General features: G+C 60.7%; 54 protein-coding genes and 1 tRNA gene (2 of these 55 only partly in view). 37 read left to right on the forward strand and 18 right to left on the reverse strand.

What is annotated here, in order from left to right; all coding sequences use genetic code 11:
* Together G502_RS21535 and G502_RS0112275 are read left to right on the forward strand one after the other, a co-directional pair.
* Positions 1-1589, forward strand: the 3' portion of a protein-coding gene (locus tag G502_RS21535; protein ID WP_022728970.1) for an EAL domain-containing protein. It extends 73 nt beyond the left edge of the window; 1589 of the gene's 1662 nt are visible here — the last part of the coding sequence; the start codon falls outside the window, past its left edge; the stop codon is at positions 1587-1589.
* The gene (locus tag G502_RS0112275) at positions 1576-2058 is read left to right on the forward strand and encodes a hypothetical protein (protein ID WP_155957846.1); all 483 of its coding nucleotides are present in this window, start codon (positions 1576-1578) and stop codon (positions 2056-2058) included. Before G502_RS21535 ends, G502_RS0112275 begins: the two co-directional genes overlap by 14 nt.
* 58 nt (positions 2059-2116) lie before the next feature.
* On the opposite strand, the gene G502_RS0112280 is transcribed toward G502_RS0112275, so the two are convergent.
* The gene (locus G502_RS0112280) at positions 2117-2782 is read right to left on the reverse strand and encodes a DsbA family oxidoreductase (RefSeq protein ID WP_026989422.1); all 666 of its coding nucleotides are present in this window, start codon (positions 2780-2782) and stop codon (positions 2117-2119) included.
* A gap of 514 nt (positions 2783-3296) precedes the next feature.
* Between G502_RS0112280 and G502_RS20025 the strand changes: the two genes are divergently transcribed.
* From G502_RS20025 to spt, 4 genes are read left to right on the forward strand one after another with little or no spacing between them, the layout of a single operon-like run.
* Positions 3297-5093 carry a fatty acyl-AMP ligase gene (locus tag G502_RS20025; protein WP_022728973.1) on the forward strand — a complete coding sequence of 599 codons (1797 nt, stop codon included), beginning with the start codon at positions 3297-3299 and terminating at the stop codon, positions 5091-5093.
* Positions 5094-5133: 40 nt separating this feature from the next.
* Positions 5134-6123: an NAD-dependent epimerase/dehydratase family protein gene (locus G502_RS20030; RefSeq protein ID WP_022728974.1), complete on the forward strand. Its 990-nt coding sequence runs from the start codon at positions 5134-5136 to the stop codon at positions 6121-6123.
* Positions 6124-6168: 45 nt separating this feature from the next.
* Positions 6169-6429, forward strand: a complete 261-nt coding sequence (locus G502_RS0112295; protein WP_022728975.1) for an acyl carrier protein — start codon at positions 6169-6171, stop codon at positions 6427-6429.
* A 4-nt stretch (positions 6430-6433) separates the two neighbouring features.
* Positions 6434-7642 carry a serine palmitoyltransferase gene (gene spt / locus G502_RS0112300; protein WP_022728976.1) on the forward strand — a complete coding sequence of 403 codons (1209 nt, stop codon included), beginning with the start codon at positions 6434-6436 and terminating at the stop codon, positions 7640-7642.
* A 16-nt stretch (positions 7643-7658) separates the two neighbouring features.
* On the opposite strand, the gene G502_RS20035 is transcribed toward spt, so the two are convergent.
* The 8 genes from G502_RS20035 to G502_RS0112340 are packed head-to-tail and all read right to left on the reverse strand — an operon-like array spanning position 7659 to position 15668.
* On the reverse strand, positions 7659-8585 hold the full coding sequence (locus tag G502_RS20035) for a hypothetical protein (RefSeq protein ID WP_022728977.1): 927 nt from the start codon (positions 8583-8585) through the stop codon (positions 7659-7661).
* A gap of 8 nt (positions 8586-8593) precedes the next feature.
* Entirely contained in the window at positions 8594-9553 is a 960-nt protein-coding gene (locus tag G502_RS0112310; RefSeq protein ID WP_040488128.1) for a diacylglycerol kinase family protein, read from the reverse strand.
* A 59-nt stretch (positions 9554-9612) separates the two neighbouring features.
* On the reverse strand, positions 9613-10737 hold the full coding sequence (locus tag G502_RS0112315; RefSeq protein ID WP_022728979.1) for an LptF/LptG family permease: 1125 nt from the start codon (positions 10735-10737) through the stop codon (positions 9613-9615).
* Positions 10734-11963, reverse strand: a complete 1230-nt coding sequence (gene lptF / locus G502_RS0112320; protein WP_022728980.1) for an LPS export ABC transporter permease LptF — start codon at positions 11961-11963, stop codon at positions 10734-10736. Before lptF ends, G502_RS0112315 begins: the two co-directional genes overlap by 4 nt.
* A gap of 12 nt (positions 11964-11975) precedes the next feature.
* Positions 11976-12881 (reverse strand): metallophosphoesterase family protein, encoded by a 906-nt coding sequence (locus G502_RS20040; protein WP_022728981.1) that lies wholly within the window; start codon positions 12879-12881, stop codon positions 11976-11978.
* Positions 12882-12896: 15 nt separating this feature from the next.
* Positions 12897-13724 carry a nucleotidyltransferase family protein gene (locus tag G502_RS0112330; protein WP_022728982.1) on the reverse strand — a complete coding sequence of 276 codons (828 nt, stop codon included), beginning with the start codon at positions 13722-13724 and terminating at the stop codon, positions 12897-12899.
* A complete protein-coding gene (locus G502_RS0112335; protein WP_022728983.1) occupies positions 13721-14881 on the reverse strand; it encodes a hypothetical protein in 1161 nt (386 codons plus the stop codon). The genes G502_RS0112330 and G502_RS0112335 overlap by 4 nt, the downstream gene beginning before the upstream one ends.
* Positions 14882-14906: 25 nt before the next feature.
* The gene (locus tag G502_RS0112340) at positions 14907-15668 is read right to left on the reverse strand and encodes a sterol desaturase family protein (RefSeq protein WP_026989424.1); all 762 of its coding nucleotides are present in this window, start codon (positions 15666-15668) and stop codon (positions 14907-14909) included.
* Positions 15669-15973: 305 nt separating this feature from the next.
* Between G502_RS0112340 and G502_RS20045 the strand changes: the two genes are divergently transcribed.
* From G502_RS20045 to G502_RS0112450, 22 genes are all read left to right on the forward strand, one after another.
* Entirely contained in the window at positions 15974-16927 is a 954-nt protein-coding gene (locus G502_RS20045; protein ID WP_022728985.1) for a lysophospholipid acyltransferase family protein, read from the forward strand.
* A 76-nt stretch (positions 16928-17003) separates the two neighbouring features.
* Positions 17004-17080: transfer RNA gene (locus G502_RS0112350), tRNA-Asp, on the forward strand.
* Between the two features lie 310 nt (positions 17081-17390).
* Positions 17391-17756, forward strand: coding sequence for an NADH-quinone oxidoreductase subunit A (locus G502_RS0112355; protein WP_022728986.1), 366 nt, complete (start codon positions 17391-17393; stop codon positions 17754-17756).
* The gene (locus G502_RS0112360; RefSeq protein WP_022728987.1) at positions 17747-18295 is read left to right on the forward strand and encodes a NuoB/complex I 20 kDa subunit family protein; all 549 of its coding nucleotides are present in this window, start codon (positions 17747-17749) and stop codon (positions 18293-18295) included. Before G502_RS0112355 ends, G502_RS0112360 begins: the two co-directional genes overlap by 10 nt.
* A 29-nt stretch (positions 18296-18324) precedes the next feature.
* Positions 18325-18951: an NADH-quinone oxidoreductase subunit C gene (locus G502_RS0112365; RefSeq protein ID WP_022728988.1), complete on the forward strand. Its 627-nt coding sequence runs from the start codon at positions 18325-18327 to the stop codon at positions 18949-18951.
* Positions 18951-20129, forward strand: coding sequence for an NADH-quinone oxidoreductase subunit D (locus tag G502_RS0112370; RefSeq protein ID WP_022728989.1), 1179 nt, complete (start codon positions 18951-18953; stop codon positions 20127-20129). The genes G502_RS0112365 and G502_RS0112370 overlap by 1 nt, the downstream gene beginning before the upstream one ends.
* Positions 20126-20752: an NADH-quinone oxidoreductase subunit NuoE gene (nuoE, locus tag G502_RS0112375; protein ID WP_022728990.1), complete on the forward strand. Its 627-nt coding sequence runs from the start codon at positions 20126-20128 to the stop codon at positions 20750-20752. The genes G502_RS0112370 and nuoE overlap by 4 nt, the downstream gene beginning before the upstream one ends.
* Entirely contained in the window at positions 20752-22041 is a 1290-nt protein-coding gene (nuoF, locus tag G502_RS0112380) for an NADH-quinone oxidoreductase subunit NuoF (RefSeq protein ID WP_022728991.1), read from the forward strand. Before nuoE ends, nuoF begins: the two co-directional genes overlap by 1 nt.
* A gap of 36 nt (positions 22042-22077) precedes the next feature.
* On the forward strand, positions 22078-24150 hold the full coding sequence (gene nuoG / locus G502_RS0112385) for an NADH-quinone oxidoreductase subunit NuoG (RefSeq protein WP_022728992.1): 2073 nt from the start codon (positions 22078-22080) through the stop codon (positions 24148-24150).
* A gap of 46 nt (positions 24151-24196) precedes the next feature.
* Entirely contained in the window at positions 24197-25207 is a 1011-nt protein-coding gene (gene nuoH / locus G502_RS0112390; RefSeq protein WP_022728993.1) for an NADH-quinone oxidoreductase subunit NuoH, read from the forward strand.
* Between the two features lie 148 nt (positions 25208-25355).
* Positions 25356-25844, forward strand: a complete 489-nt coding sequence (gene nuoI, locus G502_RS0112395) for an NADH-quinone oxidoreductase subunit NuoI (RefSeq protein WP_022728994.1) — start codon at positions 25356-25358, stop codon at positions 25842-25844.
* Between the two features lie 110 nt (positions 25845-25954).
* Entirely contained in the window at positions 25955-26569 is a 615-nt protein-coding gene (locus G502_RS0112400; protein ID WP_022728995.1) for an NADH-quinone oxidoreductase subunit J, read from the forward strand.
* A 2-nt stretch (positions 26570-26571) separates the two neighbouring features.
* A complete protein-coding gene (gene nuoK, locus G502_RS0112405; RefSeq protein ID WP_026989425.1) occupies positions 26572-26880 on the forward strand; it encodes an NADH-quinone oxidoreductase subunit NuoK in 309 nt (102 codons plus the stop codon).
* Positions 26881-26889: 9 nt separating this feature from the next.
* On the forward strand, positions 26890-28830 hold the full coding sequence (nuoL, locus tag G502_RS0112410; RefSeq protein ID WP_022728997.1) for an NADH-quinone oxidoreductase subunit L: 1941 nt from the start codon (positions 26890-26892) through the stop codon (positions 28828-28830).
* 10 nt (positions 28831-28840) lie between these two features.
* Entirely contained in the window at positions 28841-30367 is a 1527-nt protein-coding gene (locus G502_RS0112415; RefSeq protein WP_026989426.1) for an NADH-quinone oxidoreductase subunit M, read from the forward strand.
* Between the two features lie 12 nt (positions 30368-30379).
* Positions 30380-31831 (forward strand): NADH-quinone oxidoreductase subunit NuoN, encoded by a 1452-nt coding sequence (nuoN, locus tag G502_RS0112420; protein WP_022728999.1) that lies wholly within the window; start codon positions 30380-30382, stop codon positions 31829-31831.
* Entirely contained in the window at positions 31828-32598 is a 771-nt protein-coding gene (locus G502_RS0112425; protein WP_022729000.1) for a biotin--[acetyl-CoA-carboxylase] ligase, read from the forward strand. The genes nuoN and G502_RS0112425 overlap by 4 nt, the downstream gene beginning before the upstream one ends.
* A gap of 3 nt (positions 32599-32601) precedes the next feature.
* Positions 32602-33381, forward strand: a complete 780-nt coding sequence (locus G502_RS0112430; protein WP_022729001.1) for a type III pantothenate kinase — start codon at positions 32602-32604, stop codon at positions 33379-33381.
* Positions 33378-35072: a ribonuclease J gene (locus G502_RS0112435; protein ID WP_022729002.1), complete on the forward strand. Its 1695-nt coding sequence runs from the start codon at positions 33378-33380 to the stop codon at positions 35070-35072. Before G502_RS0112430 ends, G502_RS0112435 begins: the two co-directional genes overlap by 4 nt.
* A gap of 59 nt (positions 35073-35131) precedes the next feature.
* On the forward strand, positions 35132-35536 hold the full coding sequence (gene mce / locus G502_RS0112440; RefSeq protein WP_022729003.1) for a methylmalonyl-CoA epimerase: 405 nt from the start codon (positions 35132-35134) through the stop codon (positions 35534-35536).
* A 64-nt stretch (positions 35537-35600) separates the two neighbouring features.
* Complete coding sequence (locus G502_RS0112445) at positions 35601-35855, forward strand: DUF1467 family protein (protein WP_022729004.1); 255 nt, start codon at positions 35601-35603, stop codon at positions 35853-35855.
* Positions 35856-35882: 27 nt separating this feature from the next.
* Positions 35883-37013, forward strand: coding sequence for an alanine racemase (locus tag G502_RS0112450; protein WP_022729005.1), 1131 nt, complete (start codon positions 35883-35885; stop codon positions 37011-37013).
* 416 nt (positions 37014-37429) lie between these two features.
* Here the strand turns inward: G502_RS0112450 and G502_RS0112455 are convergent, their stop codons facing one another.
* The gene (locus tag G502_RS0112455) at positions 37430-38719 is read right to left on the reverse strand and encodes an NCS2 family permease (RefSeq protein WP_022729006.1); all 1290 of its coding nucleotides are present in this window, start codon (positions 38717-38719) and stop codon (positions 37430-37432) included.
* A 142-nt stretch (positions 38720-38861) separates the two neighbouring features.
* On the opposite strand from G502_RS0112455, the gene G502_RS0112460 reads away from it, so the two are divergent.
* The 3 genes from G502_RS0112460 (at position 38862) to G502_RS0112470 (ending at position 40998) form a co-directional block, all read left to right on the forward strand.
* Positions 38862-39266, forward strand: a complete 405-nt coding sequence (locus G502_RS0112460) for a hypothetical protein (protein WP_022729007.1) — start codon at positions 38862-38864, stop codon at positions 39264-39266.
* Positions 39267-39364: 98 nt separating this feature from the next.
* Complete coding sequence (locus tag G502_RS0112465; protein WP_022729008.1) at positions 39365-39916, forward strand: PAS domain-containing protein; 552 nt, start codon at positions 39365-39367, stop codon at positions 39914-39916.
* A gap of 122 nt (positions 39917-40038) precedes the next feature.
* Positions 40039-40998 carry a calcium/sodium antiporter gene (locus tag G502_RS0112470; RefSeq protein WP_022729009.1) on the forward strand — a complete coding sequence of 320 codons (960 nt, stop codon included), beginning with the start codon at positions 40039-40041 and terminating at the stop codon, positions 40996-40998.
* A gap of 2 nt (positions 40999-41000) precedes the next feature.
* Here the strand turns inward: G502_RS0112470 and hpaI are convergent, their stop codons facing one another.
* Together hpaI and G502_RS20050 are read right to left on the reverse strand one after the other, a co-directional pair.
* Positions 41001-41783: a 4-hydroxy-2-oxoheptanedioate aldolase gene (hpaI, locus tag G502_RS0112475; RefSeq protein ID WP_022729010.1), complete on the reverse strand. Its 783-nt coding sequence runs from the start codon at positions 41781-41783 to the stop codon at positions 41001-41003.
* A gap of 142 nt (positions 41784-41925) precedes the next feature.
* Positions 41926-42576: a TMEM175 family protein gene (locus G502_RS20050; protein ID WP_081649789.1), complete on the reverse strand. Its 651-nt coding sequence runs from the start codon at positions 42574-42576 to the stop codon at positions 41926-41928.
* A 143-nt stretch (positions 42577-42719) separates the two neighbouring features.
* Between G502_RS20050 and G502_RS20055 the strand changes: the two genes are divergently transcribed.
* The 3 genes from G502_RS20055 (at position 42720) to G502_RS21540 (ending at position 48094) form a co-directional block, all read left to right on the forward strand.
* Positions 42720-43268 carry a YybH family protein gene (locus G502_RS20055; protein ID WP_022729012.1) on the forward strand — a complete coding sequence of 183 codons (549 nt, stop codon included), beginning with the start codon at positions 42720-42722 and terminating at the stop codon, positions 43266-43268.
* Positions 43269-43524: 256 nt separating this feature from the next.
* The gene (locus G502_RS0112490; protein ID WP_022729013.1) at positions 43525-44712 is read left to right on the forward strand and encodes an EAL domain-containing response regulator; all 1188 of its coding nucleotides are present in this window, start codon (positions 43525-43527) and stop codon (positions 44710-44712) included.
* A 379-nt stretch (positions 44713-45091) separates the two neighbouring features.
* Positions 45092-48094, forward strand: coding sequence for a cache domain-containing protein (locus G502_RS21540; protein ID WP_022729014.1), 3003 nt, complete (start codon positions 45092-45094; stop codon positions 48092-48094).
* A gap of 62 nt (positions 48095-48156) precedes the next feature.
* On the opposite strand, the gene G502_RS0112500 is transcribed toward G502_RS21540, so the two are convergent.
* The 5 genes from G502_RS0112500 to G502_RS0112520 all read right to left on the reverse strand — a co-directional run bounded on the left by G502_RS0112500 (position 48157) and on the right by G502_RS0112520 (position 53295).
* Positions 48157-49119 (reverse strand): hypothetical protein, encoded by a 963-nt coding sequence (locus G502_RS0112500; RefSeq protein ID WP_155957847.1) that lies wholly within the window; start codon positions 49117-49119, stop codon positions 48157-48159.
* Between the two features lie 289 nt (positions 49120-49408).
* The gene (locus G502_RS0112505) at positions 49409-50503 is read right to left on the reverse strand and encodes a TRAP transporter substrate-binding protein (protein ID WP_022729017.1); all 1095 of its coding nucleotides are present in this window, start codon (positions 50501-50503) and stop codon (positions 49409-49411) included.
* A gap of 39 nt (positions 50504-50542) precedes the next feature.
* Positions 50543-51862 (reverse strand): TRAP transporter large permease, encoded by a 1320-nt coding sequence (locus tag G502_RS0112510; RefSeq protein ID WP_022729018.1) that lies wholly within the window; start codon positions 51860-51862, stop codon positions 50543-50545.
* Positions 51859-52437 carry a TRAP transporter small permease subunit gene (locus G502_RS0112515; RefSeq protein WP_022729019.1) on the reverse strand — a complete coding sequence of 193 codons (579 nt, stop codon included), beginning with the start codon at positions 52435-52437 and terminating at the stop codon, positions 51859-51861. The genes G502_RS0112510 and G502_RS0112515 overlap by 4 nt, the downstream gene beginning before the upstream one ends.
* Positions 52438-52509: 72 nt before the next feature.
* Positions 52510-53295 carry a DeoR/GlpR family DNA-binding transcription regulator gene (locus G502_RS0112520; protein ID WP_022729020.1) on the reverse strand — a complete coding sequence of 262 codons (786 nt, stop codon included), beginning with the start codon at positions 53293-53295 and terminating at the stop codon, positions 52510-52512.
* 240 nt (positions 53296-53535) lie between these two features.
* On the opposite strand from G502_RS0112520, the gene G502_RS0112525 reads away from it, so the two are divergent.
* Genes G502_RS0112525 through G502_RS20070 form a run of 3 tightly spaced genes read left to right on the forward strand, consistent with a single transcriptional unit; the run spans position 53536 to position 57627 of the window.
* Positions 53536-54948, forward strand: a complete 1413-nt coding sequence (locus G502_RS0112525; protein WP_022729021.1) for an NAD(P)/FAD-dependent oxidoreductase — start codon at positions 53536-53538, stop codon at positions 54946-54948.
* On the forward strand, positions 54941-56197 hold the full coding sequence (locus G502_RS20065) for an NAD(P)/FAD-dependent oxidoreductase (protein ID WP_040488131.1): 1257 nt from the start codon (positions 54941-54943) through the stop codon (positions 56195-56197). The genes G502_RS0112525 and G502_RS20065 overlap by 8 nt, the downstream gene beginning before the upstream one ends.
* Positions 56194-57627, forward strand: a complete 1434-nt coding sequence (locus tag G502_RS20070) for an FGGY family carbohydrate kinase (RefSeq protein WP_022729023.1) — start codon at positions 56194-56196, stop codon at positions 57625-57627. The genes G502_RS20065 and G502_RS20070 overlap by 4 nt, the downstream gene beginning before the upstream one ends.
* 3 nt (positions 57628-57630) lie before the next feature.
* On the opposite strand, the gene G502_RS0112540 is transcribed toward G502_RS20070, so the two are convergent.
* Positions 57631-57671, reverse strand: partial view of a GDP-mannose 4,6-dehydratase gene (locus G502_RS0112540; RefSeq protein ID WP_022729024.1) — the 3' end only. 943 nt of this gene lie beyond the right edge of the window; 41 of the gene's 984 nt are visible here — the last part of the coding sequence; its start codon lies off the right edge, out of view; its stop codon occupies positions 57631-57633.

Genomic DNA, 57671 nt, shown 5'->3' on the forward strand with positions numbered 1-57671 from the left:
GCCGTGATTGCCGGATTCACTTCGCAGCAGGTGCGGCCGAAAACCTGACCGGACAGTCGGAAGACAGGCTGGTGGGGCAGGCCCTCCACAGCCTGTTCGCCGAGGAGGATCGCACCTTTGTCCGGGGCATGATCAATGGTCTGGGCAGCGGAGAGCGCATAGGTCCCCTGGCTGTACGGCTGGCCGGTGCCGAGGGACAGGTGCATCCTGCAGTCATCGGGCTGTGCTGCCTGCCGGACAATCCCACCCTGGTGCATTGCACCCTGTCCCTGAGAGGTGTTCAGGCGTTGGCGCAATCCAGTGCGCCGCGGGATCCCGAAAGCCAGCTTTTGCAGGGCTCTGCCTTCCCGCGGGCCGTCGAGCAGGCGCTGCAACATGCACGGGAATTGGACCAGAAGGTTACCATGACCCTGCTGGACCTGGATGGCCTGGGTCAGATTCGAGACGAGATGGAAGCCTCGGATTCCCGTTTGCTGCTGGATCGCATCTGCGCCAACCTTCGGGCTTCTTCCCTGGATGGACAGACTGTGGCCCGGCTGGCCGAAAACCGTTTCGGCCTGGTGCATCAGGCGTCTCTGTCGGGGCAGGAAATGGCGCGGCGCCTTTCGACGGTGGTGCGGCAATCGCATCCGCTGGCTGGCAAGCTGTCGGTGGAGGGCGCGGTCCTGCCGCTGGAGAACCGCGGCCTGGAAAGGGCGGACATGATCCGTGCCATCGCCTATGCCGCCGAGCGCTTTGCCAGCAGCGGGCGCATCCCGGGTGAGGATCTTCCCGGCGTGATCGAGAATTCGGTGCGTGAGACCCTGGAACGCATGGAGGATTTCAGGCAGGTCCTTTCCCAGCGCAGGTTTCACTTTCTCTATCAGCCGGTCGTGCGTCTTGTGGACCGAAGGCCGGCGCATTTCGAGCTTCTGGTGCGTTTCGAGGACGAGGTTTCACCCCAGGAAAAACTGGATTTCGCCGAGAACCTGGGCCTGATATGCGATTTTGACTTGGCGGTCTGTCACCATGCCGTGAACCTCTTGTCGGACAGCAAGTGCGATGCCCGATTGAAACTGGCGGTCAACCTTTCGGGGCACTCCATTCTGAACAGCGTGTTCATCAAGAGCCTGGATGCCTTGCTGAAGGCCAACAAGGCCATTTCCCGACGCCTGATCTTCGAGATCACGGAGAGTGCGGAACTGACAGATCTCGAGACAGCCCACCGTGTCATCCAGACCATCCGCATGCTGGGACACCGGGTGTTCCTGGATGACTTCGGCGCTGGTGCAGCGTCGTTCCGCTATCTGAGTGCGCTGGCGGTCGATGGCATCAAGATCGATGGCCGCTATATCCGTGAGATGGGGCGCGCGCCTCGCGACCTGGCCATGCTGCGTGGCTTGAAGCGGATTTGCGATGACCTGGAAATAGAAATCGTCGCCGAGCGCGTGGAAACCGAGACCCAGGCGGCACGCTTGCGTGAACTGGGCCTGCCACTGGCACAGGGCTGGTTGTTCGGAAAACCGACTGCAAAGCCGCGCTTGGCCAGAGATGCCGAGGCGCAAGTCCACGCGGAAGGGATGTTTCGTGGCCTGCGTGGGCGCGCATAGACCCGATTCGCCGGGATTTACCGGTTCGCGCACCGGCGCTTTCAGGCTGCCGGGGCTGCTTTTTCTGCTGAGCGTCCTGTTCTTCTATGGCGCGCCGAACCCTGGCAAGGCGGCGGAAGGACATGTCATCTATCGCAACAAGAGCTCCGAAACTCTGGATTTGCGTTTCGAGGCAGGTAGTTGGACTCAGAGGCCAGCCGTCAGTATCCCTGATGGCGCACAAGCATCGGCAGTGGTTCACTTCACGGAGGGCGGCGTTGTCGTGCAGACTCTTGGCTATGCCTTTTCGGACGATGCCCGAAGCTACTGTCAGGTACGAGTGGCAACGGTTCCGGGACCGGTCGGGTGCCAGATCGAATTGACGCCGGTCAATCATGGGCAGATGGATTGTTTTGCCCGCACTATGCAAAGGGATCGCGCAACCTGTGCCTTCGAGGTCCAGATCGAGGTCGCGCCCAAGCGTCCCTGAGCGCCAGGCAGCCTGTCCAAGGTATCGGGAGCGCCTGCCCTGCGCCTGACGCAAGCCTTTACACGCTGCTGTCGGCGGGTTCGGTGGCGGTATGGCCGTCCTGTTGCATCAATTCGAAAAGGCGCACGAGCGCCTCCGGCGGCTGGGCGCCGGGCAGGGCATAGCGGCCGTTGCCCAGGAAACAGGGGACTCCGACAATACCGTTCATGCGGGCCTGGGTGTCCTCCTGACGAATGGCGTACCGTTCTTCATCACTGGCAAGATAGGCCTCAACCTCCCTGCCCGGCAGGCCGCTTTCCCTGGCCAGCCTGATGAGAACGGCACTGTTGCCCAGATTCGCTCCTTCAAGGAAGTAGCCCTGGAAAAGGCGCTCCAGAAGCTGGTCCTGCAGGCCATGGCGTTCTGCAAAGCGGAGCAGCCGATGCGATTCAAGCGTGTTCGGTGTGCGTTGGATGGCATCGAAATTGAAATTGAGGCCCTCTTCCGCCGCCGTCTCGGCAATGGAGCGATAGACACGTTGCGCCCCTTGGTCCGAGCCGAATTTCATGCGCAGATAGCTCTTGCGGTCCATCCCCTCAGGCGGCATCTCGGGGTTCAACTGGTAGGCGCGCCAACGGATGCGGGGCAACTGCTGTCCCTGCCAGAGTTCAAGGGCCTGTTCCAGTCGCCGCTTGCCGATCAGGCACCAGGGACAGATGGTATCGAGATAGACATCGAGTTGCATGACAATCCAGCCTTCCTTTGGCATGCCCTGATTCGCAGTAAACGCTGCCAGGGTGGGGTGGCGCAAGGCCGGCAAGCTCTTGCCTCTACGACATCTTGCGCCTGTGCTGGCGAGGGCACTGCAACATTCCGTCACAGTTGTTTCGTGCGGAATATGAAAAAGTAAAAAAAATCATTTCTATTCAATGCCTTAATGAAAGGCGCCGGATTGCAGTGGGCCGGGGGGACTGAAACTCGATTTCATTTCATATCTGGCGCCAGAATCCTTATAACCATAAGAGGTACAAAACCCTTGCCGGAATCCGGCCTGTATCAGGCACTTGGCTGTTGATGTTGAGTGGCTGTATCGGGACGGGCAGGACGGACAAGGGGGTGACCAAAGGGGGCTTCCATTCAGCCGTGCACAGGGGTGCAACGGTGTCCAGCAGGAACCTTGAGAGACAGACGCCTTGCAACAGGGCTTGAAGGCAAGTGAAACACGAGACCAGTGAACAACGGGACGGAACAGACCGGGCATGACGCGTTCGACAATTACGACAAATGAAGACCTGCCGCTGCGTGTCGGGGAGTTCGAGACCCTTGCGGAAGGTCTGGATTATGCCGCCCGCGGGCAAACCGGTTGCAACTTCTTTTCCGAGCGGGGCGTTCTCAACCGTGCGATGACCTACCGGGAAATTCGCGAGGAGGCTCTGGACCTGGCTCCGCGCCTGGTTGCTTCTGGCCTCGAACGCGGCTCAAGGGTGGCCCTGATTGCCGAGACACGGCCTGAGTTCTTTGTCTTTTTCTTCGCCTGTCAGTATGCGGGCATCGTTCCGGTGCCCTTGCCGCTCAGCGTCAATCTGGGCGGGCGGGATGCCTATGTGGCACGTCTGGCGGCCATGATGAAGCGCGCGGCTGTCTCGGCTGCAGTCGCCTCGGATGACCTGATCGATATGCTGCGGAGTGCAGGAGAAGAGGCCGGCATCGAGCGTGTCGGAACACATGAAGAATTCCGCGCGATGAGCGCGAAGAACGGCTTCCTGCGGCCGCTGGAACGCCAGGACCCCTGTTACATCCAGTTCTCTTCGGGCAGCACCAGCCTGCCGCGCGGCGTTCTGGTGACGCAGAAGGCCATCACCAGCAATGCGCGCGGCATTGGCCAGCACGGCCTGGCGCTGCAGCCTGGTGATCGGGCGACCTCCTGGTTGCCGCTCTATCACGACATGGGCCTGGTCGGTTTCTTCCTGACGCCGGCCCTGGCGCAGGTTTCCATCGACTACCTTTCAACCACGACCTTTGCGCGCCGGCCCATGCTGTGGCTGAAGATCCTGTCCGAGTATGGCGGCACGATCTCTTTCAGCCCCACCTTCGGGTATGACCTCTGCCTGCGGCGCTCGACGAATGTGGATCCGTCACAATTCGAGCTGTCCCAGTGGCGGGTGGCTGGCATTGGCGGCGAAATGGTTCGTGCCAGCGTCCTGCAGGGCTTTGCGGAACGCTTTGCGGAAAGCGGTTTCAAGCCCAAGGCGTTCCTGCCCTGTTACGGCTTGGCCGAATCCACCTTGGCGGTCAGCTTCACGCATCTCGATACCGGATTGCAGTTGGATCACGTGGACCGCGAAAGTGCGGCCCTTAAGGGCGTGGCGGTGCCTGTTTCTCCGAACCAGGACGGAGCCGCCGCTTCGGTGCGTACCTTCGTCAAATGCGGCCGGGTCCTGCCGGGTCATGCGGTGGAAATTCGCGACGACGATGACGGGAAACTGCCGGAACGCGCCATCGGGCGCGTCTGTGTCCAGGGTCCCAGCCTGATGCAGGGCTATTACCGCGACCTGGAAGCCACCCGTTCCGTGATCACACCCGACGGGTGGCTGGATACCGGCGATCTAGGCTATCTGGTCGATGGCGAGTTGGTCATCACAGGACGCAGCAAGGACTTGATCATCTGCAATGGCCGGAACATCTGGCCGCAGGATCTGGAATGGGCGGTAGAAAAGCTGGACGGCGTTCGTGCAGGCGACGTTGCGGCCTTCGCCCATGGCGATGACGAGGATAACGAGCGTGTTATCCTGGTCGTGGAATGTCGCACACCCGACCCGGAAGCCCGCGAAGCGCTGCGCCGGGACGTGGCCGCCGTGGTCCAGAAAACGGCCGGTGTGAGCTGTGACGTCGTCTTGGCTCCGCCGCGCTCGCTGACCTTCACCTCGTCCGGCAAGCTGAGCCGCGCAGCGGCCAAGGCGGATTTTGTTGCTGGCCGCATTCGCGACGTGAACGAGGACCTGCAATCCAGCCAGCAGGACGCTCCCGTACTTGCCATGGCCGTCGGTTCGGACTGAACTTGAGGCTTCCCTTTCCGCTCGAAACAGCGGTGTAGACATGACCGGAAGACTGAATGTCGCGGCGAATGTGGCCGTGACCGGTGCCACCGGCTTTATCGGCAGCTTTCTTGTGCGCCGCCTCTTGCAGAAGGGCTGCCGCCTGCGCCTGTTGCTGCGCCGCCCCGAAGCCTGGCAGGAGATCAGGGACAGCCTGCCGAACCCGGAATTCGAAGAGCGTGTCGAAATCATTGAAGGCGGCCTGGAGCAGGATGAAGCGCTCAGCCGACTGGTGCAGGGTGCTACGACGGTGATTCACTGCGCCGGTCTGATCAAGGCGGTGCAGGCAGAGGATTTCCATCGGATCAACGCTGCGGCGACTGCACGTCTCTGCGCCGTGGCGGGCCAATCAGCCTCGGTCGAGCGGATGATCTATCTGTCCACGCTGGCCGCACGCGAACCGCAGCTTTCTGCCTATGCTGAGAGCAAGCGCGCCGGCGAGGATGCCGTGCGTTCCTGGTCAAACCGGATGGAGCTTGTGATCATTCGTCCGCCGGCTGTTTATGGTCCAGGCGATCGTGCCACGCTGCCGCTGTTCCAGCAGATGAACCGGGGTCTGCTGGCCGTTCCTGCCCGCCCAGGAGCGCGCTTTTCGCTGATCCATGCGCAAGACCTGGTCGAGGCCGTAACGGCCTGTCTGGATATCGAGTTGAGCCGGCCCCTTTGTTTGGAACCCGATGACGAAGCCGAGAATGGCTACGGCTGGGAAGACCTGGTTCAGATCGCGGGAAAGGTAACGGGACGGCGCGTGCGACTGCTGCGGTTGCCGCCTGCCATGGTCTATCCAATCGCCTGGAGCAGCGAGAAGCTGGGCCGTATGATAGAGCGCGCGCCCGTACTTACGCCTGGCAAACTGCGCGAGTTGAGTCACACGGATTGGCGGGTCGAGGGAAACTGGCGCCGCCAGTTGCAAGACTGCCCGGCCCCACGGGGATTTCTGGACGGTTTTACGCAAACCCTCAACTGGTATAAACAACACGAATGGCTCTAGCAGGCGTTCCAGGGGAGCGCCATTGGCCAAGGGATCGAACGGATCATGGAAGAGATGCAGAACGACAGAGACAGCGTATTCCAGGATATCTGCGGCTTTCTGGAACAATACAATCGCAACAAGGTCGAGATCACGGGCAGCACCGATCTCAACAGTGATCTGAACATTGATTCCGTGGCCGCCATGGACATTATCATGGAAGTCGAGGATCGCTACGAAATCGATATTCCCATCAATCTCGTCGCGGAACTGCGGACCGTCGATGATCTGGTCTCTGCCGTCCAGAAGCAGAAGGAGGCCGGCTGACATCATGGATATCTTCGACAAGTACGGGCCAATATCCGAGCGTCGCGACAGCCTGCTGCAGGCGGGTTTGAATCCCTTTGGCCTGCGCATGGACAAGATTCTCTCGCCCACCGAAGCCTTGATTAATGGACGCAAGACAATCCTGGTCGGCACCAACAACTATCTGGGCCTGACTTTCGACCCGGATTGTATCGAGGCCGGCTGCGAGGCCATGCGTGAACAGGGAACCGGTACCACCGGTTCGCGCATTGCCAATGGAAGCTATGGCCTGCACGAGGAGTTGGAGGAGGCGATCGCCCGCTATCTGAAGTGCAAATCTGCCATCGTCTTTCCCACAGGCTATCAGGCCAACCTGGGCATGATCGCTGGGCTGGCGGGCCCCAAGGACACCATTCTCCTGGATGCTGACTCCCACGCCAGCATCTATGACGGCTGCCGCCTGAGCGGCGCCACGCTGATCCGTTTTCGCCACAACGACCCGGCCGATCTGGACCGTCGCCTGTCCCGTCTGAAGAACGAGGAAGGTGTCGCGCTCGTCATCGTCGAGGGCATTTATTCCATGCTGGGCGATATTGCCCCGCTCAAGGAATTCATCGAGGTCAAGAAGCGCCATGGGGCCTTCATCCTGGTGGATGAGGCGCACTCCCTGGGCGTCATGGGCGAGCATGGCCGCGGTGTGGCCGAAGCCTGCGGCGTCGAGGCGGACGTGGATTTCGTCGCCGGTACCTTCAGCAAGAGCCTGGGCGCGATTGGCGGTTTCGGGGCCTCCAATCATCCGCACTTCGATCGCCTGCGCTATTGCAGCCGTCCCTACATGTTCACGGCCTCGGCTTCCCCGGCCAGCGTCGTGACCGTGACCAAGGCGATCGAGAAAATCGAGCAGAACCCTGACCTGATCCGCAAGCTCTGGCGCAACGCCAACGCCCTGTATCAGGGCCTGAGCGACCTGGGTTTCGAGATCTGTGCGCCGGCGAGTCCCGTGATCGCCGTGCGCCTGAGCGATGAGCAAACGGCCGTCTATTTCTGGAATCGGCTTGTCGAGGAAGGCGTCTACGTCAATCTGGCCATTCCGCCGGGCACGCCCAATGGTGTGTGCCTGTTGCGCTGTTCCGTTTCCGCCGCGCACAGTGAAGCGCAAATCGAGGAAGTCTGCGGCCGGTTCGAGAAGATTCTGCGGGAGTGGGAGGCGCAGACGTCCGCTGCCACTGTCTAAGGGATAGGGTCTGCGCTCAGCGAAAGCCGCCCCTGCGATAGAGGCGCCACGCCAGCACTGGTGCCGAAAGCAGAGGGTGCCGCTTCTGCCAGGCCGTGGGCTCAACGCGGACTCCCGAGTGCCGCTCGATCTTCCATAGCAGATAGGACTGCCCATCTGCGAAGGTGAAAGCGGCTTTCGCCAAACGCAGGATCGACAGGACCTTGCCCGCCACACGCCGCAGGCGCCAGGCCAGCGCTGTCTTCCACTGCACCTGCTTTTCAGCCTCGGCCAGCAGCCGGGAGTCCTTCAGGCTGTCCCAGGCCCGGTCATAGCGTTCCTGATAGCGATCGTAGAGCTGGCGTGCCCGGCCGCCGCCTTCGGCCCTGAGTTCGGTACGGTAGGTTTCGGCAAAGGCCCGGGACCAGAGCGCTTCCGATGTGGGAGGTGTTATGAAAAGGGGGCGGGTTTTCTGAGCCAGGGTGGCCACGGCACGCGCCAGGGCCGTTACGGTCTGTCGTCGACTTTCGGAATTCCGCGCAAGCACTATGCCGCTTGGCTGTGCGAAGCGCGCCCAGAAGTAGGGATGGAAGCCGTCCGGTCCGACACGCTGGGCAAACTGCTCCAGGGTCATGACGGCATACTTGGCGCGCACCGTACGTCCTTCATGCTCGGTCTCCATGTAATAGACATTGGGGGGCAGGGTACGGTTCAAGCGCCGCAGGACAGGATTTTCCTGCAGGTCCTGGTAGCTTTCCAGCAGCAGGTAGAGATCGACCAGGCCGTCATAGGGTGTGCCGCCACGCAGGCAGCTGCCATAGAACAGAACAGCCTGCACCGCGTCCGGATGGCCGTTGGTTGCCTTTTGACAGGCGGCTCTTGCAACGCTGAGCACAGCCGGCTCCGCAGGGTGCTGGCTTTCCCGTTCCACAAGCTCGATCAGGCTGTCCGGAAGTTCTGTCATTGCCGAGCCTAGAGCTTCACGAAATCCAGGGAATCCGGTGCGCTCACCCGCAGGGGGCGTTGTGGATCCGGTTCATGAAACTGCCCATCCAGGGTGAAAGGGCCCTCCAGCTCCAGTTCAACGCTGTCGGCGCCGCGGCTGCGGTAACAGTCCTTTGGAAGTCTGCGTTCATTGCCACCGTACAGGACTTTCAGGCTGTGGCGCAGCAAGCCCTTGGGTGGATAGCAGATCGAAGTATAGCGCAGCGGTTCTCCCTGCTGATTCCAGAAGGGCCGCGAGCCCACCACGAGGCGGTCCAGTGTCGTGGCGATGGCCAGAAGCTCCCTGCGGGTTTCGCTTGCCCCCTGGTCGAAAGCGGCTGTGATCGTTTCCCCGCGTATGGCCTCGCGGCTCTTGCCTCCGAACACCCATCCGCCCAGCAAGCGGGCCAGGGTCAAACCAGCGGCCCAGTCGGCCTCGATCTTCAGGGGGTGGACCTCAGTGCGACACAACTGGATGGCCTGGTAAATGGCGGCGGCACCAAAGAACATGCCCCGCTGGGGCGGGGTGTTAAGCGCTCCTTCAAGGCGCAGGACGTACCGACGGCACAATGCCGAGTCCAGATTGCCATCGGCAAGGCGTTTGCGAAGCCGTGCCAGACCCCTGTGTGGCTTGCCACGCAAACCGACATCCACGGCCGTCATGTTGGTCATGCCCCCGTGCAGCAGACCGAAGACCGGAGGGGTTTCCCCCCAAGGGCGACGTTCCAGTACTTCCGTCATGACTGCCTGAACCGTGCCGTCTCCGCCATTGACCAGCAACAGCTCCACGCCGGCCGCCGCTAGGCGGTCCAGGGCGGCGGGCAGGTCCTCAAAGTGATCTAGACGTTCGTAGTGAAGTCCCGGAAAGGCGTCCACGGCCGCTTCCAGTTGGTCCATGCCCTGCTTGTTCTGCTGACTGAGAGGGTTGCTGACGAGCCCAGGTATCATGTGCCGTGCTGTGTCCAGGGAAGTGAGAAGCCCGTGCCTATTGGCCTGAATCCGCTTGGTCAAGCGGCGTTGCCGCTCGATGAATGTTCCGTGCGAATCTGAATGGGTTCCGAGGCTTCCCTTCGAACCACCAGGAAACCGATCAGGCAGGCCATGGCCGTGAACGGCGCCCAGGCCCCCATCCAGCTGGGCATAGTGCCGACTTCGCTGAGCGCGATCGAAGTGCCGTTGATCACGAAGAAGGTGAAGCCGATGGCAACACCGCCAATCATAAGGCGGGTCAGGGTGCCGGTGCGCCTGTAATCCTGTCCCCAGGCCACGGCCAGGAAGATCAGCAGGATGGGCGTCAGGCTCTGGGTGATACGGGCGTTCATCCAGGTCTTGTAGACCTGGGGCGAGCGCTGGCCGTAGCTCTTGCTGCTGACCAGTCCGGCCAACTGGGACATGGATAGCTCGCGTGGGGGGCGGGCCAGAAGACGCAGGCCCTCCGGGTCGATCTGGCCATCCCAGAGGTAGACGGGTAGTTTTTCCGCCGTGGTTTGGGCTTCGCCCAGCCGCGTAACCTCACGCAAAAGCCAGCCATTGGTTGTCTTCTGTGCGCTCTGCGCGTCAAGGCGTTCATAGAGCAGGCCCCTTTCATCGCGGCGGAAGAGGGTGATGTTATCCAGCCGTTCCGCGCCCAGGCTTTCTTCGGGGATACGCAGGTAGTCGTTCCCGCTGCGCAACCAGACCTTGCCATCGGCGCCAGCCAATTGCTCGGTCTCTCCGAATTCGCCGATGCTCCACTCCCGCAACTGGACCGTGGTCTCGGGCAGGACCTGGTCGTCCAGTGTGAATTGCAGGACAGCAAGCAGGCAGCCGACGGGCAGTAGGGCACGCATGATGCGGATGGGGGACAGGCCGCTGTTCCAGAGTGAAACCAGTTCCCGGTGGCGCTGCATCTCGGCCAGGGTCAGCAAGGCGGCCAGAAGCGTGGCGATGGGCAGCAGCTGGGACAGGAAGGACGGGAAGCGGTGGAGCGCATACTGGAGTGTGGCCTGCAGTTCGCTGTCCGCCTCGATACCGGCAATGTCATTGGACACTTCCATCATATCGAGCGTCAGGATGAAGAACGAGCCGGCCACAAGGATGAGCAGGAAACGCAGGAGGAACAGGCGTGACAGATAAAAGTCGAGAGTCGTCATGATGCCTCCCTGCGCTTGCGCCGACGTTCAATCAGATTGCCGACCAATGTGGTGGTCCTATCCAGTATTCCGACCCCCTGGTAGCGCGGGACCCGGAAGGCCACATCGAGGAAAAGCAGCAAGGAGCCAAGAAGGAAGATAAGCAGTGGCCCCCAAGCACCTAGCAGGGGTTCCACCTGTTCGCGCCGCACCATGCGGACACCCTGCTGCAAGGCCTCGTTGAAAGCCAGCAGGGTGATGACGCCAACAGCAACACCGGACGAGCGCTGGCTGCGGCGATTGCTCAATGCCAAGGGCACCGCCATGAAGGGCAGGACCAGGATGGATGCAATTCGGACCAGGCGCTCGTTCATTTCAGCCAGCAAACGAGGCTGCTCCAGTCCCTCGGGTGGATTGTCCTTCAAGGCCCAGAGTTCGGGGATGGTGTATTCACGCTCGTCCTCTCCCCGGGGCTGGACGGCATCATAGGCGTCCTCGCCCAGAACGGTCTGCATTTCCTCGAATCGCAGAAGACCATCGCTGCGTTCGCTGCCCGACTCCGGTTCGCGCGGGCCTTCAGCGGCTCCTGGCTCTATCGGAGTGGTCAGGCGAACGCCATTGAACAGCTGGACCAAGGGCGGACTGTCATCCTCGCTGTCCGTCAGGATACCTTCGCGGGCCGTGATCGTGGCGGCCTCATCCACCTCCTTGTCCTCTTCGTGGATGAAGATGCGCCTGAACTGGCGCCGATCCGGTGAGATTTCTTCGACCATCAGGGTCGTGTTGTCGTTGCTGACGAAAACCCCGGGTTGGATGAGGGCTTCGATGGACATGTTCTGGACCGAGGAGAGGACCGAACGATAGGCGTAGCGGCTGTGCGGCTGCAGTGTGTTGAAGATCAGGACGGCAAAGAGGCTCAGCAGCACAGCGGCCAGCATGACCGGACGCATCAATTGGTGCAGGCCGGTGCCCGAGGCGAGTATGGCGTCCATCTCGCTTTCGCGGCTGAGCCGGCGGAAGGCGAAATAGATTCCCAGGAACAGGGCCATGGGCAGTGCCAGGCCCAGGTAGTGGGGGACAAGATAGGCCAGCAGCTCGAAGACCACCTGCATGGTGCCCTGGGACCCCAGGACGGAATCCAGGACCCGCAGCATACGCTCCACCAGCAGGACCAGAAGCGCGATCAGCAGGGTGAAGGCGAGCGGCGGGAAGATTTGCCGCAGTATGTAGCGATCGAAGATGGGCATTGTGCGGCCAGGTTATGCATGTGCTGGGTCGAGTATAGCGGGTGCATCGGAAACGGCAATGAAACGCCCTTTGTCGAGGCTGTACCCGCGCGTTTCGATCGTGATCTGCCAGCGCTTGTCGTCCAGCTGTTCGAAACCATAGAGCTGATAGAGCGCGCCGGGCTTATGAGCGTGAGGAAGTGCCGAGGCGGAAGCCGTGCCGCGCACGGGAATGGGCCTGTCGGGCCCTTCAAGCTGTCCGGAAATCAGGCGATGCTCATGGCCGTGCAGGATCAATTCCGCGCCCTGGCGTTTCAGGACCGCGCGCAGGCGTTCTCCATCGCGCAGGGCCTTCCTGGGCTTGCTGACATCCGGAAGGGGGCTGTGGTGCAGCAGGACCACGCGGACGCTTTGCCGTGTTTCCTGCAAGAGGCATTCCAGGGCCGCGCACTGTTGCTCGCCCAACGCGCCGCTGGCCAGGCCGGGCGCTGTCGGCAGGGCCGTGGTCAGGCCGATCAGGCTGAGGGGGCCGCGCCTGCGCAGGTAGGGGAAAGCGGGTTCAGCCTGGCTGTCATCTCCGCTCATGTACGCTTTCCAGGCTTCAAGGCCCTGGCTTTCCGGGACCCGGACGTAGGCATCGTGGTTTCCGGGCACGACGGAGACCTGCGCGGGCGGTCCCAGGGCGTTGAGCCAGTCCGCTGCCATGCGGAATTCAGCAGGCAGGGAGATATTCACCAGGTCCCCGGTGACGGCGATCTGGTCGGGGGCTTGCTGCAGCAGATCGGCGGACAGCTGCTCGAGCACTTCACTCCGGTGTATGTGGCGCCGGCGCTTCTGCCAGGAAAGCCAGCCCAACAGGCGCTTTCCAAGCAGGTCCTTGATATGGGGCCTGGGCAGGGGCGGCAGGTGGATGTCGGATATGTGCGCCAGCCTGTACAAGACGGCCTGTCCTTTTCAGTTGCGTGCGGTGCCCTGTTCGTTGGCGCGTTCTGCCAGGATCGACTCCACCAGGTCCAAGTCTTCAGGCTTGTCGACATCTATGGCGGCTTCAGCAATCGGCAGGATCGCGGCCCGTGCCTCTGCGCCCGCGATCCGGGACAAGGTCTGCAGTGCGTCCTGAAGACTGAGACGCTTTGCCAGATAGGCAATCAGGGTTCTTATGCCCACTCGCCGCGCGATACGCCAGGGCTTCTTGCGATCCTGCTCGACCGTTTGCCAGAAGGTCACGGCTTTCTGTGCGCGTGGCGTTAGAAGTGCGAAGAGATTGGCACCGCTGTAGGCTTCATCCCGGAATCGTAGATAGGTACGCCGGCTGTCGGGGTAGGCCGCCTTGAGAACAGCAGAGGGAGTCAGGCCGGCTACAATGTCCCCCTCGCTGCCAAGCGCCTGTCCGCAGAAGTTCTCGAGAATTTCATCGGTCAGCAGGGCATGATCGGCTGTCGTCACCAGCAGGGGACTGTCGCTGTGCCACTGCCGGGCACAGAAGTCAGAGACACTGGCGCTGGGTGAGGGGGCACTGCGCAAGGCATGAAGGCGCCCTTCCGCATGCAGATTGGTCAGCAGGGGAAGTGTCTCCACCGCAGTGGGATCTGGCAGACTGATGAAGATCTGCTGGATTCGGGGGCTGCGTGCCAGGACCTCGACCACACGCTGCAGCATGGGTATGCCGCCGACCGGGGCCATGCATTTCAGCTCGACACCGCAATGCTGCGCCAGGGGGTCTGAACCGGGGCGTTGTCCGGCAAGGACCAGTGCCGTGAAGCGCTGCGTCTCTCCACTCACGCCAATTCCTTTTCGTAGAGCCGGTAGGTCTTGTCGGCCCGGCCTCCGACGGTTTCAATCAGGCGCCGCGTGGGCCTGTTATTTTCAAGAACCCAGGAAAGTTCGGCGCGCTTCTTTCCATTGGCACGATGGTAACTGTAAACCCTGTCGATCACACCGAGCGCCAGGGCAGCGCCTTGAGAGGAATTCTGGTACTTCCGGCGCACACCCATCAAGGGCATACGGCCACTCTCGCACTGGGAAAACTTCAGGCGCCAGAGCAGCTTGGCCCAGCCGAAAGGAAGCAATTTCCCGTCCAGGTCCGCAGCCAGGTGATGGACGTCCGGCAGAGTGACCGTCATGGCCGCCGGCTCGCCATCGTATTCGGCGATGCAAACGAACTCCGGCTTTATGATGGGCTTCAGGCTCTTTGCCATGTTCTCGATCTCTGCAGAAGTCATGGGAACAAAGCCCCAGTTCTGCGACCAGGCATCGTTGAAGATGTCCACAATCAGCTGCAGGTCCTGCCTGTAGTGTTTCATGTCCAACGCTCGCATGTGGAGCTTCGGGTCGCTCGCTATCTTGTCGACCAGCATCCGGGCGCGCGGTGGCAAGGGGGCAGTAACGTCGATGTCATAGGCCAGCAGGTCCATCGCCTTGTGGTAGCCGGCCTGCGCCACATGGCTGGCATAATAGGGTCTGCTGTGTCCCATCATCAGCGCCGGCGGCCTGTCAAACCCTTCCACCAGCAGGCCGCATTCGTCGTTGACCGACAGGCTGTAGGGGCCGGTAATTCGCTTCATGCCGCGCGCCTTCAGCCAGGTCTCGGCTGTTTGCAGCAGGGCTTCGAAAAGGGCGGGATCGTCCTGGCCCTCGAGAAAGCCGAAATGTCCGGTGGCATCCTGGTAGCGTTCCAGCCAGGCCTGGTCGATCTGCGCCGAGATCCGTCCGATGGGTTTGCCCTTGCGCCAGGCGACCCAGAATTCCGCTTCGGCATGCTGGAAATAGGGGTTCTTGTCTTGCGACAGGTGGAGCCGTCGCTCCAGCTTCAGCGGCGGAATCCAGTTAGTGTCCCGGCTGTATATCTGCCAAGGCACCTCAATGAAGCTGTCCAGGTCACGCCGATTTTGAACCGGACGGATCTCGATGTCTTCTGCGGGCCGGGCAGGCGTGTGCACCTGAGGGCTCAAGTCAGGCAAACGGTCAGCGGTTGCGCGCGGGGCGCATGGCCCCTGGCTGCTGGTTCTCGTCCGAGAGATCGGCAACCCAGGGATAGCGTTCCGCTTCCTCGCCGGTATAGCCAAGATTGAACACCGTGGCGCTGCGCGGCGTCTTGCGCGGATGGCTGTAATAGGTACCAAGCAGACGGTCGAAGGCGAAGTTGGTGATCCCGTAATTGCCCTGCTCGTTATGGAAGTGATGAGCCAGGTGCAGTTTCTTCATGCGCTTCAGCCAGTCCCAGCGTGGTTGGAAAGGCAGGTGCTGGATGCAGTGGCAGAACTCGTAGAAGCAGGTGGTCAACAGGCCTGACGCCACGGCTGCGACGGCGCCGCTGGGCCCGGCAATCGCCCAGCCCAAGGGGATGGTGACGACGAGAATCGTGGGCAGCGTGGTGTAGAGCGCGCCGAACAGGACCCCCAGGTCGTTCGGGTCCTGGTGATGGTCGAAGTGGATGCGCTTCCACAACGCAGCCGTCTGGGGCATGCGGTAGAGCCAGCGACCATGCAGGACAAAGCGGTGCAGCAGGTACCAGGCCAAGGGATAGATCGGCAGCACCAGGGCGGCCGCCAGTGCCGGCCCCCAGTAGTTTCCGGAGTTCAGAGCAAGATAGACCAGACAGCCAATCGCCAGAACCATATAGGCCATGATGGCGTGATGCGTGAAATAGGCACCAACCAGGTCCCGCAGAGTCATCTTGTTCAGGAAATATTTCCGTCCCGACCAGGGACCGAACTTCAATGCCACACCAGACCTCAATGCTTGGAAATTGTGATGATTCACGCTGTTCTACGCTGTGGAAAAGTACTGAAAAGCGCAGCGAACGGCAAGCGAAGCTTTGCTTGTCAGGCAGGCTTGAAACCATTTGTGATCAAGACTGGTTCTGCGCTTGACGGTTTTCAAACCTTCTGCCGTGGATTATGTCTTGCCCGCCTCGTTGCCGGCCTGTTGTGGAAAGAGGCAGGTTTTGCGGGGCATGTTTTATTGCCCGTCATCAGGATGCCCGAACATTGCGCCGGAAACGTCGCCGCCTCTCCAAAAGATTGTACCGCTTGCGCAAGGCCATCCGGCAGTCTCGCCCCGTCTGCTATACGGTCTGGAGTCTGGAGGCGGTCTTCATGCTGTTGTTCTGGGCGGTTGCGCGTCTTCTGCCTGTGGAACCTGCCTCGGCCATGGGGCGCTGGTTCGGCCGCAAAGTGGTCGCACGCCTGGGTGACAGTCGTTATATGCGCGCCAATTACCGTGTGGCCTTCCCCGAGGCCGGTGAAGCCGAAATCACGCGTCTTATCCGCAAGAGCTGGGGAAATCTCTGGGCCGTTCTGGCGGAATTTCCGCACCTGGGCAAGATATGCGACAGATCGTCGCCGAATCCGCGCGTCGAGATCGAAAACCATGCTTATCTTGAGGAATTGGATCGTACGGAGCGAGCGGCTGTCTTCTTCACCGCCCACATGGGCAACTGGGAAATTCTGGGCGGCTTGATGCCGGCCATGGGGCGGCCATTGACCGTGGTCTATACGCCGCAGGGCAATCCCCTGGTGGATGCCATGGTCCAGTACTGGCGTCAGCGCCAGGGCATGAAGCTGGTGGAAAAGCATGGCGGCATTCGAATTCTGCTGCGCCGTCTGGGCGCTGGCGAATCCATCGGTCTCCTGGTGGACCAGCGTGTTGACGAGGGTGAACACGTTCCCTTCTTCGATCGTTCGGCAAAAACCACCACGGCGCCGGCGCGTCTGGCCCTGCGCACGCGCAATGACCTGGTGCCGGTGCGCGTCATGCGCGTTGCGACTGCACGCTATCGCGTGGTCATTCATCCGCCTGTTTCCCCGCCGCCCGAGGACATGGGAACCGACAATCGCGCGCTGGAAATGACGCGCGAGGTGAACGGGATTTTCGAGCGCTGGATCCGCGAGGAGCCGGGTGAATGGCTCTGTCTGAAACGCCGCTGGGCCAAGCCGGGCAAGGAGTTGAAAGAAAAACGCAAGAAGAAGCGCAGGGCTGCTTGACACCCCCCAGATGGGTGGAGTAAGTGATCGCTCCCGTCACGGAGACACTGGCTCGGCCGATCCCGTGAAAATTCCTGGGGGTGTAGCTCAGTTGGTTAGAGCGCCGGCCTGTCACGCCGGAGGCCGCGGGTTCAAGTCCCGTCACTCCCGCCATTCTCTTCCGAATTTGCCCGACTTGACTGTTTTTATCTCCCGCCGGGCTGTGATAGCCCCTTGGTGTGGGCCGCCTGTGTCCTGATTATGAGCGGATCGGGGCAGAGGATAGGCCGTGGGGGTCGTTTCTTGCTTTTCCCACAAGGTCTATCGGCCTATAGTCCGCCGCGAAAACGCCCGGGCCGTTATGCGAAACGGTCTGGAAGACAAGAACAGCTGTGTTAGGAAAGGCTGCGGGGCGCTTTCGGGAACAGTCCATTGCCGGGGCAGGTTCCGGGTGCGGCCGCAGCGGTCAGAGAGCGATCGAGCGATGAACGAGCTTTTGGCGGAATACTTGCCGATCCTGATCTTCATCGGCCTGGCCCTGGGCCTGGCCGTCGTGATGGTCGTTGCCTCCTACCTCGTGGCCCGCCAGCGCCCCGATACCGAGAAGGTCTCGGCCTATGAGTGCGGTTTCGAGGCCTTTGACGATGCGCGCAGCAAGTTCGACGTGCGCTTCTATCTGGTCGCCATTCTTTTCATCATCTTCGACCTCGAGGTGGCCTTCCTCTTCCCCTGGGCGGTGTCGCTGGGGGAGATTGGCGTATTCGGCTTCTGGTCGATGATGGTCTTCCTTGGACTGCTGACCATTGGGTTCATATATGAGTGGAAGAAGGGAGCCCTGGAATGGGAGTGAGCGAGAGCACATACAGGCAGGCCCCGCTTGGTCCCGGTGCGGATCAGGAGGCTGTGCTCAAGGAAGTCGGCGATGAAATCCAGCACAAGGGGTTCGTGGTCGCCCAGCTGGACAAGCTGGCCGGCTGGGCTCAATCCGGATCCCTCTGGCCGATGACCTTCGGACTGGCCTGCTGTGCCGTCGAAATGATGCACACGGCCGCCAGTCGTTATGACCTGGACCGCTACGGCACCGTTTTCCGCCCCAGCCCGCGTCAGTCCGACGTTATGATCGTGGCGGGAACGCTGACCAACAAGATGGCCCCGGCCTTGCGCAAGGTCTATGACCAGATGGCCGAGCCGCGCTGGGTTATCTCCATGGGGTCCTGCGCCAATGGTGGCGGCTATTATCACTATTCCTATGCCGTGGTGCGCGGCTGTGACCGTGTCGTGCCGGTGGATATCTATGTCCCCGGTTGCCCGCCCACTGCTGAGGCCTTGCTGTACGGTGTTCTGCAGCTGCAGAAGAAGATCAAGCGGCAGGCCGTTATCGAGCGCTAACTGCTAATTCGGTCCGGATCGGTAGAGAGATGAACCCAACGCTAACAGAGCTCGGCGAACACCTGACGTCGTCACTGCCCGACGATATCTTCAGGACGGAAACGATACGCGACGAGTTGATCGTCTGGGCGTATCGCGAAAGCCTGCCGAAGGTCATGACGGCCCTGCGTGACGATCCCAACGCCCAGTTCAAACAGTTGGTGGATGTCACGGCGGTCGACTATCCCGACCGGCCCGAACGCTTCGAGGTGGTCTATAACCTTTTGTCACTGAAGCACAACCTGCGCATTCGCGTGAAGGTGCCGGCCGCGGAGGATACACCGGTGCCGTCCGTCGTCGAGATCTTCAGTTCCGCCATCTGGTTCGAGCGCGAGGTCTGGGACCTGTTCGGCGTCTTCTTCTCGGATCACCCCGACCTGAGGCGGATCATGACCGACTACGGTTTCGAAGGGCATCCCCTGCGCAAGGATTTTCCGCTGACAGGCTATGTCGAGGTCCGTTACGACGAGGACCAGAAGCGTGTGGTCTACGAGCCGGTGAATCTGGTGCAGGAATTCCGCAACTTCGACTTCATTTCGCCCTGGGAAGGCATGTTGCATCTGCCCGGTGACGAGAAGGCGGAGGACGAGGACGCGACGCAGGAGAGCAAAGCCTGATGGCCGAAGCACACATCAAACCGCTGACCCTGAACTTCGGGCCGCAGCATCCGGCGGCACACGGCGTCCTGCGTCTTGTGCTGGAAATGGACGGCGAGGTGATCGAGCGTGCCGATCCGCATATCGGCCTGCTGCATCGCGGCACCGAGAAGCTGATCGAGTACAAGACTTATCTTCAGGCGATTCCCTATTTCGACCGCCTGGACTACGTCAGTCCGATGAACCAGGAGCATGCCTTTGCGCTGGGCGTGGAGAGGCTGCTGGGCATCGAAGTGCCGTTGAGAGCTCAGTATATCCGGGTGATCTTCAGCGAACTGACCCGCATTGCAAACCACCTGCTCAATATCTCCACGTTCGCGCTGGACGTGGGCGCCATGACGCCGATGCTCTGGGGGTTCGAAGAGCGCGAGAAGATCATGGAGTTCTATGAACGGGTGTGTGGCGCGCGTCTGCATGCGGCCTATTTCCGCCCGGGCGGTGTGCACCAGGACCTGCCGGCCGGGCTGGTGGACGATATCCGCGAGTTCTGCGAGGACTTTCCGAAGCTGATCGACGATTACGAAGGCCTGCTGAACAACAACCGCATCTATCGCCAGCGCACCGTCGATATCGGTGTGGTTTCTGCCGAGGAGGCCATGGATTGGGGATTCTCGGGGCCAATGCTGCGCGGCTCCGGTGTGCCCTGGGACCTGCGTCGCGCCCAGCCCTATGAAGTCTATGACGAGCTGGATTTCCAGGTTCCAGTTGGCAAGAACGGCGACTGCTTCGACCGCTATCTCGTGCGCATGGAAGAGATGCGCCAGTCGGTGAGGATCATCCAGCAGTGCCTGGACAAGCTGCCGGAAGGCCCGGTGATGGTGGAGAATCAAAAGATCACGCCGCCGCGTAGGGGCGAGATGAAACGCTCGATGGAGGCGTTGATTCACCACTTCAAGCTCTATACCGAGGGCTACCACGTGCCGCCTGGCGAGACCTATGCCGCGGTCGAGGCGCCGAAAGGCGAGTTTGCCGTCTATCTGGTTTCGGACGGCACCAACAAGCCCTATCGCTGCAAGCTGCGCGCGCCGGGTTTTGTGCACCTGTCCGCCATGGACTACATGTGCAAGGGGCACATGCTGGCGGATTCCGTGGCCATCCTCGGTTCCATGGATATCGTTTTCGGAGAGGTCGATCGATGAAGGTTACCACCTATCAGGTACCGGAAACGGACTTCCAGTTCACGCCGGAGAACCTGGAGCTGGCAAAAAGCTATATGACCCGCTATCCGGAAGGCCGTCAGGCCAGCGCGGTCATCTGGTTGCTCTATCTGGCGCAGGAACAAAACGGTGGCTGGCTGAGTGTGCCGGCCATCGAGTACGTAGCCGGCTTCCTGAACATGGCTCCCATCCGGGTTCACGAGGTCGTCAGCTTCTATACCATGTTCTATACCGAGCCACGTGGAAAGCATCACATCCAGGTCTGCCGCACCACGAGCTGCTGGGTCCGGGGCTCCGATGACATTGTGAAGTCCTGCATGCAGGCGGCCGGCATATCCAAGTTGGGCGAGACCAGCGAGGACGGCCTGTTCACTGTGAGCGAGGTGGAATGCCTCGGCGCCTGCTGCAACGCGCCCATGTTCCAGCTCAACGAAGGGGATTATTTCGAGGATCTGACCCCAGAACGTGCAGCCGAGATCGTTGAGGAACTGCGCGCCGGAAAGACGCCGAAGCCCGGTTCCCAGACTGGCCGTTTGAGTTCCGAGCCGGAAGGCGGGGCGACCACATTGACCGAAATCCAGGCCGATAGCCGGGGGGATGCCTGATGCTCCAGGACAAGGACCGCGTCTTTCTCAATCTTTACGGACACCAGGACTGGAGCCTGGAGGGCGCGCGCAAGCGCGGCACCTGGGACAATACCAAGGACTTGATTGCGCTGGGCCGCGAGAAGCTGCTGGAGCTGATCAAGGAATCCGAGTTGCGTGGGCGCGGCGGGGCCGGTTTTCCGGCCGGCATGAAGTGGTCCTTCATGCCCAAGGAGAACGATGGCCGTCCGCACTACCTGGTGGTCAATGCCGACGAATCCGAGCCTGGCTCCTGCAAGGACCGGGAGATCATGCGCAACGATCCGCACATGCTGCTGGAAGGTTGCGTGGTCGCGGGCTTCGCGATGGGGGCCAACACGGCTCACATCTACATCCGTGGCGAATACTGGGAGCCCCTTCAGCGCCTGGAGGCAGCGATCGCTGAAGCGCGCGAGGCCGGCCTGCTGGGCAAGAATGCCTGCGGCTCCGATTGGGATTTCGATATCCACATGACGCGTGGCGCTGGGGCCTATATCTGCGGCGAGGAGACCGCGCTGCTGGAATCGCTCGAGGGCAAGAAGGGCCAGCCGCGCCTGAAGCCGCCCTTCCCGGCGGCCGTGGGCCTCTATGGATGTCCGTCCACCGTGAACAATGTCGAGACGATTGCGGTGGTGCCGACGATCCTGCGGCGCGGGACCGAGTGGTGGACCAATCTGGGGCGGCCCAAGAACACTGGTACCAAGATCTTTTCCATCTCGGGCAATGTGAACAAGCCTTGCAATGTCGAGGAAGAACTCGGCATCCCGCTCAAGGAGTTGATCGAGAAGCATGCCGGCGGCGTGACGGGCGGCTGGGACAATCTGCAGGCCGTCGTGCCTGGCGGGTCTTCCGTGCCCTGTATCCCGAAGCCGACTTGCGACAGCGTGTTGATGGACTTCGATTCCCTGCGTGAGGCCAAATCCGGACTGGGGACTGCAGCTGTCATCGTCATGGACAAGTCCGTGGACATCGTGCGGGCCATCGGCCGCTTCTCGCATTTCTACATGCATGAATCCTGTGGCCAGTGCACGCCCTGCCGCGAGGGGACGGGTTGGATGTACCGGGTCATGCAGCGCATGGCGAAGGGCCAGGCCACGGTCGATGAGATCGACAGTCTGCTGGACGTGACCTATCAGGTGGAAGGCCACACGATCTGCGCTCTTGGCGATGCGGCCGCCTGGCCGATCCAGGGCCTGATCCGTCATTTCCGTCCGGAGATCGAGCGCCGGATCAATGAGTACACGAGCAACAGCGCGGTTGCTGCAGAGTAGCGCTGGGTTGCAAAGCAGGTTGGGAGAAGGGTCGATATGCCGAAGCTGACCATCAACGGTCGCGAAATCGAAGTGCCCGCAGGCGTGACTGTCCTGCAGGCCTGCGAATTTGCGGGCGTCGAGATTCCGCGCTTCTGCTACCATGATCGCCTGAGTATCGCGGGCAACTGCCGCATGTGCCTGGTGGAGATGGAAAAGGCGCCCAAGCCGATTGCCTCCTGCGCCATGCCGGCCGGTGACGGAATGGTCATCCATACCGATACGGAGAAGGTCCACAAGGCACGCAACGGCGTGATGGAATTCCTGCTGATCAACCATCCGCTGGATTGCCCGATCTGTGACCAAGGCGGGGAATGTGACCTGCAGGACCAGGCCATGGCCTATGGCTATGACCGCAGCCGCTACGAGGAAAACAAGCGTGCAGTGTCCGAGAAGTACATGGGCCCGCTGATCAAGACGATCATGACGCGCTGCATCCAGTGCACACGCTGCGTGCGCTTTGCCACCGAGGTGGCGGGTGTCGAGGAAATGGGCATGGTCAATCGTGGCGAGGATGCCGAGATCACGACCCTGGAACAGGCCATCGATTCCGAACTTTCGGGCAATCTGGTGGATATCTGTCCCGTGGGGGCGTTGACTTCGGCACCCTATCAGTTCGCCGCCCGGCCTTGGGAGCTCAAGAAGACCATGTCGGTGGACGTGATGGACGCCGTCGGTTCGAATATCCGCGTGGATTCGCGCAGCGGCCGTGTGATGCGCGTGCTGCCGCGTCTGCACGAGGACATCAACGAGGAATGGATCAACGACAAGACGCGCCATGCCTGTGATGGCCTGTCGCGCCAGCGCCTGGATCGTCCCTATGTGCGCGGCGAGGATGGCAAGCTGAAGCCGGCCCGCTGGGATGAGGCCTTCTCGGCTATCCAGACACGGATGAAGGCGACCAAGCCGGAGCGCATGGCCGCCATTACCGGCGATCTCTGTGACGCCGAATCCATGCTGGCGCTGAAGGACTTCATGACGGGACTGGGCGTTCCGAACCTGGATTGCCGCCAGGACGGCAGCCGCATAGGTGCTGGGCCGCGCGCCAGCTATATTTTCAACACGACGATTGCCGGGATCGAAGAAGCCGACGCCGTTCTTATCATCGGCAGCAATCCGCGCTGGGAAGCCGCCATGATCAATGCGCGCCTGCGCAAGCGTTTCCTGCAGACAGGCATGCCCGTTGGCGTCATCGGTGAGCCCATCGACCTGACCTTCGAAACCCAATACCTGGGGGCTGGTCCGGACAGCCTGGCCGAGCTGGCCGAGGGTAAGAACGATTTTGCCAAGGTACTGCAGAAGGCCGAACGGCCCCTGATCATCATGGGGTCTGCCGTCTTTGCGCGCCCGGATGGCGAGGCGCTGTTGGGCACAATCCGTCGCTTTGCCGAATCCGTCGGGGCCGTCGGCAAGGATGCGCCCGAGGGCTGGAATGGCTTCAGCATCCTGCAGCGTGCTGCCTCACGCGTAGGTGGACTGGATCTGGGCTTCCTGCCCCAGGAAGGTGGCCGTGACCTTGAGGGTATCCTCACGGGCTGCGAGGACGGCGATATCGATCTGGTCTGGCTGCACGGCGCTGACGAGATCGATACTAAGCGTCTGGGCAAGGCCTTCGTGGTCTATCAGGGCCACCATGGCGATGCCGGTGCGCATCGCGCGGACGTGATCCTGCCGGGGGCGGCCTATACCGAGAAGAATGCGACCTATGTCAACACCGAGGGGCGTGTCCAGCTGGCGCGCCTGGCGGTTTTCCCGCCGGGGGACGCGCGCGAGGACTGGACGATTCTCAGGGCCCTTTCCGAGAGTGTTGGTGAGACCTTGCCATATGACAATCTGGGCGAAGTGCGCCAGCGCCTGATCGAGACCAATCCCGTCTTCGCGGCAGTGGACCAGGTCTCGCCCGAGAAGTGGTCGGGCTTCGGCGGGCGTGGGAAACCGGACAGTGCGCCCTTCACGCTGCCGATTGCGAATTTCTACATGACCGATCCCATCAGCCGGGCCTCAAAGACCATGGCCGAATGCACCGAGGCCTTCATCCTGCCAAAGCAGGATGCGGCAGCAACGGGCTGACGGGGCGAGTCGACGGGACGACGAAAGGCGACAGGGGAAGACAGACGTGGAAGAGTTCTTGACAGGTTACGCGCTGCCCGTGGCGATCATCCTCGCGCAGATCCTGGCGATCGTGGTTCCCTTGCTGGTGGCTGTTGCCTATCTGACCTATGCGGAACGCAAGGTGATCGGTGCCATCCAGCTGCGTCAGGGGCCGAATGTCGTCGGCCCCTTCGGCCTGCTGCAGCCCCTGGCGGACGGGGCCAAGCTGTTCTTCAAGGAAACCATCCTGCCTTCCGGGGCCAACCGGGTGGTCTTCCTGCTGGCGCCGGTGCTCACCTTCAGCCTGGCGATGGTGGCTTGGGCGGTCATACCCGTGACCGAGGGCTGGGCGATCGCCGACATCAATGTCGGAATCCTGTTCCTTTTCGCCATTTCCTCGCTGGGTGTGTATGGCGTCATCATGGCGGGCTGGGCCTCGAACTCGAAGTATCCCTTCCTCGGCGCCCTGCGCTCGGCCGCCCAGATGGTCAGTTACGAAGTCTCCATGGGATTCGTCATCATCACGGTGTTGCTCTGCGTCGGTTCGCTGAACCTGACCGACATCGTTCTGGCGCAGGAGACGGTGTGGTTTGCCATTCCGCTGCTGCCCATGTTCGTGATCTTCTTCATCTCGACCCTGGCGGAAACGAACCGGGCTCCCTTCGACCTGCCGGAAGGCGAGTCGGAACTGGTGGCCGGCTATTTCGTCGAGTACTCGGCCATGAGCTTCGCCCTCTTCTTCCTGGGCGAATATGCCAACATGATCCTGATGAGCGCGATGACCACCATCCTGTTCCTGGGTGGCTGGCTGCCGCCGCTGGACATTGCGCCGCTGACCTGGATTCCGGGACCGATCTGGTTCGCTCTGAAGGTGGCGCTGGTGCTCTTCTGCTTCCTTTGGGTGCGCGCGACCTTCCCGCGTTATCGCTATGACCAGCTGATGCGGCTCGGCTGGAAGGTCTTCCTGCCCTTCACGCTCGTCTGGCTGGTCCTGACCGCCGGCGTGCTGGTGACCTTCGGCTGGGTGCCGAAATGAGGTGTGCAATGAGCTTCCGCGATGAGGAAAGGGGCCTTGTGTCCGCCGATCTGGCGGCTATGGTGTCGCCACCCATTCACCGGGGACCTTTGGGCACCGCTTGCAAGGGGGGTGTAACCATCTTGAGCAAGAAAGGTAGTTGACGAAGATGGCATTCGTCGATCGCACAGCCCGCAGCCTGCTTCTGACAGAACTTCTGTCGGGGCTCTGGATGACCCTGCGCTACATGTTCAAACCCAAGGTGACGCTGAACTATCCCTATGAGAAAGGGCCCTTGAGTCCGCGGTTCCGTGGCGAGCACGCGCTCAGGCGCTATCCCAACGGGGAAGAGCGCTGTATTGCCTGCAAACTCTGTGAGGCAATCTGTCCGGCGCTTGCGATCACCATCGAGGCGGAGCCGCGCGAAGACGGCAGCCGCCGAACCACACGCTATGACATCGACATGACGAAGTGCATCTACTGTGGCTATTGCCAGGAGGCCTGTCCCGTGGATGCCATCGTCGAGGGGCCGAACTTCGAATTCGCCGCCGAAACGCGCGAGGAGCTCTTCTACAACAAGGAGAAGCTTCTGGAGAACGGCGATCGCTGGGAATACGAGATAGCCCAGAACATTGCATTGGACGCGCCCTATCGCTAAGGGCAGTGATCACGCTGGTTGCGGAGGTTTTCGCGCACCGGCGTGCGAGGTTTGATTAAGGGGGAAGCAGACGTGCCGAGCACAGGTCGCAAGCAGGAAGGGGGAGCCCAATGGTAGTCCAGGCGCTGGCCTTCTATCTATTTGCCGCCGTTGTGGTGGCATCGGCCGTGATGGTGATTGCCGCGCGGAACCCGGTTCATTCCGTTCTGTTCCTGATCCTGGCCTTCTTCAATTCGGCCGGGCTTTTCGTGCTTATGGGGGCCGAGTTCCTGGCCATGATCCTGGTCGTGGTCTATGTCGGCGCTGTTGCCGTGCTGTTCCTCTTCGTGGTCATGATGCTCGACGTGGATGTGACCCAGATCAAGCATGGTTTCTTGCAATACCTACCGGTCGGCGTACTAATCGGACTTATCCTCCTGATCGAGCTGGCCATGGTCGCGGGCGCCTGGGTGGCCGTGCCCGAGGCCCAGAGCGTGGCGCAGATACCCTTTGCACCCGGGGGCGATGTCACCAATACCCAGGCCTTGGGTGAAGTGCTCTATGATCGCTATGTCTATCTGTTCCAGGCAGCAGGGCTGATCCTGCTGGTCGCGATGATCGGGGCCATCGTCCTGACCCTGCGCACGCGCGAGGGTGTGCGCAAACAGTCGATCTCGGACCAGATCGCGCGCCGGAGCGAGGACAGCATCGAGGTCAAGGATATGCCGAGCGGGGGTGGTGTGTGATGCTGGAAATCGGACTTGGACATTACCTGACCCTCGCGGCGATTGTCTTTACGCTGGGAATCTTCGGGATATTCCTGAACCGCAAGAACGTGATCGTCATCCTGATGTCGATCGAGTTGATCCTGTTGGCGGTCAACATCAACCTGGTGGCTTTCTCCACCTTCCTGAACGATCTGGTCGGGCAGGTCTTCGCCCTGTTCATCCTGACAGTCGCGGCTGCCGAGGCGGCGATTGGCCTGGCGATCCTGGTCGTCTATTTCCGCAACCGCGGTTCCATCGCGGTCGAAGACATCAACATGATGAAGGGATAGGCGGGCGCCATGGATGTCGCCATTGTATTTCTGCCGCTGATCGGTGCGATTCTTGCTGGTTTCCTCGGGCGTTCCCTGGGGGATCGCGGGGCACAGCTCGTCACCTGCATTCCCATGGTGGTGGCGGCCCTGCTGTCCATCGTCGTGTTCTTCGAAGTTGCGCTTGGCGGGAACGCCTATACCACCGAGCTGTTCACCTGGATCGATTCCGGGGCCTTCGAACTGTCCTGGGCACTGCGCGTCGATACGCTGACGGCCATCATGTTCTGCGTGGTCACGGTCGTCTCCAGCGTCGTGCACATCTATTCCGTCGGCTACATGTCGGAAGACAAGTCGATTCCGCGCTTCATGGCCTATCTGTCGCTGTTCAGCTTCTTCATGCTGATGCTGGTCAGCGCGGACAACTTCGTGCAGATGTTCTTCGGCTGGGAAGGTGTCGGCGTCGCCTCCTACTTGCTGATCGGTTTCTGGTACGAGAAGCCCAGCGCCAATGCTGCAGCCATCAAGGCCTTCCTGGTCAACCGCGTGGGTGACGTGGGTTTTGCCCTGGGCATTGCCGGTGCCTTCCTGTTGTTCGGCGCGGTGCAGTTCGACGCGGTCTTCCCGCAGGTCGAGGGCATGGCGGAGACCACCATCAGCATCTTCGGCATGGAGGCCAACGCCCTGACAGCCATCTGCTTGCTGCTGTTCGTGGGCGCCATGGGGAAATCGGCCCAGCTGGGTCTCCACACCTGGCTGCCGGATGCCATGGAAGGCCCGACGCCGGTGTCCGCCCTGATTCATGCCGCGACCATGGTGACAGCAGGTGTCTTCATGCTCTGCCGCCTGTCGCCCATGTTCGAGTATGCCCCCATTGCCCTGGACGTGGTGGCCTATGTGGGCGGTGCCACGGCGCTCTTCGCGGCGACGATCGGCCTGACCCAGACGGACATCAAGCGGGTGATTGCCTATTCCACCTGCTCGCAGCTGGGCTACATGTTCTTTGCCATCGGCGTGTCGGCCTACAGCGCGGCCATGTTCCACCTGATGACCCACGCCTTCTTCAAGGCGCTGCTGTTCCTGGGCGCAGGCTCGGTGATCCATGCCATGCACCACGAGCAGGACATGCGCAAGATGGGTGGCCTCTACAAGAAGATCCCGATCACCTACACCCTGATGTGGATCGGGACCCTGGCCCTGGTCGGTTTCGGCATTCCGGGCGTGACCGGCTTTGCCGGCTTCTACTCCAAGGATATCGTGATCGAGGCGGCCTATGCCGTACAGAGCAGTGCCGGTGGCTTTGCCTTCATCATGGGCATTTCCGCAGCCTTCCTGACCTCGGTCTATTCCTTCCGCCTGCTGTTCCTGACCTTCCATGGTGAAACACGGGCGGATCACCACACCTTCGAGCATGCGCACGAGTCACCACGCGTCATGATCTGGCCACTCTATGTCCTGGCCGCCGGTGCTGTGCTGGCGGGGGCCGTCTTCTATGGTCCCTTCGTCGGCGACGGGCGCGAGGCTTTCTGGGGCGAATCCCTGCTGGTCCTGAGCGACATCATCGAAGACGCACATCATGTGCCCTTCTGGGTGAAGGCTTCGCCCATGATCATGACCCTGCTGGGACTCTGGCTGGCCTGGTACATGTACATCCGCCGGCCCGAGCTGCCGGGGGAATTCGTTCGCCAAGCCGAGCCCTTCTATCGCTTTTCGCTCAACAAGTGGTATTTCGACGAACTGTACGACGCGGTCTTCGTGCGTCCGGCCTTCTGGCTGGCACGCGGGCTCTGGAAGGGTGGAGACGGTGCGGTGATCGACGGCCTGGGGCCGGATGGTCTGACCGCGGTCACGCAAAACCTTTCCCGGCGAGTCAGCCGATTGCAGAGCGGCTATCTCTATCATTACGCCTTTGCCATGCTGATCGGCGTCGTTCTGCTGATTTCCTGGTACATCTTCGTGGCATTGCGGTGAACGACCTATGATGAGTTCCTGGCCTCTCCTGTCCCTGGTTACCTTCCTGCCGCTGGTGGGTGCAGCCTTCATTTTCGCGGCACGCGGAGATGATGCCGTCGTTGCGCGCAATGCCCGCTATGTCGCGCTCTGGACCTCGTTGATCACCTTCGTGTTGTCGCTGTTCATCTGGTTCGGTTTTGAACGCGGCACGGCCGAATTCCAGTTCGTGGAAAAGGCCGAGTGGATTCCCTCGCTCGGGCTCACCTATCACATGGGCCTGGACGGTATCTCCATGCCCTTCGTGCTGCTGGCGACCCTGCTGACGCCGCTTTGCGTGCTGGCTAGCTGGGATTCCATCCAGACGCGTGTGAAGGAATACATGATCGCCTTCCTCGTGCTGGAAACTCTGATGGTGGGGATGTTCTGCGCGCTGGATTTCATCGCTTTCTATATCTTCTTCGAGGGCGTGCTGATCCCGATGTTCCTGATCATCGGGGTGTGGGGCGGCGCCCGGCGCGTCTATGCGGCCTTCAAGTTCTTCCTCTATACCCTGGCCGGCTCCGTCCTGATGCTGCTGGCCATCCTGACCATGTATTTCACCTCGGGCACAACGGACATTCCAAGCCTGATGGAGTACGGTTTCGATCCCGCGCTGCAGACATGGCTGTGGCTTGCCTTCCTGGCCTCCTTCGCCGTGAAGGTACCGATGTGGCCGGTCCACACCTGGCTGCCGGATGCCCACGTGGAAGCGCCGACCGCAGGGTCGGTCATCCTGGCCGGTGTGCTGTTGAAGATGGGCGCTTACGGTTTCCTGCGCTTTTCGGTGCCCATGCTGCCCCAGGCGACGGAATTCTTTGCGCCGTTGATCTTCGCGCTGTCGGTGATTGCCATTATCTACACCTCGCTGGTGGCGCTGGCGCAGACGGACATGAAGAAGCTGATCGCTTATTCTTCGGTCGCGCACATGGGCTACGTTACCGCGGGCATCTTCACCCTGAACCAGCAGGGGATGGAGGGCGCCATCTACCAGATGCTGAGTCACGGCATCGTCTCGGCCGCCCTGTTCCTCTGTGTCGGCGTGGTCTATGACCGCCTGCACACGCGTGAGATTGCGCGCTATGGCGGGCTGGCCAGCAACATGCCGCGCTATGCCCTGGTCTTCATGATCTTCATGCTGGCCTCCGTCGGCTTGCCGGGCACCAGTGGTTTCGTGGGCGAGTTCCTGGTCATCATGGGGGCATTCCAGCTTTCCAGTTGGCTGGGTCTGCTCGTTGCAACCGGCATGGTGCTTGGAGCGACCTACATGCTGGTGCTCTACCGCCGCGTCATCTTCGGCCAGTTGACCAAGGACGACCTGAAGGGCCTGCTGGACATCAGTTGGCGGGAGAAGGCGGTTTTCGCACCGCTGCTGATCCTGGCCATCCTGTTCGGTGTCTACCCCATGCCGGTCCTGGATGTGATGTCCGCCTCGGTGGAGAACCTTATCGATAACTATCAGCTGGCGCTTGGCGAGGGAGGATCCTCTTCCTTTGCCTGGAACCTGATTTCGCGCTAGGGGGCACGGAACGTGAATATCGGACACGACATTCTTACCGCTCTGCCGGAAATCTTCCTGGCCTGCAGCGCCATTGCCCTGCTGATGCTGGGCGTCTTCCGTGGCGAGGGCTCTACGCGGCTGGTCATGACCCTCTCGGTCACGGCCATCATCGTGACGCTTGGCCTTCTGCTGATGGGGCCGACGCGCAATACCTCCGCCTTCAATGACCTCTTCGCCAACGACGGCTTCGGCGATTTCATGAAGATGCTGGTGCTCATCGGCGCCGCATTGACCATGGTGATGGCACAGCGCTACATCGAACGCGAACAGATGGCGCGCTTCGAACTGCCGGTCCTGCTGCTGTTCTCCACGGTCGGCATGCTGATGATGATTTCGGCCAACGACCTGATCGCCCTTTACATGGGCGTGGAGCTGCAGAGCCTGGCGCTCTATGTCGTGGCCGCAATTCGCCGCGATACCCTGCGTTCCTCGGAAGCCGGCCTGAAGTATTTCGTCCTGGGCTCGCTGTCGTCCGGCATGCTGCTCTATGGCCTGTCGATGATCTATGGCTTCACGGGCACGACGAATTTCACGGCCCTGGCCGAGCTCTTCGCGAATGGCGGTGAGGTATCCCTGGGCCTGACGGTCGGGCTGGTTTTCCTGGCCGCCGGCCTGGCCTTCAAGATTTCCGCCGTGCCGTTCCACATGTGGACACCCGACGTTTACGAGGGCGCTCCCACCGCCATTACGGCCTTCTTTGCCGTTGCACCCAAGATCGCGGGACTGGCGCTGTTCGTGCGCGTGCTGATGGGGCCCTTTGGGGATCTGGTGGATCAGTGGCAGCAGATCATCGTCTTCATTGCCGTGGCTTCGATGATTGTCGGTGCCCTGGCGGCCATCAGCCAGAAGAACATCAAGCGCCTGATGGCCTATAGCTCCATCGGTAACATGGGCTACGCCCTGGTCGGCCTGGCAGCCGGCACCCCGGAGGGCATTCGTGCGGTGGCCGTCTACATGGCGATCTACCTCTTCATGAACGTGGGAACCTTCGCCGTGATCCTCTGCATGCGGGTGAATGATCGCATGGTCGAGCGCATCGACGACCTGAAGGGGCTCAGCCGCACCAATCCGCTGATCGCCTTGGCGCTTGCCATCTTCATGTTTTCCATGGCCGGCATCCCGCCGCTGGCCGGTTTCTTCGGAAAACTTTACGTTTTCCTGGCGGCCGTGGAATCGGGCCTTTATATCCTGGCCGTGATCGGCGTCCTGACCAGCGTGATCTCCGCATTCTATTACCTGCGCATCATCAAGGTCATGTACTTTGACGAGCCTTCAGAGGCCTTCGATCAGCCCATCGGACGCGAAATGGCCGTTGTGTTGACAGCGACAAGCGTGATTGTCCTGCTGTTCTTCGTGATGCCTTCGCCCATTCTCGAAAGCGCCGCCGCCGCGGCCGAGGCCTTCTTCCCGGCCGGACCATGACGGACAGGGACGCGGAACGTCCGGTTCGCCTGCCACCAGCCTACAGGCTGGTCCAGCTTTCAGCGGTCGACTCCACCATGGACGAGGCCAGGCGACTGGCCGAAGCAGGCGCCGAAGATGGAACCCTGGTTTGGGCAGAAGAGCAGTTGAAAGGCCGTGGCCGACAGGGCCGGGACTGGAACAGCCCCTCTGGAAACCTCTATCTCTCGTTGGTCCTGCGTCCTGAATGCGAGCCTTCCGAGGCTGTCCAACTGGGCTTCGTGACAGCCTTGGCGATCGGTGATGCCATTGGCGCGGTCTCTCCGCCGGTCAACGTAACCTACAAGTGGCCGAACGACGTCCTGCTCAACAACGGCAAGGTTGCCGGTATCCTGCTGGAAACCCGCTCTCGTGCCGATGGAGGGATCGACCACCTGATCCTGGGCTGTGGGATCAATCTGGCCAGTGCGCCGCTCGATACGCCCTATCGCGCAACCTGCCTGCACAACGAGGGCGCGGGACAGGTGGATGAGATCGAGATGTTGGAGGCCTTCGGGCGCCACATGCTGACCTGGACCAGCCGTTGGCTTGACAATGGCTTTGCTGCGGTGCGAAGTCGTTGGCTGCAGCATGCCGAACGCAAGGGCGAACGCATCGAGGTGCGCCTGCCGTCGGAGACGCTATCGGGCGTGTTCGAGGATATCGACTCGAATGGCTATCTTCTTCTGATGCTTGATGATGGAACTCGGCGGCGTATTTCCAGTGGAGACGTCTTTCCTGCAGGATAAGCCATGCTACTGACCATAGATTCGGGAAACACCAATGCCGTTTTCGCCCTGTTCGAGAGGGAACGCCTGGTGGCCCAGTGGCGCTGTTCGTCGAATGCACGCCGCACGGCTGACGAGTATGCGGTGTGGCTGACGCAGTTGATGGCGTTGAAGGGGATCAAGCCCGCTGATGTGGAAGGCTGCATCATTTCCAACGTGGTGCCGGCCGCCAGCCGTGAGTTGAATCGCCTGGTCTCCAACTATTTTGATTGCAGCGCCATTTCCGTGGAAGAAGCGGTTGCAGACTACAATATTCCCATAAGGATTTCGCGTCCGGAACAAGTGGGTGCGGACCGTCTGGCCAACGCCGTTTCAGCTCATGAAATCTATGGTGGTGCGCTGATTGTGGTGGACTTCGGAACGGCGACGACCTTTGACATGATCGATCCCGATGGTGGCTACAGCGGCGGGATCATTGCACCAGGAATCAATCTTTCCATGGATGCCCTCTACAATGCCGCGGCTCGACTGCCGCGCATTGCGGTGGAGAAGCCCGAGGCGGTGATCGGGGACGACACTGTTTCCGCCATGCAGTCCGGCGTGTTCTGGGGATACATCGGCCTGATCGAAGGGCTCGTCTCGCGTATTCAGCAGGAAAAGGACCAGGCGCATACGGTCATTGGAACCGGCGGCCTGGCCCCTCTGTTCCACGAGACCACCGATGCGATCCATCACGTTAATCACGACCTGACGGTCATCGGTTTGAGAATGCTCTATCACACTTACAGGAAGGCGCGCGCGTGACCAAGAAACGCAAGACTTCCCCGGGCATCCACACGCCGGGTGACGACGAACTGCTGTTCCTGCCTCTGGGTGGCACGGGCGAGATCGGCATGAACATGAATCTCTATGGGCATGCCGGACAGTGGCTGATGATCGACCTGGGCGTGGCCTTTGGAGAGCATGACCTGCCGGGTATCGAAGTGGTCATGCCCGATCCGGATTTCATTGTCGAGCGTGCCAGCAGCCTGGCGGGCCTGGTGCTGACCCATGCGCACGAGGACCATATTGGCGCGGTCAGCTATCTCTGGCCACGCTTGCGCTGCCCTGTCTATGCAACGCCCTTCACCGCGGCCCTGTTGCGCCGGAAGTTTGCCGACGACAAGGCGACGGACGTGCCGGAGATCATCGAGGTGCCGCTGTCGGGGCAGTTCCGGGTCGGCCCCTTTGACGTGGAGCTCGTCACCCTGACCCACTCCATCCCCGAGCCCAATGCCGTGATCCTGCGCTCTGCCTGCGGCACCGTTCTGCACACGGGCGACTGGAAGCTGGATCCCGATCCACTGGTCGGAGACAACTACGACAAGCAACGCCTGATCGCCCTGGCTGACGAGAATGTGCAGGCCATGATCTGCGATTCCACGAATGCCATGGTCGAGGGGGATTCTGGTTCGGAACTGGATGTCCGCGCTGGGCTGGAGCGCGAGATTGCCGGTTTGAAGGGGCGGGTGGCTGTCGCCTGCTTCGCCAGCAACGTGGCCCGCCTTGAAACGGTGATGCATGTGGCCGAAACCCATGGGCGCCGTGTGGCACTGGTCGGGCGCTCGATGCACCGGATCATTGCCTCGGCCCGCGAAGCCGGATATCTGCAGAACATGCCGGCCCTTATCGATGTGCGGGATATCGACTACCTGCCGCGCGAGGAGGTGCTGCTGCTCTGTACCGGCTCACAGGGAGAACCGCGCGCGGCGCTCTGGCGCATCGCCAACGGGGATCACCAGGACGTGGAATTGCAGGAAGGGGACAGCGTCGTCTTCTCGTCACGAGTCATTCCAGGCAATGAGAAGTCCATTCTGGCGCTCTACAACCTGCTTTCGGACAGGGGCATCAACCTGATCACGGCCGATGTGAAGCGGGATATCCACGTCTCCGGCCATCCCTGTCGCGACGAACTTTCACAGATGTACCAGTGGGTGCGGCCCCGCGTGGCGGTCCCGGTTCATGGTGAGCCGCGCCATCTGGCGGCGCATGCCGCTCTGGCCCATGACTGCCAGGTGCCCGAAATCATCGATACACGGAATGGCGCCATGGTGCGCCTGGTCCCCGGACCTGCGGAAGTGATCGACCATGTCCATAGCGGCCGCCTGGTTCTGGATGGTTCTGTGCTGCGGGAATTGGAAAGTCCCGTGCTGCGCATGCGCAAGCGGATGGTCTTCAACGGCTCCGCAGTGCTGACGCTTGTGGTGGACGATACGGGCGATCTGGCTGCCGATCCTGTTCTTTCGGCCAGCGGCCTGTTCGATATGGATAAGGAGCCGCAGATCGAAGACGATGTCCTGGATGCCGTGGAGGATGCGTTGCATCGTCTCAGTCGCCAGGATCGTGGTGACGACGATGCCGTTGGGGAAGCCGCGCGCGTGGCCGCGCGCCGGGCTTTGTCACGGATTCTCGGCAAGAAGCCGATCGTCGAGGTTCAGGTGATCCGCCTGGACTGATCCGGTGGAATGCGTTTTCCTGACGGTACGGCAAGGGACGACAAGGAAGGACGAACGGGATGATCGGGCGATTGAACCATGTGGCCATTGCGGTGCCGGACCTGGACGCCGCTGCAGCCAGCTATCGCGACACCCTGGGGGCTCAGGTCTCGCAACCGCTGGACCAACCCGATCATGGGGTGACGGTGGTTTTCGTCGAGTTGCCCAACACCAAGATCGAACTGCTGCATCCCTTGGGCGAGGAGTCGCCCATTGCCAATTTTCTGCAGAAATCACCTGCGGGTGGAATCCATCATATCTGCTACGAGGTGGATGATATCCTTGCCGCCCGCGACCGGCTGGTTTCGCAGGGCGCGCGTGTGCTGGGGGATGGCGAACCGAAGACCGGTGCGCATGGCAAGCCGGTTCTGTTCCTTCATCCCAAGGATTTCTTCGGAACCCTGATCGAGCTGGAGCAGGTCTGATATCCATGACTGTTATGCGGGCCCTTTGCGATCGCGACCCTGTCCAAGGCGTGGAAAACGGGCGATGAACTGGTTTACCGGTTTGATGGTCTATATCGTGGTCTGGTGGCTGGTGCTCTTCACCGTGTTGCCCTGGGGTGTAAAACGCAGTGAGAACCCGGAACCCGGCCATGAAGCCGGTGCACCGGAAAATCCCATGCTGGGTCGCAAGGCGATTGCAACGACGCTTATCAGCGCGGTCATCTGGTTGATCATCTATTTCGTGATCGAAGCCGATGTGATTTCCTTCCGCGACTTGGCGCCTGATATCTATTCTTGAGGCGATACGCCATCGGCTGGAAGACTCATGCATCTCGAAGATCTCAAGACTCCAAACCTGTTGTTGAATGAGGCTGTCCTGCGCCGCAATTGCGAGCGTATGTCCCAGCGCATGAAGCAGGCGGACCTTACCCTGCGACCCCACATGAAAACCGCCAAGTCGAGCGATGTGGCGCGCCTAGCAACAGCAGGCCATAGCGGTGCAATCACGGTCTCGACACTGGACGAAGCAAGGTATTTCTCGCAGGCCGGCATCCACGACATTCTATATGCCGTCGGCATGATTCCCGCTCGTGCAGAGGAGGTGAGCGCACTGCAAGCCAAGGGCACAAGGGTGCTGATGGTAACCGACAGTATCGACGCGGTTACCGGCCTGGCTGAACAGGCACGGCGCCTTGGAGCGCACTTTCCGCTGCTGATCGAAATTGACAGCGGCGGTAAGCGTGCCGGTTTGCTGCCGGATGGGCCTGAGCTTCTGGACCTGGCCCGGGCGATCCATGCTGCCCCCGAACTTGAGCTGAAGGGGGTGATGACCCATGCCGGTCATTCCTATCAGGTCCAGGGGATCGCCCGATTGCGGGCAGTGGCGGAGCAGGAACGTGCGGCGATTGTGCATGCAGCGGAAAGGCTACGTGATTCCGGCCTGCCCTGTGACATTGTCAGCGCAGGCTCCACCCCCACGGCTGTTGCCGCCGAGAGGCTGGACGGGCTGACGGAGATGCGTCCGGGGGTCTATGTCTTCAATGATCTTGACCAGCTGGGCATCGGCAGCTGCCAGTGGGAGGACCTGGCCTTATCCGTCCTGTGCAGTGTGATCGGGCATAACCACCATACCGGAACCCTGTTGGTCGATGCCGGCGGGCTGGCGCTGTCCAAGGATGTCAGTGCACAGCACTTTCTGAAGGATGTCGGCTATGGCTGGGTGTCCGATCTGGAGGGGGAACTGCTCGAGGGCCTGTACGTCAAGTCTGTGCACCAGGAGCACGGACTTCTGTGTCAGGCTGCCGGGAATCTGGATTTCACGCGCTTTCCAATCGGCACGAAGCTGAGGATCTGGCCAAACCACGCCTGCATGACTGCGGCGGCCTATCCGGGCTATGCGGTGCACCAGGCAGACGGAGCCGTGACCGGTCAGTGGCCGAGAACCAACGGCTGGTAGGGCGCCTGAACTCTGTCACTTTCCGGATACGGGATGCTTGGACTGGGCGGATCCTTGCGCCGCTGTTCGGATAGCCTCAAACCTGCCGCAGATAGACCGTGGAACAGGCCTCGAACTGCGCGCTCATGGTCGAAGCGTGTGAGAAAAACAAAGGCAGGTTCGCTTTCGCGACCTGCCTGTAGGGATACGGGCTTTCAGCCTCTTAATCTTGTTCTCTTGCCCGTTTTCTTCTCGGGGAAAATCGGGCGGCGTTCCTCCGCAGACTTGGTATCCACGCACCCTTGCGTGAACGATCGTGAAAATAATGGAAAGAAATCGCGGAGTCATCACAATTTTATGCTGCGCTGCGGTATAACGCGAATAAGAAAGAACGGCCGCGCGCAGCAAACGGGCCGTTCTTCTTGTGCTGGTCCTCCTTAGAGGAAGGCAAACTTGATCGCGAAGAGGATGGCGATCAGGTAAACCGCGACCGGGCACTGCGCCGGACGTCCGGAGAGCAGCTTGATGACTGCATAGGAAATGAAGCCGATACCGATGCCGTCGGCGATGGAATAGGTGAACGGCATGGCGATGGCCGTGATGACCGCTGGCGTCGATTCCGTGACATCCGTCCAGTCCAGTTCGGCAAGGCCGCGGGCCATGATGCAGGCCACATAGAGCAGGGCCGGTGCCGTCGCGTAGGACGGGATGGTATAAGCCAGCGGCGAGATGAAGAGGCACAGCAGGAACAAGAGTGCCACCACGACGGCCGTCAGCCCGGTGCGCCCGCCTTGCTGGATACCTGCGGCGCTCTCGATGTAGCAGGTGGTGGTCGAGGTTCCGAGCAGGGAGCCTGCCACCGAGGCCGAGGAGTCCGACAGCAGGGCCTGACGCAGGCGCGGCAGACGACCGTTTTCATCCAGCAGGCCGCCGCGATGCGCCACGCCTACCAGAGTGCCGGCGGTATCGAAGAGGTCGACCAGAAGGAAGGTGAAGACGATGGTCACCAGACCGATCTGCAGGGCGCCGGCGATATCCAGTTGCATAAATGTCGGTGCCGGGTTGGGCGGCAGGTCGAGGAAGCCTTCGAACTCTGAAATGCCAAGGCCGACACCGATTGCAGTGACCAGCAGGATGCCGATAATGACGGAGCCTGGAATGCGGTGGACGTCCAGTGCGACCATGACGAAGAAGCCGAACAGGGCCAGAATGGCCGGCCAAGCTGTCAGGTCTCCCAGTGTGATCAGGGTGGCCTCGCTGGCCACGACGATTCCGGCGTTCTGCATGGCGATGATGGCCAGGAATAGGCCGATGCCGGCCGAGATCGCCATCTTCAGACTGCGCGGTATGGCATTGATGATCCATTCACGCACGGGCAGCAGGGACAGGATCAGGAAGAGGACGCCTGACAGGAAGACAGCGCCCAGGGCGACCTGCCACTCGTAACCCATGCCGAGGACGACGCCATAGGTGAAATAGGCGTTCAGTCCCATGCCCGGCGCCAGGGCGATGGGATAGTTGGCATAGAGTCCCATGATCAGTGTGCCGATGGCAGCCGCCACGCAGGTGGCGACGAAGACGGCGCCGAAATCCATCCCCGTTTCCGACAGGATAGCCGGATTGACGAAGGTGATGTAGGCCATGGTCAGGAAGGTGGTGAAGCCGGCCAGTACCTCTGTACGAACGGTCGTGCCGTGTTCGGCCAGCTTGAAATAGGATTGCAGCATCTTGCCCCCTTTCTGCAGACCTGCCGCACGTGGCTGCCACGGCAGCAGGGTCCTTAAGTCTAAGACGCCGGGAAAGTGTCTTCCCCCTTCTCTCCAGCGTCTTTCCCCTTGCCGGAAAACGCGCCTAAGCTATCCTCTCAGCATGGTAAAAGGCTACAGCTTATTTCTCATCGCGGCTTCCCTGGCGCTTCCCCTCTCTGTGGCAGCGGAAAGCAGGAAAGTCACGATCTCCCATGCAGACTGCCGCCTGTTACAGCCCTATCAACCGGACAGCGGGCAAAACCCGGATTACGAACCGGGCGTCGATGTGGAAGGGAATGCCGTGGCACCGGCCGATCTAGGCGGAGGCGGCCGATTCGACCTGCCGGAGCAGTTCACCTTCCCATTGGAAATAACGCCCTTTCCCGACAGTGCCTTTTCTTCTTCTGCCATCCGCTTGGGTGAGATTCGAGTCGACAAGGATGGGGCAGCCTATTGGAATGGAGAGCCTCTGACAGGCAGGGATCGCTATCTGGTGGCGACGGAATGCCTGGAAAATTCCAGGTAGGCAGTGTAATCCAACTGCCCGCTGAGATTGTTGATGCATTTTCTGCTGCATGGGCTATTCTCCCTCAACCATAGGGTGGGGAAAGGCTGGAGGAAGCGGTGCTGCAGGCAAAGGAAGTTGCGCTTACCGAGAACGATTTTCCGGACCTGTACCGGATTTTCGCCTATTGGCGGAGCCTGGCTCCAGGTGGTGGACTTCCGCTCAAGAAAGACCTGGATCCCCTTGAGCTGCGCGAGTGGCTTGACTGGATTTTCCTGATCGGAGTTGCGCGAAACGAGCAGGGCGCACTGGATTTCAATTTTCGCCTGGTTGGCGAAGGTGTCACGGCTATCCATCATACGCGTTTGAAGGGCAAGCGTCCGCAAGACCTGAATCCTCCTCAGTTCGGACGCATGCTGTACCGTCATTACTGCGAGACTGTCGAACGTGGGGAGCCGCTGGTTCACTGGCTTGCCGGCTGGGAAAAAAGCAAGGCGCCCGAGTACTACCGGATCCTTCTGCCGCTTGGCGACGAGGGAGGAAAGATCGGCTATCTACTGGCCGCGGACCATCATCCGCCCAGCCTGCGGCAGCTTTCTGAAGCCTATTTCCGTGAAGCCCAACGAGGTTACCAGGATTCAGCAAAGCTCCTGGAGTTTCGCTACCATTAGAGGTGCTTTATCCTGCCGCCGAGGCCGTGGCAATCACCTGTTTGTGGCCACTTGTTTTGCGAAGGGGGCCTCCCATTTGATGGCCTCGTGTTCCTCATCAGGCAAGTGCTGACGGTATCATCATGTCATGGCTGTTTCTTCTGGCGGGACTGGTTCTGTTGCTTCTGGGCGGAGAACTGCTGGTTCGCGGTGCCGTTGCGAGCGCCACGCGGCTGGGCATCTCTCCCATGCTGATTGGTATAACCCTGGTGGGCTTCGGTACCTCCACGCCGGAATTGCTGACCAGCGTCAATGCGGCCCTTGCCGGCTCTCCCGGCATCGCCGTGGGCAATGTTGTGGGCTCGAACATCGCGAACATACTGCTGATTCTGGGCATTTCCGCGTTGCTGGCCCCCTTGCTGGTGGACCCGGCCGCGCTCAAGCGCGATGGGGCCATGTTGCTGGTCACCAGCCTGGCGGCCTGCCTTTTGGTGCTGTCAGGCGAGGTCACCGCGGTCATGGGGGCCGGAATGATCGCGGTCCTGGTGGCATATGTTGTCTGGTGCTATCTGCAGGAACGCCGCAGCCAGGATGCCGGGGCGCGCATGCACAGGCATGAGGCCGAAGCCTTCGTGCCTGCAGGCACGCCTCCCCTATGGCGAAGTCTGGGGGTGGCGCTGGCCGGGCTGGCGTCTACGCTTGCCGGTGCCAAGCTGCTGGTTTCCGGTGCCATTGAACTTGCGGCGGTTGCCGGTCTTTCGGAAACACTGATTGGCCTGACCATTGTGGCGGTGGGCACGTCGCTGCCGGAATTGGTGACCTCGGTCATGGCTGCACTGCGCCGCCAGACGGATGTGGCTTTCGGCAACATCGTGGGCTCCAACATCTTCAACCTGCTGGGCATTCTGGGCGTGACCGCCCTGGTCGAGGACATTCCTATACCGCAGGAGATATTGGGTCTCGATCTCTGGGTCATGCTGGCGGCGACCCTGCTGCTGCTTCTTGCCGCCTGGAGCGGCCGCCGGCTGTCGCGTCTGGAGGGCGGCATCTTCCTGGGCGGCTACCTGCTCTATCTCACAGTGCTTGTCGTCAGCAACAGTTAGTCTCAGCGCTTCAGGTCGGGCAGCCCTTCCCGAAAATGGCGGCTGAGCGCGCTGGCTTGACGGTGCAGCAGGCCGATATCTCCGCCCACGGCCACGAACAGGGCCCCTTCCTTCAGGCACTGCCAGGCCATCTCCTGCTCAGGGGCCAGTATGCCTGGTGCCTTGCCGGCGGCCAGGATACGAGCAAAGGCATGCGATATGGCCTGGCGGACGTCAGGATGGCCGGCATCGCCCAGATGGCCCAGACTTGCGGAGAGATCGGCAGGTCCGATGAAGACACCCTCTACGCCTTCGGTGGCGGCGATGGCATCAATGTTGTCGAGCCCCTTTACGGTTTCCACCTGGACCAGAAGGCAGAGGCCCTCATCAGCCGTGGTTGCATAGTCGGGTACGGTGCTGAAGCGCGATGCCCTTGCAAAGGCACTGCCCACGCCCCGCTGGCCGCGGGGTGGGTATTGGGTGGCGGCCACAAGCTCCCGGGCCTGTTCGGCCGTTTCGACCATGGGGATCAGCAGGGTCTGTGCACCGATATCCAGCATCTGCTTGATCAGATGCGTCTGGCCCACCGGTGGCCGGACGATGGGATGTACCGGATAGGGTGCAAGGGCCTGCAGCTGCTGCAGGATGGAGCGAACATCGTTGGGCGAATGCTCCGCGTCGATCAGAAGCCAGTCAAAGCCTGTACCGGCACAGACCTCGGCGGCATAGGAATCGGCCAGCGACATCCAAAGCCCGATCTGTGGCTGTTTCTGTCTCAGGGCCGTTTTGAAACTGTTATCCTGCATGTTCGCCCCCAGTTTATGGTCAAGGATCACTCAGGCTGCCGTGTTCAGGCCAGCCTGTCATCCACAATGCCTGCCTCGACAGGCTTTGCTGGTGGTCCGGTTAACGGCTTATGATAGAAGTTCGAGTCTGCTGTGAAAGGTTCTAGCTGTTCTCGAGTCTCGTTCGGATCATGCTGCGGGAAAGGTATCCATAGGGAATCAGCAGGAACCAGGCGTAGAGCGCAAGGTTTTCAAGGAACAAGGCGCAGAGGACGGAAATCAAGCCGACCAGTGCGCCGCCCAGCAATCGGATGCGGATGATGCGAACCAGACGATGCCTGTCCGGGTCCTGCTTGAGAAGCGGCAATGCAGAGGAAAGCATGGCGATCAGCAGGCACCAACTGATCATGAGGATTCCGGAAAACGCGATAATGGAGCCGCTGTCGGCATCGAAGATGACGAGGTTGTTCAGGCTCCAGGGTGTCAGAGTCACACTCGCCAGGAACAGCAGGTTCAGAATATAAAGGCCAGGCGTTTCGCCAGGCATCTGGTCCGTCACCAGGTGATGGAGGCGCCAGAGGTTTCCGACGATGAAAAAGCAGATGAAATAACCTTCCAGTGTGCCGCTGTTCTGGTACAGCGCGGTGAGGAAGCCGTTGTTCCCGGCCGCCTCCGGCAGCTTGAGTTCCAGAGCCAGCAAAGTCAGCACGATGGCGAAAATGCCATCGGAAAGGGTTTCGATCCTCGCCAAGGAAGGTGTGAAGCGGCCAAGCGACAAATCAGCCCCCTGTTGTTCCCTTACCACGGATGACATGCTCCTTTGAGCAGTCACTTTACGTTTATGCAAGCTTTCGGTGTGTATAAAGTTTTTGCAATAAGGGATTGCGCGCCGCACCTGCTTTGATCAGCAGGTGAAGTGCAGACAGGTCAAATTCACAGCATGAATGGGAGGATACCTTGTTTCATCGCCTTCTATACGGTTCTGGCAAAGTTATCTGTCTGCTGTCGATTATGGTGGTGCTGCTGTTTGCCGGCAGCTTGTCGACCGTTGCCGCTGCGGACGGGACAAGCAACCAGGCTCAGGAGGACCGGAAAGCGATCAACCAATTGATGGAGCAATTCTACAAGGGCTTCTCGGAGAAGGATGCCGAGATGCTGGATGGCCTCTACACTGATGATGCCGACTGGACCAATGCCTTCGGGCATGAGGAGACAGGCAATGATGCGATCATCAAGTATTTGCGGGGCCTGTTTGCGGATTCATCCTTTGCTGCAGGTAAAATCATTTCTGCGCCTGATATCACGGTGCTGCCGATCAACGAAGACGCCGTGATGGTAAAGACCTTCGTGAAGATCAAGGGACAGGAAACCATAAAAGGGAAGGTTCTGCCTGTACGTCACACCTATTCCATGAAGGTGCTTGCACGCCAGCCTGATGGTACATGGTTGATCAAGGCAGACATGTATATGGATGCACGCAGCGAGGTGACTTATCAGCAGGAATAAGCTTACCGAAATTGCTGAAGGAAGGCACAAGAGGTGTTGGCAGGCTGACAGTGTCGTGCTGTTCGCCGGAGGGTGTCAGGGTCCTTTTGCGGAAAAAAAGCGGAAGAAGGAAGTTTTCCTGAGTGATTGAACTAATTGTCGTAGAAGGAAAATATTGAAGTGATTTCTTCAATTCCGAAGATGCTACTTCTGAGGAAAGCGCGTAAGGTGAACGCTATCTGGAAATCATGGAAAAGGCAGGGAACAGTTCGGGGTCATGGTGGTGATTGACGCATCCAGCGTGCTGGTGGTGGATGACCAGGAGGAGGTCTGTAACCTTGCTGTTCAGCAGTTGGAAAGAATCGGCCTGAGGGCCGAGGGTGTCTGCACGAAAGCAGAACTGGCATCGGCCCTGGACCAGGCGCATCCGGATTTTCTGCTGCTGGACCTGTCGCTTGGCGATAGCGATGCTGTCGAGATTTTCCAGATGCTCAGCCAGCGCAGCTTTATCGGAAGAACCATCCTGATGAGTGGGCACGGCGCACCGGTTCTGGAGCACGCCCGGCGAATCGGCCAGCGCAGCGGCATCATGATCGGTGGAATCTTGCGAAAGCCTTTCCGTCAGCAGGATCTGCGCGATTTGCTTTCCAGCAAACCGGCACCGGCGCGCAGCGATGAAACCGAAGCAACTTCCAGCGGTGAGCCCGCTCTGTTGCAGGAGGCATTGCGCGGCCAGTGGCTGGAATTCTGGTACCAGCCCAAGATCGATCTTGAGACACTTGACGTGGTCGGAGCCGAAAGCCTGGCGCGCATTCGTCATCCGGAACGCGGCGTCCTTGCGCCGGCCGTCTTCCTGCCAGAGGCTGGAACGGATGCGTTGCATGCCTTGACCCTGCAGGCTGTGGAAGAAGCCTTTGCCATGGGACCTCGCTTGGACGGGCTGTTGTCAAATCCCCGCATCTCCATCAACCTGGCCGGGCGCACACTTCAGCATCCGGCCTTGCTGGACCAGCTGAAGGGAATCCGTGATCTGGCTGAATCGCCAACGCAGCTGATCCTGGAGATTACAGAGAGTGACTTGATCGAGGATGCGGAAGCGGCCCAGGAATTTGCCATGCGGGCCGTGCTGCACGGCTTTGCCGTTTCGATCGATGACTTCGGCAGCGGCTATTCCACCTTCGAGCGCTTGCGCCATATTCCCTTTTCGGAATTGAAGCTGGAGCGCAGCGTGGTCAATGGCTGTGCCCGGGACCGACAGTTGCGCAGCATCTGTCAGGCTGCCGCCCAACTGGGGCATGATTTCGAAGCCGAGGTCGTGGGCGAAGGCGTGGAAGAGGCCGATGACCTGGAGGTCTTGCGCGAACTGGGTTTTGACCTGGTTCAAGGTTTTTACTTTGCACGTCCCATGCCGGCAGACGACTTTCTGGCCTATGTTAGGGACAGCCAGAACAGGGAGGTGCCATGACACTCGCCGACTTCCATGAGCGCAATAACTCTCAGACCATATCAAGGGCCAGAGACGGGCTGCATCCGAACAACAAGGTGCGCGGCGCTTGATCGAATAGCTGCACTTCGCGGGATCAACGGTCCTATACTTCGAAGTCGCGGCATATTGAGATCTTCATGACACTGCAATGCACGGCAACCTCAGTAGCTGTCGTTTGTGCAGTGATGGTGGCCCAAGTAAGGGGAAATGCGGCTCATTTCGAAGCTTTCTGGTGGTTGGCTGGAGAGCGTTGAAGCTCCCTTGTGATTCCGCTTAATTGAACTTTTTTCAGATAGACACTTGTCAGTAGCGGATATTGCGAGAAAATATTACCTCATAGGGGATCAGGGAGTGCGACATGAAAAGGGCAATCATTCTTGCCAACATTCTTGTCGCCCTGATTCTATCCACACTGTTGGCCCTGCAGGCCATTGCGGAACGTGAGAGCTTCATCGAAGCGGCCTATCGGGATGCCGAGAACCTTACTGAAGCGCTTGCGGAACAGACGTCCCAGACGCTGAATGGGATTGACCTCGCCTTATCGACCTTAAATTCAAGCACACTTCTTGAAGCCGACTCAGGCGAGAACCTGTCCGAGAAGCTGCACGAACTTTTGGTCAATCGTCAGCAGGCCTCCTCCGTCAGCTATGCCTATTTTGTCCTGGATGCCGAGGGACGTGTTGTTGCCAGTTCCAGGGCTCCCGATCCTGGTGTGGCCGACCTGTCCGATTACCCGGTTTACCAACACCATCGTGACACCCCGGACAGTGGGCTGTTCATTGCACCGCCACGCACGGGAGAGGTCGGGCATGCAGAAGACCAGTGGTTGACCAACGTCTCGCGGCCCATACGGGCTGCGGATGGCTCTCTGGCAGGGGTTGTCGCTGCTGCGGTTTCCCTGGATTACCTTCTGAACTTCTACAACGCACTGCGCATCGGGGAGGAGGGTGTGGTCGGCCTGATGAACGCGCAGGGCCGGATCATTCTGCGAAGTCCCTTTGATGAAGAGACGGTTGGCGCGGACCTGAGTGGTAGCGAACTGTTCCACGAAGTGTTGACTCAGTCGGGAAGCGGTCGGTTTGAGCGCGTTTCGGCCCTAGATGGCATTCAACGTTATACGGCGTTCAGGCAAGTGGTCCATGAACCGGTCGGAGAAGAGCGGGCCACTGTATACGTCGGCCTTTCACGCGCGGAGGTGTTGGCACCCTGGTACGACCATCTTGTCTTCACAGGCCTGCTCGCGCTTTTGGGAATGGCGCTCTTCATTGCTGTTTCCGCCCTTTTCTGGCGCAGCCTGGTGCGCAGGCAGAGGTGGGATTCCGAACGTTCGGAACGCCTGAGGGTGCTGGCGCAGGAATCGGCGGCCCTGGGACAGTACAACGACGTAAAGGGATTGCTGCAGCACGTGACCGATGTTGCCAGCCGCCTGACCACGGCGCACCAGGCCCTGGCCAGCCTGACCCGCGATACCACTTACGCACAAGCCGTGATGGCCTTGACGCTGTCGGACAAGTACGCCGCCTGGCGAGACTATGACGAGAAATCCGACGGCTCGGGAATCTATCACCTGGTCTGTGAAAACAACCAGGCCATGATGCTGACCCAGTGGGAGTTGGAGGCCCATCCTGCCTGGAAGGGTTTCGGTGATGCCAGGGACAGGCATCCCCCGATGCGGGGCTGGCTGGCGGTTCCGATCCTGGCCCAGGACGGAAGCAACCTTGGTCTGATCCAGCTGTCCGACAAGGCAGAGGGCGAATTTACCGAAGACGACCTGAACGAGATGAAGCAGCTGGCCAGCATAGCCGGCGCTGCCCTGGAGAATCTGTTGTCCCTCCGTGCGCGGGATGATGCCCTGGCTGAGGCCAATGCAGCTCGGGAAGAAGTGGAGACCATCTTCAACTCGATCACGGATGCGGTGCTTGCCTTCGACCACGATTGGCGTTTCGTTTACCTGAATGGGCAGGCTGAAACCCTGCTTGGTCGGGAACAGGCCTATTTCCAGGGCAAGGTTCTCTGGGTGGAATTCCCGGACGTGATCGATACGGAACTTGATCACGCGTATCACCGGGCCGTTCAGGAACAGATACCTGTCAGTTTCGATTATTACTATCCGCCCATGGGCTCCTGGTTCGCCATCCGGGCATACCCCCATGCCAAGGGACTGACGGTTTATCTGCGCGACATCACCCAGCAGGTCGAAACGGAAGAGCGCCTGCGGCAGGCCCAGAAAATGGATGCCATTGGCCAGCTGACGGGCGGCATCGCTCACGACTTCAACAATCTGCTGACCGTCATTCTGGGCAACAGCGATGTGCTGGTGGAGGAACTCTCGCAAGCAGACGAGGGTCCACGCCTGCGGGCCGAGACCATCCAGAAGGCTGGCGAGCGGGCTTCTGAATTGACCCATCGCTTGCTGGCCTTTGCGCGCCGCCAACCCCTGAATCCACGTCCCACGGACCTGAACCAACTTGTGGCAGGTATGGGCGAGATGCTGCGGCGCACGCTGGGTGAGGAAATCAACATCGAGCTTGTGCGCGGCAGCGGCTTGTGGAAGGCGGTGGTGGATCCGCACGAACTGGAGAATGCCGTCCTGAACCTGGCGATCAACGCGCGTGATGCCATGCCGGAGGGCGGCCGACTGACCATCGAGACGGCGAACATCGCTGTGGATGACAGCTATGCCGCCGCGCACGAGATGACCCCGGGACAGTATGTCATGCTGGCCGTGTCCGATACCGGGCAGGGCATGTCCGCGGATGTTCAGCAGAAAGCCTTCGAGCCCTTTTTCACGACCAAGCAGAAAGGAAAGGGCTCGGGACTCGGTCTTTCGATGGTCTATGGATTTGCACGCCAGACCGGCGGACAGGTGCGCATCTACAGCGAAGCGGAGGCTGGGACGACGATACGCCTTTACATTCCGCGCGCCGATGTCGAAACCGATACCAGAGAGGCGCCGGCAGCCTCTTCGTCACTCCAGTCCGGTACTGAGCAGATTCTGGTGGTGGAGGACGATGAACTGGTCCGCCGCCACACGGTCAACAGCCTTCGCAATCTGGGCTATGATGTTACAGAATGTGCCAATGGCCCTGCAGCCTTAACCTATTTCGAGGCAGAGGAGCATTTCAATCTGCTGCTGACGGACGTCATGCTGCCGGGGGGCATGACCGGAAAGCAGGTGGCGGATGAAGCCGTCAAGCATGCTCCGGACCTGAAGGTCCTGTTCATGTCGGGCTATACACAGAACGCCATCGTGCATCACGGGCGTCTGGATCCTGGCGTGGAGCTTCTGTCCAAACCCTTCCGCATGGCCGATCTGGCGCGGAAAGTGCGCGAGGTCCTGGACAGGAACAATAACCCCTGATGAGACAGGGCTGACTCCTGCTTACATTCAGCCCTGTCTTTGAATTCGTGGATTCCCTCCACTCACGTGGTCGGTGCGGAGCCGCACGCAGTATCTGGTGCTGCCGTCCCATTCTGATAACAACTGCGGCTTCCTTCGGCCTGCGAACCATACATTGTTATTGGATGAGTGATCATCCAGCCGTGCTGTAGACCGTCCTTGTAAGAGATTTCCTGGTGCAGTTGATCGCCGAAGTACTGCGTGTCCTGGCGTCGACCATCCCCAAGCTGTTCCCGGATGATGGTGCTGCGACTGATCTGAGCGTCCTGGACGAAGACGCCAGTGCCAGTGGCTTCACCCTCTTGGTAATAGTCAATGACACCGTTAACAGAGCTGGCCGGCCCTAGTTCTTCTGATTCCGTGCTGTCCTGTCGGGCTGTCATGATCAGCTCTCCATTGAGCTGGCCGTTCTTCATCGTGCCTTCCACATGACGGTTCGTGATCATGCGGAAGGTCGTTCCGCCGCTGGTGGAACTCCATACGATACGGCTTTTTGCCGTGAAGGGACCTTCCGGTGCATTGTTCATGCAGTTCCCGTCCAGAAGGCTTGCATCGAGCGATTCCACGCGGAAGTCCATGTTGGAGGCCCGGAAAGTCTTCCCGACGGTGCGAATATATTCCTGCTTGCTCATCTGTTCGCTGATCTGCCACTTGATATCTTCAGCAAGCGGACATTCCACCGTCGTATCGGCGTTAAGGAAATAGCCCGGACTTCCTCTGAAGGCGGAAAGTCGCTCGGAAAGTTTGCTCTCGAGCTTTGCGTTGGTCGGGTCCGGCAAAGACGGGCGTTGGGCAAGCCGTGGGTCTTCACTCGGGACAGGGCTGGCCCCATCCGCCGTAGCCATTTCGGAGGCCATGCCCACGGCCATTGCGCCGGCGGCCAGGCCCACGACACTGCTGCCATAGCCGTAACTGCCGTAGCCATAGCCGGTCATTGGGCTTGCGCCGTAACCGTAATAGGGGGCGCCTGCATAGTAGTCTGGCACGCATCCCCCCAGAAACAGTAGTGATGATGCTATCGTGACAACACAGGATACTTTCGCTTTCCCTGACATATGGAAGCCCCCAGCTTTGTATTTATGTAGTGATTTTGCGCCCGGTCATTGTTCTGGAAAAATCACAATCGCGCAATTAGAATAAATGAAAGAAAAATTTGCCATGAATTGCGAATAACGCTCCCTTTTTGCGGAGGTTCACAAGATTGAACGCCGCCCCGTCATACGGAGCGGCGTTCTTGAACATCTGTCTAGCTGGATTGCTCCAGCGTGTATGTGATCAGGAGTAGCGATATGGAATGCCCGCCTTCTCCATGAGCGCATTGTACTCCCGGAAGGTTTCGACCACGCGGCGGGTGCGGTCGCTGGTCTCGGCGATCTCTTCCCAGAACTCTTCGGCGTCCTTAACCACCTGGTCCCACTCCTCGGCCGGAATGGTGGTGAGCTCGAGCTTCTCGCCGTTAACACGCAGATCGGCTTCTCCGCCCCAGTACCAGACCTGGCGATAGTAGTGCGACTGGTCGATGGTGGACTTGAAGAGCTGCTTCAAGTGGTCGGGGACCTTGGCCCAGCTGTCCGTGTTGGCGAAATAGGAGCCGCACCAGGCACCGGTGACGTTGTTGGCGAGTGCATAGTTGCAGATGTCGGCCCAGCCGACCTCATAGGCTTCTGTAAAGCCGCACCAGGCGACACCGTCCAGTTCGCCGGTCTGAAGCGCGACCTCGACATCGTCCCAGGGCACTGTCACCGGCACCAGGCCATAGCGCGCCAGGAAGCGGCCGGCCGTCGGCACGCCGAAGACGCGCTTGCCTTCCATGTCGGCCAGCGAATTGATGGGTTCCTTGGTGAAGATGTGCAGCGGATCCCAGGCGCCGGCGCTCAGCCACTCGACGCCATCCACCTCGCCATAGGCCTCGGCCCAGATCTCGTTCAGGCCATAGCGGTCGAAGAGGACCGGCAGGTCCAGGCTGTAGCGGGTGGAAAACGGGAAGTAACCGCCAAAGACGGAGACGTCCACCGGTGAGGCCATTGTGGCATCGTCGGACTGCACGGCGTCGATGGTGCCGTTCTGCAGCGAACGGAAGAGCTCGCTGGTCGGAACCAACTGGTCGGCATAGTAGAGTTCGATCTCCATCTCGCCGTTGGCGGCCTCGTTGAAGGCATCGATCTGCGGCTTGATCACGTGTGCACCCAGCGGGGCACCGGAATAGGTCTGCAGGCGCCAGCGGATCGGGCCGTTCTGTGACAGCACGGCCGGGGCTGCGAAGGACGATGCAGCGACCGCGGCACCCCCCAGTCCGGCATTCTTGATGAAATTGCGCCGGCCCGACTGGACCTGCGTCGCGTCGGTCTTGGACTGCTTTGTCTTTTTCATGGGTCCTGTTCTCCTCTCTTTTTCGTTTTACAAGTCGCCTTAGCGAGAAACCTGCTCCGGAAGCCAGAGCGCGATCTGCGGGAAGGCGATCACAAGTATCAATGCCAACGTCATCACCAGAACGAAGGGGACGATGGATCGATAAATGTCCCAGAGTGATACCTCGGGCGGTGCCATGGACCGCATGAGGAACAGATTATAGCCGAAAGGTGGTGTCATGTAGGCGATCTGGCAGGTGATGGTGTAGAGCACGCCGTACCAGATCGGATTGTAGCCCAGGGACACGATCAGGGGCACATAAAGGGGTGCCACGATCACCAGCATGGCGGTGTCATCCAGGAACATGCCCAGGATGATGTAGGACAGCTGCATCATGATCAGCACTTCCAGGGGCGAAAGCTCCCAGTTCGTGATGAAGAGCGTCTCGATGGCCCGCGAGGCCCCGATGCCGTCGAAGATCGAGCCGAAGGCCAGTGCTGCCAGGATGATCCAGAGGAACATGCAGGAGATGCCGAGCGTCTTCTTCACGGTTTCGTGCAGGATGCGGAAGGTCAGGCGCCGCCGCACCAGAGCGGCGATGGTCGCCGAGGTCGCGCCCACGGCCGAGCTTTCCACCAGGCTGGTGTAGCCCATGACGAAAAGGCCGGTCATGAAGAAGAAGATCAGGAAGGGCGTGATGCCGGCGCGAAGGAGCTTGAGCTTCTCTCTCAGCGGGATATCGAGCTCTTCCTTGGGCAGGATGGGGGCCAAATGGGGCTGCAGGCGGCAGCGCACGGCGATGTAGATGATGAACATGGCCGCCATCATCAGGCCAGGTATGGCTCCGGCCAGCCAGAGCTGGCTGACGGGCTGGCGCGCGATCATGCCGTAGAGCACCAGCACGACGCTGGGCGGTACCAGGATGCCCAGCGAGCTGCCGGCCTGGATGACACCGGTCACCATGCGCTTGTCGTAGTTGCGTTTCAGCAGTTCGGGCAGGGCGATGGTGGCACCAATGGCCATGCCGGCCACGCTGAGCCCGTTCATGGCCGAGATCACCACCATCAGACCGATGGTGCCGATGGCAAGCCCCCCGCGCACCCGTCCGAACCAGACATGGAACATGCGATAGAGATCGTCGGCGATCCCTGTCTCGGACATGATGTAGCCCATGTAGATGAAGAGCGGCAGGGTCAGCAGCGGATACCAGTTGAACAGCTGGAAGGCCGCGTTGAAGGGCATCTCCATGGCGCCTGTGCCATAGAGCAGCAGGGCTGCGCCGGCCGCAACCGCACCGATGGCCGCAAAGACCCGCTGGCCGGTCAACAGCATGACCAGCATGGTCGCGAACATCGTGATCGCGATCATTTCATAATTCATACGACCGGCTCCTCCTTGTGCGCAGTCTGGATCGGATCTCCGTCAACCGTGACACCGCGTGTGGCGGCCAGGTCCTTGAAGAAGGTGGAGATCACCTGCAGCAGCATCAGGACGATGCCGAAGACCATGATCACCTTGATGGGAATCATGGAGGGGTTCCACATGGAGAAGTTCCGCTGGTCGGTTTCGATCGCGTAGATCGTGCTGGAAATCGAGCCGAAAAGCAGGATTCCCAGATAGAACAGCATGAAACCGCTGGTCAGCACATCCACCCAGGCCTTGCCCCTGTCCGAGAGCTGGCCGTAGATCAGGTCCATACGCACATGGGTGCCCATCTGCAGGGAGTGCGCCCCGCCCACGATGTAGTAGGCGGCCAGGGTGAACTGCGCCATCTCGATGGCCCAGTGTATGTTCAGATTGATGATGTTGCGGGAAATCGCATCGGTGAGAAGAACCAGGATCATCAGGAAGATCAGGTACATGGCGATGAGCCCGATCTTGTGTGATACCCAGTCCACCGTCTTGACGTAAAACCGTATTGGCCGCGGCATGGTTGCTGCGTCCTCCTTCTTCATTGCCCCCTGTTCTGAAGCGCGAGCGAACCTTCAGCGGGTCGAAAGGGTAGAGCCTGATAGCAGAGCTGGCCATTAAAATGCCACACCTAATCTTTCCAGACTGTTCTTGAGCGCCCCATCTGGCAGGCGTTCCGCAAGTAGGCAGTCGATGGTTTCGAGCGGACAGACGGCGAAGGCCGCCCGGCGGTCCAGCTTTGATGAATCCGCAAGGATCACAACGTTGTCCGCCTGCTCGATCATGCTGCGCGAGATCTGGGCCTCGTCGAAATTGGCATCCATTGCGCCCTGTCTGGCATCCACGGCAGCCACGGTCAGGATGGCGTGATCCGCATGGAAGTCGCGGATCGCTTGCAGGGTCATGGAGCCCAGGGTTTCCCCATTGTCGGCATCGTAGCGGCCCCCCAGCAGAAAGACCTCGCTGTAAGGTGCCTTAGCGGCCAGGATTCCTGCGATGCGGTACGAGTTCGTGATGATGGTCAGGCGCTCGATCCGGGCCAATGTCTCGGCGGCGATCACGGTGGTGGTTCCTGTGTTGAGGAACAGCGTTTCGCCAGGCGTGATCCGTTCTGCCAGCTTCTGGGCCATGACATGCTTGGCTGCACTTTGATGGTCCATGCGCTGATCGAAAGGGTCTTCGCGACGCTTGCGCGGCAGTTTTGCGCCCCCATGCACCTTCTGAATCAGGCCGCTCTCAGCCAGGACACTCAGGTCGCGCCGGATGGTTTCTTGCGAGGCCTCGAAGCTCTCGGCAAGGCTTTCAACGCTCACCTGGCCTTTCTTGCGGACCAGTTCAGCAATCCGGGATTGCCGCATCTGTGGCGATTGGGTTTGAGCCCGGCGTGCCCGTGGCGCCCTCATCGCACAGCCATCCTGCCGCAGTGAAGTGGCTCGTGAGAGCTCTGTTTGATTGACCGAATCAACAATCACCTGTTCAACTTATTGATATTTTTGATTTTATAAAGATAACTGTTAGCCTTCAAATTGACCGAAAGGTCATCATGGGCTACGTTACGAATTGGCTCTGGCCAGCACAACCCAAAAATCGAAGGCGCAGGGTTCTGCTCTTGCAAGCGCCGTTCAAGTGAAAGGTCCCGGCTATTGCCGCAAGCAGATGCGTCCCTTCCCGAGCGCTATGACGTTGCCATCGTCGGCGGCGGTGTTGTCGGCTGTGCCATGGCGCGCCGATTCACCCTGGAAGGTGCGCGTGTGGTCTTGCTGGAAAAGGCCGTGGACGTGCTCGATGGGGCCAGCAAGGGCAACAGTGCCATTCTGCACACCGGTTTCGATGCACCGCCGGGCTCGCTGGAACAGCGCTGCATTGCCGAGGGGCATAGCGAATTCCTGGAGATACGCGAAAGCCTTGGCCTGCCGCTGCTGCAATGCAGCGCAATCGTGGCCGCCTGGAGCGATGAGGAAGTGGCACGCCTGGACGGCCTGATGGAGCAGGCCCGGGCCAATGGCGTGGATGATATCGCGCCGCTTTCGGCCGATGAAATCCGCCAAGCCGAGCCCAATCTGTCCAGCGAGGTAAGGGGCGGTTTCAGGGTGCCTCGCGAAGCCCTGATGGATCCCTGGAGCACGCCGCATGCCTACCTCCTTCAGGCGCTGGCCAATGGAACTGAGGTCCGGCGCGCCTGCGAGGTGACCGGCGGTCGGTACGATGGGAACAGCTGGTTGCTCGAGACCAGCACGGGGCCCTTGCGGGCCGGCAGCGTGATAAACTGTGCAGGCCTCTACGGCGACCTGCTGGACCAGCGACTTCTGGGCAAGACAGATTTTTCCATACGCCCGCGCAAGGGGCAGTTCCTGGTCTTCGACAAGGCGGCAGCGCAGTTGGTCACATCCATCATTCTTCCGGTCCCGACCGAGAAGACCAAGGGCATCGTGGTCTGTCGCACGATCTTCGGAAATGTGTTGGTTGGCCCCACGGCCGAGGAGCAGGACAGCCGCAGTGACAGCTCCACCGACAGAGCGACTCTTGCGCACCTGCAGCGCAAGGCGTCGGAAATCCTGCCGGATCTGGCGGACGTGCCTGTCACGGCGGCCTATGCCGGTCTGCGTCCCGCCAGCGAGCAGAAGGATTATCGTATCCAGGCTTATCCGGAGCGCAGTTATGTCTCGGTCGGCGGCATACGCTCGACGGGGTTGAGCGCGGCGCTGGGGATCGCGCGCCATGTCTTCAACCTGCATCGCGAGTTCGGTCATCGCTATGAAGCCTTGGCGCAGCCAGCCTTGCCGGTGACGGCCGCACGGCTGTCCGAATACGACTCGCGTGCGTGGGAAGAGAAGGCAAATGGTGGCATCGTCTGTCATTGCGAACTGGTGACCCGGGCCGAGATCGAACGGGTCCTGCAGGGGCCGCTGCCCCCGCGCAGCTTGTCGGGCCTGAAGCGCCAGACCCGTGTCACCATGGGGCGCTGCCAGGGTTTCTACTGTGCGGGCGCACTGGCGCGCATCACGGAGGGGGCGTTCGATTGCCCGCTGGCAGAGGGGGAGGATGCCGATGGCTGAGGCATCAGACCTGCCCTCTGCGTGCGATGTTGCCGTGGTCGGCGGTGGACCGGCCGGTTTGGCGGCCGCCACGGAACTGAAGCGGCAAGGCGTTGCGCGCGTCCTCGTCCTGGACCGCGAGCCGGCTGCCGGCGGCATTCCACGCCACTGCGGTCATTATCCCTTTGGCATGCGCGAATTCCGGAAGGTCCTGCGCGGACCCGACTATGCCGGGCGCCTGGTCACGCGCGCCGCGCAGGCGGGGGCAGAGATTCATACCGGCGTTACCGTTACCAGGATTCAGCCGGGTGGGCGCCTGTCGCTCACAAGCCCAGAGGGGACGAAAGAGCTGCAGGCCAAGCGGGTCCTGCTTTGTACCGGCGTTCGGGAAACAAGCCGGGCTGCACGCCTGATCGGCGGCGAGCGCCCGCTGGGCGTCCTGCCCACCGGCGCCCTGCAGTCCCTGGTCTATCTGGAGCAGATGAAGCCCTTCGAGCGCCCGGTCATCCTGGGCAGCGAGTTGGTGTCCTTCTCGGCGCTGATGACCTGTCGCCATGCCGGGATAGAACCCCAGGCCATGATCGAGCCCAACCAAAGGATCACGGCGCGCAACCCCGCGCGGGGGCTGCCGTTTCTTCTGGGGGTGCCGCTTCACCTTGGCTGCGAGATTGAAGGCATCATTGGCGAGAAACGGGTTGAAGCCGTGCAGCTTCGTAACCGGGATGGTCGTCAGTGGGAGCTGCCCTGCGACGGGGTTCTCATGACCGGGCGCTTCACGCCTGAGGCCACATTGGCCCGCATGGGACACCTGGAGCTGGATCGTGGAACGGGCGGGCCGCGTGTGGATCAGTATGGGCGCAGTTCGGATCCGGACATCTTCGTTGCCGGAAACCTGCTGCGGCCCGTCGAAACGGCCGGCTGGAGCTGGAAGGAAGGCCTGCAGGTGGCCCGCTGCCTGGCCCGGGACCTGGAAGCCCCGCAAGAGCGAGAGGGAACACTGGAACTGCGCGCCGAGGGTGAAGCCATACGCTATCTGATGCCGCAGCAGGTCACACTGCCGCTCCAGGACACGGCATTCCAGGATATCCAGGTACGGGTCGACCGCCCGGCGCGGGGCAGCCTTCTGATACGCTCGGCAGGGCGCATCCTGTGGGGGCGGCGCCTGTCAGCTCTGCCCGAGCGACGGATCCTGGTGCCGCTGGATGTCTTGGCGAACGCTGCGCCGGATTGTCCTGTAGAGGTCGTCTTTGAAGAGGAGAATGGACTGTGAGCGTTCTCGCACTGGATCAGGGAACGACGAGCACACGTGCTGTCGTCATGGGCGAAGATGGTCAGCCGCGCGTCCTGGTCGCTCGTGAACATCACCAATTCTATCCCCGGTCCGGTTGGGTGGAACATGACCCCGAGGAGTTGATTGCCTCCCTGCGCAATTGCATCGAGGCAGCGGGCACCTGTTCGGCCATCGGCATCGACAACCAGGGGGAAAGCTGCCTGGCCTGGGACGGGGACAGCAAGCAGGCCATCTCTCCGGTCATCGTCTGGCAGGACAACCGCACCCAGGACAGGATCGAGCGCCTTCAGGCGGAGGGTGCAGAAAGCGTGACACTGGAACGTGCCGGTTTGCCGCTCGATTCCTATTTCTCGGCCACGAAGCTGGCCTGGATCCTGGAGAACATTCCCGAAGCCGCGCATCTGCACCAGAAGGGGCGGCTGCGCCTGGGCACTACGGATGCCTTTTTCCTGGATCGGCTGACGGGACATTTCGTGACCGACATTAGCACGGCCTCGCGGACCTCGCTGATGAACCTGGCGACGGGGGCCTGGGACGAAGAGCTTTGCCGCCTGTTCGGTGTGCCCATGGAGTGCCTGCCTCGAATCGTTTCCTCGACGGGTGATTTCGGTGCCATCGAAACGGAACGGGGTGCCGTGCCCGTCACGGCCAGCATTGTCGACCAGCAGGCGGCGCTTTATGGCCATGGCTGCCGCACGGCCGGGCATGCCAAGGTGACCTTCGGCACCGGTGCCTTTGCCCTTATGGTGACCGGTGCCGAGATCTTCCGGTCCCCGGAGGAAGGACTGTTGCCCACCGTAGCCTGGCAGAAGGAGGGCGAAGCTCCGGTCTATGCACTGGACGGCGGAATCTACTGTGCCAGCGCGGCCGTCAACTGGGCGCGCGAGCTGGGACTGTTTCGGACTGTCGATGAGTTGAACGCCTTCGAAGGCCCCCCTGTCCTGGAAAGAGGGTTGGTTTTCGTGCCGGCCCTGGCCGGCCTGGCCTGTCCGCATTGGGACCGCGGTGCGCGTGGCCTTTGGGCTGGTCTGTCGCTGGAAACAAGCGGGCTGGACATGGCCCGCGCCGTTCTGGAGGGTGTGGCCTGCCGCGCGGCCGAGGTTCTGGGGGCCATGCAGGCGCGCCTGCCGATAACGGACGCTCTGTCCATCGATGGGGGAATGGCCAAGAACCCCTGTTTCCGGCAGTTCCTGGCCGACCTGCTGGAGCGTGACATCGTGCAGGCCGCCAGCAGCGAACTGACCGCGCTGGGGACCTTGCAGCTGGCGGGCGAAGCGTCTGGACAGCTTGTCAGCTATCAATCGGCCGGCCGCGTGATTGCGCCGGAGACACCCTGTTCCCACCTGTTGCCGCGCTTCCAGCAGGCCGTGGCTTTCACGCAGGCCTGGCCCGATCGGGCTGAATCCTGAGGGTTACAGCCCGTAATACTCCCGAAACCAGACGGTAAGCTGTT

It is taken from the genome of Fodinicurvata sediminis DSM 21159, assembly GCF_000420625.1.
Taxonomy (GTDB): Bacteria; Pseudomonadota; Alphaproteobacteria; order Kiloniellales; family DSM-21159; genus Fodinicurvata; species Fodinicurvata sediminis.

Excerpts from the sequence above, each read along its gene's own strand:
- G502_RS0112280 (WP_026989422.1), bottom strand. The coding sequence starts at position 2,782 with ATGCAACTCGATGTCTATCTCGATACCATCTGTCCCTGGTGCCTGATC.
- G502_RS0112455 (WP_022729006.1), bottom strand. The coding sequence starts at position 38,719 with ATGCTGCAATCCTATTTCAAGCTGGCCGAACACGGCACGACCGTTCGT.
- nuoI (WP_022728994.1), top strand. The coding sequence starts at position 25,356 with ATGGCATTCGTCGATCGCACAGCCCGCAGCCTGCTTCTGACAGAACTT.
- G502_RS0112430 (WP_022729001.1), top strand. The coding sequence starts at position 32,602 with ATGCTACTGACCATAGATTCGGGAAACACCAATGCCGTTTTCGCCCTG.
- G502_RS20025 (WP_022728973.1), top strand. The coding sequence starts at position 3,297 with ATGACGCGTTCGACAATTACGACAAATGAAGACCTGCCGCTGCGTGTC.
- G502_RS20035 (WP_022728977.1), bottom strand. The coding sequence starts at position 8,585 with ATGACAGAACTTCCGGACAGCCTGATCGAGCTTGTGGAACGGGAAAGC.
- G502_RS21540 (WP_022729014.1), top strand. The coding sequence starts at position 45,092 with ATGAAAAGGGCAATCATTCTTGCCAACATTCTTGTCGCCCTGATTCTA.
- G502_RS20030 (WP_022728974.1), top strand. The coding sequence starts at position 5,134 with ATGACCGGAAGACTGAATGTCGCGGCGAATGTGGCCGTGACCGGTGCC.
- G502_RS0112510 (WP_022729018.1), bottom strand. The coding sequence starts at position 51,862 with ATGAATTATGAAATGATCGCGATCACGATGTTCGCGACCATGCTGGTC.
- G502_RS0112365 (WP_022728988.1), top strand. The coding sequence starts at position 18,325 with ATGAACCCAACGCTAACAGAGCTCGGCGAACACCTGACGTCGTCACTG.
- G502_RS0112295 (WP_022728975.1), top strand. The coding sequence starts at position 6,169 with ATGGAAGAGATGCAGAACGACAGAGACAGCGTATTCCAGGATATCTGC.
- G502_RS0112445 (WP_022729004.1), top strand. The coding sequence starts at position 35,601 with ATGAACTGGTTTACCGGTTTGATGGTCTATATCGTGGTCTGGTGGCTG.
- nuoE (WP_022728990.1), top strand. The coding sequence starts at position 20,126 with ATGAAGGTTACCACCTATCAGGTACCGGAAACGGACTTCCAGTTCACG.
- G502_RS20065 (WP_040488131.1), top strand. The coding sequence starts at position 54,941 with ATGGCTGAGGCATCAGACCTGCCCTCTGCGTGCGATGTTGCCGTGGTC.
- G502_RS0112450 (WP_022729005.1), top strand. The coding sequence starts at position 35,883 with ATGCATCTCGAAGATCTCAAGACTCCAAACCTGTTGTTGAATGAGGCT.
- G502_RS0112310 (WP_040488128.1), bottom strand. The coding sequence starts at position 9,553 with ATGATACCTGGGCTCGTCAGCAACCCTCTCAGTCAGCAGAACAAGCAG.
- G502_RS0112460 (WP_022729007.1), top strand. The coding sequence starts at position 38,862 with ATGGTAAAAGGCTACAGCTTATTTCTCATCGCGGCTTCCCTGGCGCTT.
- hpaI (WP_022729010.1), bottom strand. The coding sequence starts at position 41,783 with ATGCAGGATAACAGTTTCAAAACGGCCCTGAGACAGAAACAGCCACAG.
- G502_RS0112360 (WP_022728987.1), top strand. The coding sequence starts at position 17,747 with ATGGGAGTGAGCGAGAGCACATACAGGCAGGCCCCGCTTGGTCCCGGT.
- nuoG (WP_022728992.1), top strand. The coding sequence starts at position 22,078 with ATGCCGAAGCTGACCATCAACGGTCGCGAAATCGAAGTGCCCGCAGGC.
- mce (WP_022729003.1), top strand. The coding sequence starts at position 35,132 with ATGATCGGGCGATTGAACCATGTGGCCATTGCGGTGCCGGACCTGGAC.
- G502_RS0112355 (WP_022728986.1), top strand. The coding sequence starts at position 17,391 with ATGAACGAGCTTTTGGCGGAATACTTGCCGATCCTGATCTTCATCGGC.
- G502_RS0112490 (WP_022729013.1), top strand. The coding sequence starts at position 43,525 with ATGGTGGTGATTGACGCATCCAGCGTGCTGGTGGTGGATGACCAGGAG.
- G502_RS0112515 (WP_022729019.1), bottom strand. The coding sequence starts at position 52,437 with ATGAAGAAGGAGGACGCAGCAACCATGCCGCGGCCAATACGGTTTTAC.
- nuoL (WP_022728997.1), top strand. The coding sequence starts at position 26,890 with ATGGATGTCGCCATTGTATTTCTGCCGCTGATCGGTGCGATTCTTGCT.
- G502_RS20050 (WP_081649789.1), bottom strand. The coding sequence starts at position 42,576 with ATGTCATCCGTGGTAAGGGAACAACAGGGGGCTGATTTGTCGCTTGGC.
- G502_RS0112400 (WP_022728995.1), top strand. The coding sequence starts at position 25,955 with ATGGTAGTCCAGGCGCTGGCCTTCTATCTATTTGCCGCCGTTGTGGTG.
- G502_RS0112425 (WP_022729000.1), top strand. The coding sequence starts at position 31,828 with ATGACGGACAGGGACGCGGAACGTCCGGTTCGCCTGCCACCAGCCTAC.
- spt (WP_022728976.1), top strand. The coding sequence starts at position 6,434 with ATGGATATCTTCGACAAGTACGGGCCAATATCCGAGCGTCGCGACAGC.
- G502_RS0112520 (WP_022729020.1), bottom strand. The coding sequence starts at position 53,295 with ATGAGGGCGCCACGGGCACGCCGGGCTCAAACCCAATCGCCACAGATG.
- G502_RS0112415 (WP_026989426.1), top strand. The coding sequence starts at position 28,841 with ATGAGTTCCTGGCCTCTCCTGTCCCTGGTTACCTTCCTGCCGCTGGTG.
- G502_RS0112315 (WP_022728979.1), bottom strand. The coding sequence starts at position 10,737 with ATGACGACTCTCGACTTTTATCTGTCACGCCTGTTCCTCCTGCGTTTC.
- G502_RS0112505 (WP_022729017.1), bottom strand. The coding sequence starts at position 50,503 with ATGAAAAAGACAAAGCAGTCCAAGACCGACGCGACGCAGGTCCAGTCG.
- nuoF (WP_022728991.1), top strand. The coding sequence starts at position 20,752 with ATGCTCCAGGACAAGGACCGCGTCTTTCTCAATCTTTACGGACACCAG.
- lptF (WP_022728980.1), bottom strand. The coding sequence starts at position 11,963 with ATGCCCATCTTCGATCGCTACATACTGCGGCAAATCTTCCCGCCGCTC.
- G502_RS0112470 (WP_022729009.1), top strand. The coding sequence starts at position 40,039 with ATGTCATGGCTGTTTCTTCTGGCGGGACTGGTTCTGTTGCTTCTGGGC.
- G502_RS0112370 (WP_022728989.1), top strand. The coding sequence starts at position 18,951 with ATGGCCGAAGCACACATCAAACCGCTGACCCTGAACTTCGGGCCGCAG.